Below are 57,671 nucleotides of genomic sequence, written 5' to 3' on the forward strand. Positions count from 1 at the left end.
GATTGTTTCCGGATTGATTCCGGCCTTGTCGATGGAAGCCGCCATGAGCTTCGCCTGCTGTTTCGGATCCGGAGCCGTGTACATCTGCCTTCCGCCGCTATGACACAACGCGCTGCTTTTAATGACCCCGTAAATATGGTCTTTGTCGGCAACCGCTTTGGAGAGCGGCTTCAAGAGCACTGCCCCGACTCCTTCTCCCGGCATCAGGCCCGTGCCGGTTCCGAAGCTTTTGCTTTCACTTCCCTGTTCAAGCAAATTCGCCCGTTCGAGCGCATCATATTTAGACGGTTCAAGCGTGAGATTGACCCCTCCGGCAATCGCCATGGAACAGCTGTTAAGCTTCAGGCTTTCACAGGCGAGATGAATGGCGCTCAGTGAGCTGGAGCATGCGGTCGTAACGCCCATGCTCGGGCCCGTTAAATTGAAAAAGTGGGAAATGCGGTTGGCGATATGCCAATCCCCTCCGTTAGAGCTGAGCGCAGCTTTTTCCAATGACGGGATATTCCAGAAATATTGATTGTACATACTGCCCATAAATACACCGATGCCGCTGTCTGATTCCTGCCATTCGTTTACTCTTTCTAACGAGTAGCCTCCGTTTTCAAATGTTTCCCATACGGTTTCAAGGCTTAGACGGAGCTCAGGCGTCATCTCCATCACATGGTCTTCCCGGATGTCAAACAAGTGATGGTCAAAAGCGTCAATATGCTGCAGAAATCCGCCGTACCGTGTTTTGCGTTCTTCTTTTCGTGTTTCTTTTGCCATTGTTTTCAGAAGACCGGATTTCCATCTGTTTTCCGGAGCTTCCGTAATACAGCTGTCTCCGGCTTTTAAATGCTCCCACAGCTCATCGAGGGTTTCAGACTCGGGATAGCGGCCGCTGATGCCGATAATGGCAATGTCGTCACAGTCAGAACGATTAACGGTGACGGTTTCTGTTTCCGGCTTTGGCGCTTTTGGCTCTTTTTGTTCAGTGATAAACCGCCGCGTTTCCGTGACAAGCGGCACCGGTTCATTCATTGCAGGTTCCGGATGCTTTGTTTCAGGAGGCGCTTGTTCGGCTCCGAATGCCTGTTGCAGCTTATCCGGGTAAGTTTCCAGCAAATACTCGGCAAGTTCTTTCGTATTCGTGTGTTCAAATAAGACCGTTTTCGGCAGCTCGCCCGTCAATGTTTCCAGTTCGCGGATAAAATTCACCTGCAAAATGGAGTCGATGCCGTATTTTTCAAAGCTGGTTTCCGGCTGAATGCGCTCGGGAGCAAGCTTTATGGACTTGGCTAACGTTTCTTTTATGAATTGCACAGTCCGGTCTGTGACTGAGAAAGACGGTTCTGTGACATCAGCCGGCTCTTTGGAAGCCGCAGTTTCTTCAACCGCCTGCGTGTCCGGCTGCTTTTGCCTGATGACACCGTCGCTTTCTGCCGCCACGATCTGCTGGCCGAGGTGATGTGACGATTCCGCCATAAATGTAACGTACCGATATCCCTCGCTTTCCAGCGCAGACTGCCACGCTTCAGGATACAGCCCCGGGCATCCGGGAATGCGCAGTTCGGCGTCTTCATACAGCCACCAGCCTTCCAAAAGACCGAATGTCAGGTGAGAATAAACCGAATGGCTGCTGATCTCATTTAATAGCAAAATCCCATTCTTTTTCAGCACCGCTTTGGCATTGCGAAGTGTCCGCCTAATATTTTTTGTCGCGTGAAGCACATTTGCCGCAATTACCGCGTCATATGCGCCCGCCTCTATACCCTGCAAAGCCGGGGGCTCTTCCACATTAAACCGCTTATAAGTCAAATACGGATTGTCGGGACCGTATTCTTTTTCAGCATGCATGAAAAAGGCCTTTGACAGATCGGTGTAGCAATATTCTTTCACATGATGTTTGTACTCTTTTAATCTTTTGAACACGGCCGCGCTCGTCCCGCCCGTCCCCGCTCCGATCTCTAATATCCGGATTTCCGCGTTCGGGTCTTCTTTCAGGCGTTCTTCAATGAAAGCCGTCAATGTGTCAGCGAGCACCTCATTATAATAGTCTGCCGTTTCATTGTTTTTATAGATTCCTTCCACCAATTCCATTGAGGAATCAGGAAACAGAACATCAGTGGCAGAAACTCTGCCGGATAAAATATCCGGCAAAGCTCTGAGAGCGGTCTCCACTAAGGTGATCATCGCCTGTTTGCTGCTGTCCTTGAGTAAAGGAGCTTTCTTTTCATCCCATTCTTGCCACAGAACGTCCGCACGCTCTATCGGACCTGTTAACACATACGTACTGCCTGACTGTTTCAAAAAGCCTTTTTGCACCAAGATGGAGATGCTTTCTTCCAGCCACCTGCCGTAAAACCCCTGCATGACAGGCTGCGTTTCGTTTTCCGTAAAAAATCCGACAGATTTCAGCTGGCCTGCCAATAGTTTGTAAAGAAGATCTTCAGTGTTTTGCAAAGCCGTCCCCTCCTTAACTCAATTGTTGTACATGTCTTGTTACTTTAGGCTGATAGCTTCGCAGTTTTTGCATCGCCGAGCCGTGATGTTCAGGGTATACTTCTATCATTTCTTCCGGTTTTTCCTCCGGCTCTTCCGCCTGTTTCATCATGACGAACTGATTCAACGGGCCGCCGAGCAATCGTTCAAGCGCCGCCATTGCTTCCGGCGCTTCAATTGATCCGACTCCCGCCTGTTTCATCCGTTCTTGATAGTCGGCAGATGATACGATTCCGACACTGCCCCAGTAGCTCCAATTCATCACTGCCGCCGAATACGGCCGAACTTGAGCCAAATGAGCGGCAAAGGCATCTTTGAAACTGCATCCGGCAGCATAATTGCTTTGTCCGGCCGCTCGTGCAAATGATTGAACAGATGAGAAGAACAAAGCAAAGTCCAGCGGCTCATTTTGGAACACGCGGGCCATATTCACGCTGACATTGACTTTCGCAGCGAGCACGCTTTTCAAACGGCTTTCCGGCATATTTGCCAGGCTCTGATCCTCTAAAACAATTGCGGAATGGATGATTCCGTTAATTTGCGGGTGCGTGCGTTTGATCGTTTCATACGCCTGTGTGAGCTCATTCGGATTTGCCGCGTCAGCTTCAATATAAATCGGCGCCGGGCCGAATTGGCTGAGTCTGTCGATTTTTTCCTGAATGGCGCTGTTATGTTTTCGTCTGCCGATCCAAACGACTCGCGCCTGATATGTTTTCACGGCATATTCGCTCCATGCCTCGCCGATGCCCCCCGCACCGCCGATGACGACATAAACGCCGCCTTTTTGGTAGGCGGGCCGGCTTGACACCGGCTGCTGTACAGGAATGAGGCGCTGTTTGTACCAGTGATTGTTCCGGTACGCCCATGTATTGCCTTGCTCATCAAACGGCGCTGAGAACAGCTCCGCCTTTGAAACGTCTTCCGGACAGCCGGCATCAATCAGCCTTGTTTGCCAGTTCGGATATTCTTTTGCGAGCGAGCCGACCAAACCGTGAATGCCTGCATGAGCCGGATCAATAATGTCCGCCGGCTGTACGGACTGTGTTTTTATTGTGACTGCAGTCAAGCTGATTCGCTTGCCTCCATATTCTAAAGCAAGCATGGCCTTAATCACTCTGTACATCTGGATGACGCCCGCATCCTGAGCTTTTACCATGTCATCAGCGCTGTGAAAAGGAGCGATCCATACGATATGCCCGAAAGACCCTGTTGCTTTCAGTTCAGCCGCAACAGCCTCTATTTCATCCTCCGGGGTGATATGAAGCCGTTTCGCAGAAGGATGATGCAATTGAAAAGCCGCGCTTTCCTCATCCCCCGCGATAAAGACAACCTCTTCCGTCTTATATGCCGGGCTTTGATCACGGAATTCCGCGAGATCCCACACCGGAGCCAGAAGGTTTGCTCCATTTAATGATGTTTCCGGCGCGGGGCCTTCCATCATTCTGGAAGAAATCCCTTTAATTCTGACACAGACCCGGCCTGTCTCATCGCATAAGTCAATGTCCATACGCTGTATTTTTTCATCCGTTCCCCGGGAGCTGACATACGCCCACATGCTTGTCGTGCACGGGCTGAAAATGTCCAGTTCTTCAAGGGCGAACGGCAGTGACAGCTGGTTATCATCTGCGTGCAGCTTCAGACCGATTGTCGCTTGTAAAGCTGAATCAAGCATACACGGGTGAAGAACGTATTGATCTGCCGTTTCTTCGAGGAAGGAAGGCAGCCGGAGCTCAGCCAATGCTTGATTGCTTCCGATATGAATCTGCTGAATTCCTTGTTGTCCGGGACCGTAGTCAATGCCGATTTTGCTGAATAAGCCGTAACACTGTTCAGAAGTCAGTATACTGAGGCCGCATTGAGCTTTCAGTGCGCCTATATCACGGTGCGGAGCCTCCCCGGCGCTGAGAATGCCGGCAGCCCCCTGACAGTGTATCTGCCTGCCGCTTGCTTCTGTTTGTGAATCCGTGTAAACGTCATACACGATTTCACCGTTTTCCCTCGGGTTCAGGCTGATTTGCGCTTCAATCGGGCGGTTTCCCGCTTCGATCGGCCGAACCCAAACGATGTTTTTCAGGCGGGTGACAGATGGACGTTCCTTTTGCCCTTTGACTGCCTGAGCAACCGCCGCCCTAGCCATTTCCAAGTAGGCAACGCCCGGCATAACCGGCTTGCCCTTAATAAGATGATCGGTGAAAATCGTCTCTTGTCCCGTAAATTCGGATCGGTACCGCTGCTCTGTTAAATCTGATACATTTTCGTGAAGCAGCGGGTGCAGCACCCGCGACGTCGGCACAGCTTGCGGTTTCTCTGCTTTCGGCCGATTGTCCGTGATCCAGTACCGCTCTTTCGCAAACGGGTAAGCAGGAAGACTCATCCGTTGAGGCTTGATATCAGAATATAGGCCGTCCCATTTGATATCCGCGCCCTGCACCCATAATTCCGCAAGCTTGTCATTCTCTCGGCGGCTTATCAGCTCTTCGATATCCGCCTCGCCGTTTGCACCTGCCAGAATGGATTTCAGGGAGGTTTTACCCGCTTTTCCTTTATAAATGCCCGCTATATCATAACGTCCTTTCGCACAGCTCTTTAGCTTGTCCCGCAGTTCTTCGGCCGAGGAAGCGATAATGGCCGCTCTTTCTTCCATGGCATCACGCCCCTGCTGAAGCGTGTAAGCAACATCGGCAAGATCCGCATCCGTAAAAGAAGCTTGCGCCAGCTGCTGCGCCTGTTCCTGCAGACGTTCTTCTTCTTTGGCCGACAGCACAAAGATTTGAGGGTGTGTGAAAACAGCTGTTTTTCTTTCTTCCTTCGGGATATATTCTTCAATGACGACATGGGCGTTTACGCCGCCGATGCCGAAAGAACTGATTCCCGCACGGCGCGGCAGATGATTGCCGTTTTCGTCTTTCAATGCCGTCCATTCTCTTTTTTCCTGTACGATGTAAAACGGACTGTCTTTCAGCTTGATATACGGGTTGATGACCTCGCTGTGGAGGCTTTTTGCAAGTGTTTTATGCTTCATCTGCATCAGCACTTTGATCACACCCGCGACACCGGCTGCCAGTGACAGGTGGCCGATATTGGTTTTGGCCGAACCCAGACCGCAGTGACTCGCGTAAACGGCGGAATCGCCTGTTTTTTCGTACAGCTTTTGAAAGGCGGATTTCAGGCCGTTGATTTCGACCGGATCGCCAAGCTCCGTTCCGGTTCCGTGCGCTTCTATATAAGTGACGGTTCTCGGATCAATGCCGGCTTTGTCATAAGCCGTTCTGACGACTTCCGCCTGGGCTTTCGGGTTCGGTGTCGTCAAGGAGTTCGCGCGTCCGCCGTGGTTGACCGCGCTGCCTTTAATGACGCCGTAAATATGATCGCCCGCTTTTTCCGCTTCTGACAGCTTTTTCAAAAACAGAATTCCGGCACCTTCACTGACGGCAAATCCGTCCGCCCTGTCGGAGAATGTTTTACATTTCCCTTCTTTGCTCAGCGCCCCCGCTTTGTCATAAGCAATGTGGCCTTGCGGAGTGACGACGGTATTCACGCCGCCGGCGATCGCCATATCGCAGTTCCCGTTTTCAATGGCGCATACGGCGTGATGAATCGCGACCAGCGAGCTGGAACAAGCCGTGTCGATCGGTTCACTCGGCCCGTGCAGATTAAGCATATAGCTGACGCGGTTCGGTCCCGCTGACGGACTCATATTTGCGGCTGACGCACCGCCGATATCCAAGTCGGAAAACAGTGAGCCGTATCCGGTATTCCCCGTGCCGATATACAGGCCTGTTTTCGTGCCGGAAAGGCTTTTAGCGGAATATCCCGCATCTTCTATCGCCTTCCACGCATACATCATTAACAAGCGCTGCTGGGGATCCATCTGTTCGGCTTCCAGCGGTGAAATTCCGAAGAACAGCGGATCAAAATCCGCAACTCCGTCAATAAATCCGCCCCACTTTACATTTGTTTTGTTGGCTTCATTAAGCGGGTCACCGTAATACTCACGCCAGTCCCAGCGATCCGCCGGCACCTCTGTTATACAGTCTTTTCCTTCTTCTAAGTTGCGCCAATACTCATCAATATTTGCGGCCTTCGGAAACACTCCGCTCATGCCGACAATGGCGATCGGTTCCGGTTTATATTCAGCCGCCGTCTGAACAGGCTGTACGGCAGTTTTTGCAAATCGTTTGTTCCCTGCCAGTCTGATGCCGCCATCATCTGTTACACCGCTTTGTTTTTCTTCTTTCGGCTGTGTGCTGCCGGCAAATTGTGTTTGATAGTCTTCTGCTAAATGATGCCCCAAGGCTTGAATCGTCGCATATTCAAAAAATACGGTCGGTGTCAGATCAAGCTGATAAGTGTCATTCAGCTTGTTGGCGAATTCCGTCAGCGTAATGGAATCAAATCCGTATTGATTGAACTCCAATTCGATATCGATTTCTTCAATGTTTATTTTCAGAAGCCCGGAAACCTCTTTTGCCAGCAATTCCTGAAGTTTTGCCGTCAGGTCTTTCGGCGCAGACGTTTCATCCGTTTTCTTAACCGGTGCAAAAGCGGCTGCAGGAGTCTTTTGAAGCAGCTTTTCCCGCATTACGGCGCGGTTTCCTTCCATGACGAGCACGCTTGTTTTCCCCATGCTCCATGCTTTGTAAAGAGCTTCTATTCCGGCCTCAGTGCGCATCGGCGTTACGCCGGTTCTTTTTTCGGTGAGCTTCGCCATTTCTTCATTGACTTGCATTCCGCCGTTTTTCCAAAGCGGCCAATTGACCGACAATGTGTGACCGTGGCGGTACATTGCGGTAACCAGCGCGTTGCGGTATGCCGCATAGCTGTCCATAAATGCGTTTGCCGCCGCATAATCCGCCTGTCCCGCATTCCCGGTGACGCCGGAAATGGATGAGAAAACGATGAAAAAGTCCAGCGCTAAATGCTCGGTTGCTTCATCAAGGTTGACAAATCCGTCCGTTTTAGGAGCCAATACACTGTAAAACTCTTCGGTTGTTTTCTTTGCGATATATTGATCTTTCATCACACCCGCGCTATGAATGATGCCGTGAAGGCCGCCATATTCCGTCTCAATTGTTTTGACCAGGTATGCCGCAGTTTGAGCGTTTGTTACGTCAGCCTGCCTGTATTCCGCTTTTGCTCCGAGTGATTCAAGCGATTGCAGCTGCATCCGCTGATTCTCGCTTAATGCGGAACGGCCTGTCAAAACCAGTGTCGGCTCTTTGACTTTGCGGGCGATTTCTTTCGCGAAAATAAAGCCTAAGCCCCCGGCTCCTCCGGTAATGAGATATATGCCTCCGTCGCTCCACGGAATGCGTATTTTGCCGCCGGACACGGCCGTTTCTTTGACATCTGCGCTGTATCGGATGCCGTTTTCATATTTGATATGGCCGTCATCAGCCCGTGTTTTATTTTCTCTGATGATGTCTGTGATTCTGCCGTTTTCCGCCGGTTCTATTTCAATCAGCTGGGTTTTCAGTTTTTTATGTTCCAGGCCGGCTGTTTTTAACAAAGCTGAAATGCCTGAGAGCAGCTGATGCTTATCTGTTTTAGAGAGAACCGTCTGGATGAGGACGTCTCCATCCGTCTCTTCCTTCAGCAGTTTTTGCAGCGTCTCCAAAATCCGTCCTGTATAATCACGGAAGCGCGCCGCCGCTTTCCCGTGCCGGGAGGTCATTTCAATACATTCAGCTCCCGCGGCTTCAACGGCTTGTTTTAATCCGGCGTCTGTGTCACAAAGTATTACGATATGCCGGGCAAAAACCGGTTCCGTTTGAGTAGCAGTTTCATCGCTTCGGGTCCATACCGGCTCAAGCATGAGCGTTCCCGGAGCTTTTTCTTTTTTCTCAGGTTCTTTTTCAGCCATTCTGAATGACAAACCTTTCAGCCTTACGCAAACCTTGCCGTTTTCATCACAAATATCAAGATCGCGTTTTTCAACCTGGCCGGCTTTGTGGTCTTCAGAAAGTCTGGCGTAAACCCACATCTCGGCAGCGCATGCGCTGAATACTTCAAGCTCCTGAACCGCAAACGGAAGCATCAGTTTTTCATCATTTGTTCCGGTTAATATGCTTGATGCCTGCAATGCAGAGTCCATTAAGCCCGGATGCATGACATACTCCTGTACCGTGTCCGCACAAGCCGCATCAAGTGACAGTCTGCCCAATACGAAATCATCACCTGTATAAATCGCTTTGACACCCCGGAAAGCCGGGCCGTAATCAAAACCGATTTTGCGGTACATATCGTACACTTCATCTGCAGAAAACGGTGTCTCGGCGGATTGTGATCTCAGCTTTTGGAGATCAATGACCGGAGGCTCGGCGTCAGGGCGGACTGATACTGCCCCTTGGCTGTAAACGGACGGCTGATCTGTTTCCCGGCCGCTGTAAATGTCGAATTGAACGTCATTTGCCGTTTCAGGAATGAGACGGATGTTGACATGAACCGGCTCGTCTTCAATGGTGATCGGCCGCACCCAAACCGTATTCTTAAGCTTGACGTTTCCTTGTCCGGCCGGAACTTCAGATGCCTGTTCCATTGCTGCGCGCGCCATTTCAAGATGTGCCACTCCCGGTAAAATCGGTACGCCTTTTACAACATGGTCCGCAAGGTAAAATTCTTTTCCTGTATAGATTGAACTGAACCGCTGTTCTGCAAGGTTTGAAGTATTTCTGTGCAGAAGCGGATGAAGCGTGTCTTGTTTTCCCGCAGATACAGTGCTTGTTTTTTCGTGTTTTCCGGTGCTTTTTGCCGCCCAATAGCGGTCTTTTGCAAAAGGATACGACGGCAGGCTCATGCGTTTAGGCGGACGGTCTCCATACAGCTTCGCCCAATCGACGTTCAGCCCTTTGACCCATAATTCAAGCAGCTTCGCGTATTTGCCGCGTGCCATCCATTTTTCAACGGCTTCTTGAATTTCTTCATCTTCCGTCAGCATTTGCAGCGTGCCTTTGTCTATTCTTCCTCTGTACAAGTCCGCGTGCTTATCTCCAGTGATAAACTGTGACAGTTTTTCCTGCAGTTCTTCTGCAGATCCGGCAATAACCGCCAGGCGTTCTTCCATGGCGTCCCTTCCGATTTGGAGGGTATATGCCATAGAAACGAGGGAGGATTGATCGTACCGTTTTTCAGTAAGCGCACGTTTCAGCTGTTTTGCCTGCTCTTTCAGGCGTTTTTCATTTTTGGCGGACAGAACGAAAAGACATGGGTCGATATGAAAATCATCTGCTTCCTCTCTGTCTTCTGGAATGTATTCTTCGATGACGACGTGGGCATTCACGCCTCCGATGCCGAATGAGCTGATGCCCGCGCGGCGAGGCTGTTCGTTTCCGCGTTCGTCCGTCTGCGTCTTCCATTCCATTGTCTCCCGCACCAGATAAAACGGGCTGTCTTCAAGCTGAATGTACGGATTTACCGTCTCACAGTGGAGACTTTTTACTAGTGTCCGATGCTTCATCTGCAGCAAAATTTTAATAATGCCCGCTGCTCCCGCGGCAAGGGATAAATGGCCGATATTCGTTTTGACCGACCCTAAGCCGCAATAGCCGGCCGCTTTCTCTTTTCCGTCTGCAAACGAGCTGAACGCTTGTTTCAGGCCGTTAATTTCAACGGGATCTCCCAGTTCTGTTCCGGTGCCGTGCGCTTCGATATAAGAGACTGTTTTCGGATCAATGCCCGCTTTTTTGTATGCGGCTTTAATGACTTCCGCCTGTTGTTTCGGGTTAGGCGTTGTTAAAGATGCCGCGCGGCCGCCGTGATTCACCGCGCTTCCTTTAATGACGCCGTAAATATGGTCCCCATCCGCCTCAGCGGCTTTCAGCTTTTTGAGGAAAAAGAGACCGGCTCCTTCACCATGGGCAAAACCGTCAGCCTGATCAGAGAACGTTTTGCATCTTCCTTCTTTACTCAGCGCGCCCGCTTTATCAAAGCTGATATACACATCCGGAAGAACAATCGTATTGATTCCTCCCGCCAAAGCCATGTCGCACGTTCCTTCTTCAATTGAAGAAACGGCATGGTGTATGGCAACGAGCGAGCTTGAGCAGGCGGTATCAATCGGTTCGCTCGGCCCGTGCAGATTGAGCGTATAGCTGACACGGTTCGGTCCGACAGACGGACTTGTATTCGCCGCGGATGACCCTTCAATCGCCGCATCGGTCTTGGCTAAAAGCGAACCGTAGCCGGTATTTCCGGTCCCGATAAACACACCTGTTTTTGTGCCTGAGAGACTCTTTGACGCATACCCGGCATCTTCGATCGCTTTCCACGCGTACGTCAGCAAGAGGCGCTGCTGAGGGTCCATTTGCTCCGCTTCCCGGGGTGAAATCCCGAAAAATAATGGATCAAATTCAGCAATTCCGTCAATAAACCCGCCTTGGTTGACGTTTGTTTTATTGGCTTCTTTTGCGGGATCCCCGTAATAGTCCCGCCAGTCCCAGCGGTCTTTCGGAATCTCGGTCATGCAGTCTTTGCCTTCTTTCAGGTTCTGCCAGAAAGCTTCAATGTCTTCTGCCATCGGGAAAATCCCGCTGATGCCTACGATTGCGATCGGTTCCGGCCCTTGGCCCCGCTGCACTGTCTGCGGAAGTGTCTCAGGCAGAGTGCGGCGTCGCTTAACGGCAGGGCGCATGATTTGAGTCTCTTTTACCGGTCTTGCCGATTGAACCGTTTTTGTATTTACCGCAAACCGTCCGGCAAATTCCTCTTCGTATTCACTGATTAAATGAACGGCAAATTCATGGATTGTCGGATGATCAAAGAAAATCGTCGGCGTTAACGTAAGCCGGTACGTTTTGTTTAACTGGTTCGTAAACTCAGTCATCGAGATAGAATCCAGCCCGTATTTTGTCATTTCTTCATGAGGATCAATTTTGTCAATGTTTACTTTTAACAGTGAGGCCGTCTGCTGTTTTAACAGATGCTTCACTTTTTCAAGCAGGCTGTCAGCATCAATGTCATGACGTACGCCGGTCTCTGCTTCCGGATGATCATTCTCTTTGCGGAACAGTTTTGCTTTCATGTGTTTCACATCTCCTTCAACAACCGTCATCCGGGCTGTCCCGCTCATCAAGCCTTGATATAAAGCCTTGATGCCGGCATCTGTGCCGAGCGGTGCGATTCCCGCCTCCTGCATCAGCATATCTTCCGTCTGCTTTCCTGCCTGCATTCCGCCTTCTTTCCATAACGGCCAGCTGACAGAAAGCGTCTTTCCGTATCTTTGTCCTGCGGCTTGTAAAGAACGGCGGTACTCGGCATACATCTCCATAAAGACATTTGCAGACGCATAATCAGCCTGGCCGACGCTTCCAAGCACACCTGATAAGGATGAAAAGACAATAAAGACATCTAATTTCTCATGTTGTGACGCTTCATCAAGATACACAAGGCCCTTCACTTTCGGAGCGAGAACGTGTTGGTATTCCTCTGCCGTCTTCTTCACCATGTAGTTGTCTTTTATAATGCCGGCACTGTGAACAATCCCGTCCAGCTTGCCATGCCGTTTGCGGATATTGCGGATCAATCGGTATACTTCTGCTTCGTCCGTGACATCGGTCTGCTCATAGAAAACAGAAGCGCCGGCAGCACGTACTGTTTCCAGCATGTCTTTCTGCTTTTCTCTGAGAACGGATCGGCCGGTTAGTATGATGACGGCGTCTTTTGTACGGTTTGCGATCTCTTTTGCAAAGATCAGACCTAAACCTCCCGCACCTCCTGTAATGAGATAAACGCCTTCGTCTTTCCACGGAATGTCCGGCTCCGCTTGAGAAATATCCATCTCTTCCCAATCAGCGGCAAAGCGCTTGCCGTTTTCATATTTCACATGGACGCTTTCGGCATGCATACGGTTTTCGGACGCTTTTTCCGCTATGCCTTCAGCACTTTCTTTCTCCTCGGCTTCGATCATTTGACAGATCAGCTTGGAATGTTCAAGGCATGCGGTTTTGAAGAGGCCGGTAATGCCTGAGAACACCTGCTGTAAGCCTGCTGACCGCGTAACAGCCTGAAAAAGAACGCTGCCCTTCGGCTTGCTTTTCATTATGGTTTTGATATGGTCAAACAGCTGGCCCGCATAAGAATGATACCGCTCTGCAATAGATGCGGGACGATCGTCCAAGATAATGACGCTTGCATGTTCAAGCTTTGCTTCCACGGCCTGTTTTACGGCTTCATCGTACTCACAAAGGAAAATAATATGCTCTTCATACGTTGGCTCGTGGTCCGCCGGTTCCGTCTGCTCTTTCCAGATCGGTTCAGCGAGCAATGTGTCCGTACGGCTGACCGAAACGCTGGCACCCGCGTTTTCTTCCATGATCCGTGTTGAGAAACCTCTCATCCGCACACAAAGCCAGCCGTTATTGTCATATAGATCAATATCGGCTTTTTGGATAGGATCGCCGGCTTTATTGTTCGCACTGAATGTGACGTGCACCCACATATCATCAGCGCACGGATTCAGAACGTCCAGCTCCTCTAAAGCAAACGGCAATGCGGCTTTGAATGGTTCCCCGCTTTCTGCAAGCAGCGCTCTCGTCACGTTTTGCAAATATTCGGCGGCCTGAAGCGCACCGTCCATCATACTCGGATGAAGGATATAATCAGCTTTTGTATGAGAGACGGATTCAGGAAGCTTCAATTTAGCAAGCAGCCGGTCTTCGCCTTTGTATACAAGCTGCACCCCTTTGTATCCGGGCCCGTAATCAGCGCCGATCATTCCTTTGTAAAACGCTTGAGATTCGATTGTTCCCTGCGTGCACCGGCGCTTCAGCTGCTCAATATCCACCGCTTCCTCCGGTTCCTTCCGGATGATTTCAGCGATGCCCTGATTATAAAGAGGAGCTTCTTCACCGATAGAATCGTTACCCCCGTACATTCTGTATTGAATCTGTCCGTCCTCTTCTTCATAAAGTCCGATATGGACACGGACAGCCTCCTGATCGGCTATCACCGGACGGACCCATACAATATTCTTTAAGCGCAGGCCCAGAGATTCCTCTGTTGCCCCGCCGATGCTTTTCTCCGCCGCGGCCCGTGCCATCTCAAGGGTAACGGCAGCCGGCACGATCGCCATTCCTTTAATGATATGCTCAGCAATAAAATACTCTTTTCCCGTGAATTCCGAACTGAACCGCTGCTCCTGCAAGACGGATGTATTCTGATGTACCAGCGGATGCAAAAGTTTGGTATCCGTTTGCTTCACCGTTTCCTCCGGCCAGAAGCGCTCCTCTGCGAACGGGTAGGTCGGCGCACTGATTCTTTGCGGCGCGGAATCCGGATACAATAAGCCCCAATCGACACGCGCTCCTTCAACCCAGAGCGCCGCGAGTGCTTTCAGCTTTTCATCCCGTGTCTGACATGCCGCAAGCTCTTCCATCTCCTGAGCTGACACTTCTCTGCTTCTCACTTTTTCGCCCCGTAAGATGTTTTGGTCATTGCCGTTGATGAAATCCTGCAGCTGACGATTCAAATCGTGACGATCATGACTGATAAAAACGGCTCTCTCTTCCATCGCTTCACGTCCGGTCTGATACGTAAATGCCAGATCATGCAAGGAAACATCGTTTTCGGCTTCATCCAGAAAGCCGGATAAACAAGATGCATAGGCAGTAAGACGCTGCTTATTTCTCGCTGACAGCGGAACGATATAAGGCGGCTGTCCGTCATTTGATCCGCTGATCGTTTTGTTTTCATACTGTTCAAAAATGGCGTGTGCGTTTGTTCCTCCGAGTCCGAATGAGCTTAACGCTGCGCGGTGCGGCGTCTCTCTCTCCGGCAGCGGTTTTCTCTTATCCGCCACATAAAACGGCGAACCGCTGAATTTGATATTCGGATTCGGTGACGTGTAATTAATGGTAGGCGCCAGCTCCCGATGATATAAACTCATAGCGACTTTGACGCACCCGGCCAGACCTGCTGCTGTATCCAAATGTCCGATATTCGTTTTTACGGAGCCGATCCCGCAATACTGCTCCCGGTCCGTGTAACGTTTATACACTTGCTGCAGCGCGGACATTTCAATCGGATCACCCAATGTCGTTCCTGTGCCGTGCGCTTCGATATAGGAAATCGTCTCCGGGTGAATATTCGTGCTGTCTAAAACATGCTGGATGACGTCAGTCTGACCTTTTACACTCGGTGCGTAAAAACCGACTTTATCCGCTCCGTCATTGTTCAGACCGATGCCTCTGAGCATGGCGTATATGTGATCTCCGTCCTGAACGGCTTGTGACGCCTTTTTCAGCAGAATGACGGCCGCTCCTTCTCCGCCCGCCATACCGTCGGCTGAAGCATCAAATGCCTTGACATGCCCGTCGCTTGAAAAATTCAATCCGTTTTGGTGCACATAGCCGATGCTGCTCGCTGCATGCAGAGTTGCTCCGCCGACGAGCGCGTATTCCGATTCTCCGCTCGTTATGCTTCTATAGGCTGAATAAAGACCGACTAATGATGATGAGCAATTGGAATGAACGAAATAGCTTGGCCCTTTTAATCCGAGCTTATGGGAAACCATCGTCGGAATCGTGCCGCTCTGCGCTAACACCCATGACACATAGCCGTCGGGAGATTCATGGCCTTCTGTCGTTTTTTCCGGCAAAAGCGACCGATACGAATTATTGCTTGCCGACATATATACGCTTGTCTTCGGAATCTCTTTCGATACATATCCCGCGTCCTCGACGGCTTTCCAAGAATGAAGCAGCAGAAGCCGAAGCTGAGGATCCATAAATTCTGCGTCTTTCGGAGAAATGTGAAAGAACTCAGGGTCAAAGAGATCTTTTCCTTCTATCGTCGATAATGCCGGCACATAGTCGGGATTTTCGATCAAATCTTCAGGCACGCCGGCTTCCCGAAGTTCTTCTTCCGAGTAGAACCGGACGCTTTCCTTTCCTTCTCTTAACTGCTTCCAAAACTCATGATGATTTTTCGCGCCGGGGAACTGGCAGGAGATCCCCACTATCGCCACACTGTCATCAAAGTAAGACGGCACCCCGTTTTGCGGTGTTTGTTCTCTTTCTCTCTCATCTTGGCCGGGCGCCACTGATTCAGCCGCCTGTTTTGTTTCAACAATAAATCGGCTGATCGCCTGAATGGTAGAGTGTTCGAATAAATCAGTGACGGTAAAATCGCATTCCAGCTCCTGTTTAATGCGTTCTGCCGCCGCAACAGCCAGAAGCGAGTCGCCTCCCACATCGAAAAAGCCGTCTTCGATTTTGATGCCCGCCGTATTCAGAAGGTCTTCCCATATTGCGGTCACTTTCGCTTCCGCTTCTGATAACGGCAGTCTGCCCGTCTTTTCAGACCGGTGAACGATTACCTTGCGCTGTTTTAGGTCTTTGCGGTTCACTTTTCCGCTCGGTGTTAACGGCAGCGCATCCAGACGGATAAAATGGGCAGGCGCCATATAATCCGGCAGACTCGATAAAAGATGGTTGCGGAGCGCTTTTTCGTCTGCCGTATGACCGGAGCGGGCCGTATAATAAGCAATCAGCTTTTTATGTCCGTTCTTTTCCTGAACCACAACCGCCTGATCAAGAATGTCCGGATGTTCGCTCAATTTCGTTTCAATCGCTCCCAATTCGATGCGGAAGCCGCGAATTTTCACCTGACTGTCAATCCGGCCGGCATATTCTATATTTCCGTCAGGCAGCCATCTGGCCAAATCACCTGTCTTGTAAAGTTTTTCTCCTTCACTAAACGGATTATCAATAAATGATGCCGCCGTCAGCTCAGGCTGATTGTAATAGCCTCTGGCCAGACCGGCGCCGGCCACGCAAAGCTCCCCGGCCACACCGTCAGGGACGGGGCTGAGCTTTTCATCGACGATATAAAGCCGCGTATTGTGAATCGGTTTCCCGATCGGCGTATTCCTGCTTGTGATTTCCTTTTGGCCGCAGCTGTAGTAAGCGGCATAAATGGATGTTTCCGTCGGGCCATATATATTTTCAATTCTGGCATGTTTGAAGATGGAAACTGACTTTTTAACTAAATCTTTCGGAAACGCCTCTCCGGCCACCATCACATATTTCACAGGGCCGTCTTCTGTAAATGCCGTATGCCGCTTTACCGTTTCCAGAAATACATTAAACACGGCGGGCGCAAAATTCAGATGCGTGACCTGGTGGGTTTGGATATATTCCATGCAAAGCTGCGGATTTTTTTCTGCACCAGGCGGCAAAATGACAAGCCGTCCGTTTCCGATAAACCAGCCGAATAATTCAGAAATCGAAACGTCAAATACGTAATTCGTTTTTAACAAATAGGCATCCTCTTGTGCGACCGGATACTCAGCTTCCAAAAACTGCAGCGTATTCATGATGGCTCTGTGCTCAACCATGACGCCTTTCGGTTTTCCCGTGCTTCCGGACGTATATAGAATATAAGCGAGATGATGCGGTTTTGAACGCGGCGTCAGTTTTGCCCCGCTGACAGAACGTCCGCTGTTTTCAATTTCCACCGTGCTTACACCGCCGATGGCCAACTGTTCAATCATGCCGCGCGTCTTTTCCTGCGTTAATACGATTGACACGCCGCTGTCAGTCAACACGTGCGCCATCCGTTCGTTTGGAAAAGCCGGGTCCAGCGGTACATACGCGCCTCCCGCTTTTAAAATGGCGAGGATGCCGATGACCATCTCAAAAGAACGCTCCGTACAAATGCCGACCGGGCATTCCGGTGTGACGCCCTTTTCTTGCAGGTACACAGCGAGCGCCGTGCTTCGTTCATCTAATTCGCGATATGTAAGACTGTTTTCACCGAATGTGACGGCTTCTCTGTCAGGGTGGCGTCCGGCTTTTTCCGCAAACACTTCATGAATGCAGCGCTCATTCGGCTGATGGGATGAACGGCTTTCATCCCGTTTTTGATTGAGCAGGCCGGAACAGGCTTCAAAAGCGATCTCCGGATCAGAAAGCACCTTTTCTGCCAGTTTCATATAATGCTCCGCCATTCGTTCGATGAAAGAAGGGCTGTAGACATCCGGGTTGTACAGAAATTGCAGGACGGTTCCCGTTTCTTTTTTATAGACTTCAAGCGCAAGCTCAAATTCGCCTTCCTGATGAATGTCTTCTATCATTTCAATGCCGAGTGATTGATATAGTTCCGCCAGCTTTTCCGCTCCTTCTGTCCAGAAGAAGTTTTGATAGAAAAACGCGGTTTGAAAAACAGGCGACACCGCAGGCGAGCGTTCCGTCTTCAATTCTTTGACAAGCGCGGGAAACGGATACGCGGCATGGTCCAGCCCTTCTGCCAGTGTCAGCTGCAGCTCCTTCAAAAACGACGTAAAAGATTTGGCGCCCGTCTCCCTGCTTCTGACCGCGATCATATTAATAAAGTATCCGATGACAGACTCAAATTGAGCCTCAGAACGCCCCATCGTCGGCATGCCGACGATGACATCTTCCTGATTCGTATATTGATAGAGCAGTCCTTTGAAAATAGCGAGATACACAACGGATTCATTGACATTATTTTTTTTGGCGCAAACTTTAATCTGCCGGTTCAGTTCATCAGGAAGCAAGCGCTGATACGCCTGCCCTTTGCACGTTTGAACCGATGATCTCGGATAATCCGACGGAAGCTCAAGCACCGGCAGCGGTCCTTCCAGCTGCTTTTTCCAATAAGAGAGATGCGTTTTTCCCGCTTCGCTTTCCAGCAGCTCTTTTTCCCATTTCACAAAGTCATGATAATCTGCGGCCTGCTGAAGCATGACAGGTTCTTTGCCTTCACTTGCTTTTACATAAGCGTCCAGCAGCGCCGACATAAACGTCATAAGAGAGACGCCGTCAAAAATGATATGGTGAATGGTGATTAACACAATCGGCTCCCGCTTCGCCCGCCGGAATACTTGAACACGCAGGAGCGGCCCGGTTTCAAGCGCGAACGGTTCTTTTGCTTTTTCTTTAATAAACGAAAGAGCGTCACGCCCGCTTAATTCAGAAAGATCCATTTCTTCAATCGGAAAATGCCGATCCGTATCTTCTATCTGATACGGAAGGCCGTTTTCCTCTTTTATCACACTGGTCAAAATAGGGTGCTGGCGCTGCACGGACAAAAGGGCGTTTTTGAATGTCTCGATATCCAGCTTTTGAAAACGAAAGCATAACGGAATGTTATATGCGCTCATCTCCGGAAACATTTTCTGAAGCATCCACAAACCTTTCTGGCCTTCAGAAAGCGGACGTTTTGCAGTTGTCCGCTTGAAAGCCTGAAGCTTTTGTTCTACTTCAGCGATGGTGAGCGTTCCTGATCTGTAGGCATCGAGAAGTTCTTTATGATTCATAGGTCTTACTCCCTTCTATGATGTCTTGCACTCTTTTAAAATCTAATGTCCCCTCAGAGACCTGTTTCATCATGGCGATGATCTCCTGATCCGTATACTCCTTGTTATCCGGAGCGGCGGCTTCTGTTTCGGTTTCTTCCGTTCTGTAAAACGTTTCGATCGTTTCTTTGTGTTCTGTCAAGTAATAGCTGATGACGTCTCCGAGCGTGGCATAGCTGTAAAATAACGCCGGAGTGACTTCAATGCCGTAATGACTCGTCAAAAGAGCGGCAAATTTGGCTAAATAGATGGAATCAAATCCGAATTCCGCCCAGTTTTTATGCAGGACGAGTTTATCTTTCGATATTTTCAGCAGACTGTGTATCAGCTCTTTCAAATCCGCTTCGAGCCGTTTTTCTGCGCTTTCTTCCGGGATGCGGCGGCTCACGGTTTCCAAAAGCGCATCCGGTTTTGATGAATCGTCCCGCCGTATGCCTAAAAATCGTTCGGCACGGCTTCTTTCGCCGGCAATGACAAGGCACTGGGTGTTGTCTTGAGAAATGACGCGCTCAAATAGCTCAATGCCTTCATCTGTTTCTAACAGGCGCTGGCCGCTTGATTTCAGGTACATGCCCGTCGTCTCTTCACCGCCGACGGCCATTCCGCCGTTTTTCCAGACCGGCCAGTTGATGACAAAAGCGTTTCCGCTTTCTGATTGTTCGTTTTTATAGTTGGCATACGCCATTTGGAACCTGTTCGCGACCGCATAATCACAGCAGCCGAAATCTCCTAAAACAGCCGATGTGGATGAAAAGTAGCAGATGAAATCAGGCGTTTCGTTTTTCAGCCACTCGTCAAGAAGCAGGCTTCCGTTTATTTTCGGTTCAAGCGTACTGCGGAAATTCCCGATTTCATTTTCAAAGACGGATGTTCTGCTTTCGATGCCGGCCGCATGAATGACGCCGTGAATGGCTCCGAATCGTTCTTTCGCGCGCTTGATGCAGTCGCCCATTCCGATCGGATCACAAACATCGGCTTCGGCGTAAAGAACACCTGCGCCGAGATTTTCCAGGTCTTTCATTTTTTCTTTCTTTTCTTCATTGATCGGCGACCGCCCCGTGAGAATGACATTTGCCTGGTAGTTCCGGGCGAGATGGCGGGCAAATAAGTAGCCGAGCCCTCCTAATCCGCCTGTAATGAGATATGTTCCGCCGGTTCTGATCCTGCCGTTTTCTTTCGTTAGTCCGGTTGGTTCGGTGTGATAGACATATCGTTTTCCCTCTTCCAAGAAAACGGTATGGTCTGTTTCAGCTTTCAGCTCGTCCCAAATGGTTCTCATCCAGTCCGTTATGGCCGCACCGGCTTTTCTGAAGTGGCCGGTAACACTTGTTTTCGGGAGAACAATGCCGAGCGAACGCTCAAAGCCGATCCATGATTCCAAGTAGCACCTTTCCAGACCGGATGCATATTCCCCCGCCAATAACAGCCTTTCCGGCTGCAGACCGGTCTCAGCCATTGCTTGGAGAATATGGACGATACATGAATAATCTTCGATGCAGCTTTTATCTTCAAGCGCCCATAAATACAAAATGGCAGAAGCTTCACCGTACTCTTTTTGAATATCCGCAAAAGCGTTCACATATGATTGCGGATCTTCCCGCACCACTTGGCAGCGGCCGGCGGACAGAGCCTCATACCGGTCTCCCTGAGCGATAAAAATAACGTCAATGCCACTGTCATACGATTTGATCACAGAGACGGCTTCCTGCTGCTTCTTCTGATCAGATAAGAAAGAAATCACCGTTTTGATTCTCTTTTCTCCGGCTGCCGGCAGAGCCTGTTCTTTAAGAACTTCTCTAAAAGCCATTACTTCAAATTGTTCCGCCGGATCACTTTCATCAGCCGGCGCGTTAACGGGCGCTGCCTTGCTTTGTACAGGCTGCTGATGCCAGAAGCGTTCTTTCGCAAACGGATAAGCAGGCAGGCTGATGCGGGCCGGAGGACGGTCTCCGTATAATTTCGCCCAATCGATGTCCAATCCTTTTACCCAAAGCTCAAGCAGCTTAGAATATTTCCGTTTGCTGATCCAAGCGTCTATGATTGTTTCCAGATCATCATCCGCCGAAAATACGGCAAGCATCCGTTTGTTTTCTTCCGTGCCGTCACGGTGCAGTCCGGCGCTGTTTTGTCCGGCGATAAATCCATTCAGTTTTTCCTCAAGTTCATGAAGTGAATGGACGATAAAACCGAGACGCTCTTCCATCGGCACCCGGCCCGTCTGAAGAGTAAAGGCTATGCTCATAAGGTCGCTGCCGCTGTATCTTTTTTCACGGATGGCGTCTCTGAGCTGTTTTGCTTTTTCAGTGAGCCGTTCGCTGTTTTTCGCGGACAGGACGATGATGGCGGGCTGATCTGCCGGCGTCTCATCAGGTTCTTTGTCTGCCGTATATTCTTCTATGACGAGGTGGGCGTTTGCTCCTCCCGCGCCGAAGCTGCTTAACCCCGCCCTTCTCGGAAGCTCTTTGCCGCCGATGACGGGACGTTTCCACTCACCGAGCTCCTGCTGAACGGCAAACGGCGTATACGCGAAATCAATATTCGGATTCAGCTGTTCCGCGTGCAGGGACGGCGCAATTTGGCGGTCTTTGAGCTGGAATAGTATTTTTGTCAGACCCGCAATGCCCGCGGCGCTTTCACAATGACCGATATTTGATTTTGCGGAGCCGATGGCGCAAAACTGTTTATCTGTTGTATCCTCTTCAAATGCTTTCGTTAATCCGGCGATTTCAATCGGATCTCCTAATGCGGTCCCCGTACCGTGGGCTTCAATATAACTGACGGTGCGCGCCGGGACGTTTGCCCTTTCGAAAGCTTCTTTTATTAAGGCGGCCTGCGCATTCGGATTCGGAACGGTGTATCCGTTCGTTTTGCCTCCGCTGTTAATGGTGCTTCCTTTAATCACACCGTAAATGTGATCGTTATCGGCAATCGCCCGGTCCAACGGCTTTAATACGACCGCTCCTACCCCTTCTCCGTCGACAAAACCATCCGCGCGGTCTCCGAACGATTTGCACGTGTCGCCTGCGGAAAGCATGTTCATGACTGACAGATTCATATAATGGATCGGGTCGGTCACTATGTTTACGCCCCCGGCAATCGCACATTCGCTTGAACCGCTGTATATGCTCTCAAGCGCCAGATGAATGGCCGTCAAAGAAGAGGAGCAGGCTGTATCAACGGCAATGCTCGGCCCTTGGAAATCAAAAAGGTAAGATACCCTGTTGGCAATGGACCAATAGCCGTAGCCTGTCGGGTAGTTTTTGTTCATCGCGCCGGCAAAAACACCGATTTTTCTGCTTTGGCACAGGTTGTCAGGCGTATAGCCGGCATCCTCGATACTCGCATACGCCGTTTCTAAAAATAATCGCTCCTGCGGGTCCATTCGCTCCGCTTCCAAAGGAGAAATCTGAAAGAACAGCGGATCAAACTTGTCCATATCCTCAATGAAGCCGCCCCATTTCGTATAAATAGAGCCTTCTTTACCTTTCTCTTCATCGTAGTAATCCTGCCAGTTCCAGCGTTCCCGCGGGATTTCTTCTATGCAGTTTTTTCCTTTTTTAATATTAGCCCAAAGCTCAGCCGCTGTTTTTGCCTGCGGGTAGCGTCCTGAAACACCGATGATGGCCACGCCGCGAACCGAACTTTGCCGGACGGTCTCTTTGGCTGCCCGTTTTTCCCTCCGCCGCCAGTCAGTGCGAAGCGGCTTAGCAGGCTGTACAGCCTGCGGTTCTGGTGATGCCTTCCGTTCTTCCTGAACAGGCGTTTGTCCCGTCAGTTTGATCATCGCGTCTTTTTTCGTTTTGATTAAGTGAGCGACGAGCGCCTCAATCGTCTGATATTCAAAAAATAAAGTGCTGCTGACTTGGTCCAATACATTTCGTAACGCGTTTGTCAGCTGTACGACGACGATAGAATCAATTCCGTATTTTTCAAGCGGCGCTTTCGGATCAATTTGAGCCGGCGGAATTTTTAATGTTTCTCCGATTAACGTTTTCAAGTACTCGGTGCTTTTTTCTGTTAAAGACGTGTCGCCTTTTTGCACCGTTGTTTGCGCCTGAAGTTCCGGCGCATGTACTGCTTTTGGCGGAGAGGTCCGTTTTCCGGCCCCTGATTTAAGCGTTTTTTGGCGAACAATGCCGTTGCTTTTTGCCGCTATAATCTGATGGCTTAATTCATGTGCCGCTTCTGCCGGGAAGAAGACAGAATGCCAGCCTTCACTTTCTAACACGCGTTTCCAGCTTTCCGGATACAAGCCCGGGCACCCCGGAATACGAAGGGCAGAATCTTCATGCAGCCACCAGCCTTCAAGCAGTCCGAAAGTAATATGCGGGAACAGGCTGTTTCCCGCCATTTCATTTAAGAGCAGCAAACCGTTGTCTTTTAAAACGGCTTTGGCGTTTCTCAGCGTCTGTCGGATGTCTTTCGTCGCGTGGAGCACATTGGCCGCAACGACGATGTCGTATGCGCCCGGCTCTATGTCCTGGCCGGCAAGCGGCGCTTCTGCGTTAAAAAGCTTATACGTCAGATAAGGATTCCGTTTGCCGTATTCCGTCTCCGCATGCACGAGAAAAGCTTTCGATACATCGGTGTAACAGTATTCTTTTATATGGTTTTGATACGGCCTAAGCTTTTCAAATATGCCTGCGCTTGTGCCGCCTGTGCCCGCTCCGATTTCCAGTATGCGGATCTCGGCTTTTGAATGTTTGCTGATGTTTTCTTTCACATAAGCCGTTAATGTATCTGACAGGGCGCTGTTAAAGTAATCCGCGACTTGATTGTGCTTATAAATTCCTTCAACAAGTTCCATTGAAGAGTGCGGGAACATGATGTCTGTCGCCGGCACGTCTTCGCGCAGAATGTCCGGCAGTGCTTTAAGCATCGTCTCGGCTAAAACAGTCATCGCTTTTGTATCGGCGTTATTGAGCCATTCCTCTTTTTCCCGCTCCCATTTTTGCCATAGCGCGGCGGTTGTGTTTTCGGCTCGCGCCGACAGTTTATATGAATCCGCATTCCCTTCCAGATAGCCATGTTCCAGAAGGAAAGCGATCGTTTGATTGAGCCATTTTTTAAAGTATTCATGTTCGGGCTCATACGCTTTAAGGCTTTGCGGCGTCAGCAAGTCTGCTTCTTTAAGCTGGGCGATCAACAGCTGATACAGAAAATCATCAAGCTCCTGATGTTCAGCCTCTCTAACAAGACGTGCGCCGGGCGGAGCGACCTTCGGCTGTTGTGAAAAGACAAGCGGCTGAGGCGGATAAACGGAAATCTTTTCTCTTTCATTCATCCCTTCGACTGCGACCGGTTTTGTCGTATGAATGAAAGCCGCCTGATCAACCGGCAGCGTCATAAGGGTTTCAAGCGCCTCCATTGCAGCGTCCGGTTCGATTAATCCCAATCCGATCTGATCCATCAGCTGAATAAAGTCGCCGTCTTCAGCCGCTTCGCTGTTGCCCCAATAGCCCCAATTCATCACTTTGACCGGACAATTCCATGTCTGATCAAGTTCTTTCGCAAATGCGTCACTGAAAGCGCATCCTGCGGCATAATGGCTTTGTTTCACGTTATGGATAAATGCCACAAGCGAGGAGAAGAAGAGCGCAAAGTCAAGCGGCTCCCGTCCAAATACCTCCGCCATGGACACACTTACATCGGCTTTTGCCCGCAGCACCGATTTGAACTCTTCTGTCTTCATATTATTTAAGCTTTGCTCAGACAGATCCATTGCCGAGTGGATGATTCCGTTTATTTTTGTGTGGTGCTCTTTTATGAACTGATAAGCCCTCTCTAAGGAAGCACTGTCGGCGGCATCGGCGGAAACATATTCAGGCGCCGGGCCGAATGCGCTGAGCCGGTCGAGTTTCGCCTGTATGGAATCATTCAGTGTGCTTCTTCCGATCCAAATGATGCGTGCTTTGTAGCGGCGGATCATGTATTCACTCCATGCCTCGCCAAGATACCCCGCGCCTCCGATCACGGCATAAACCCCGCCTGTTTGGTACAGCGTGCCGTTTTTCGGCATATTGTCAAGCGGTATCAGTTGCCGCTCAAACAGTTGCTGATTGCGGTACGCCCAAATTTGACCGTTTTTCCCGGCAGAAAGACTGAGCGCCTCTTCGATCGGCCAGCTGCCGTCCGTTTCTGTGTCAATCATGCGGATATGCCAGTGCGGATATTCTTTCGCCATTGTTCCGGCAAGTCCGCTGACTGCGGCTTGTGACGGGTCGGCGCTGTCTTGATCCGAAAACGGCTGGGCATTTGCTGTGACGATGCACCAGTCCAAACGTTTTTCTCCGTACCCTAAGGCAAGTAATGCTTTCATCAGCTTGAACACATGAAGAACGTTTCTTTCCTGTTCTTTGAGGCTGTCCGCACTCTCAGCCTGCGGAGCAAGCCAAATGATTTGCTCCAGTTCTTTTTGTCCTTCAAGCATGTGCGTAAGAGATGTGATATCATCCGTACCTCTGATCGGATAATAGGAAGCGTTCGGCAGGTGTTCTTTTATGCGCGTATGTCTCGAATCCGTTCCGCCGAATACTGCCGTCTGCTTATCCACCGCTGCTTCCCCGGCTTTTTCAAGCGCAACAGGCTCCCAAGCCGGAATCAGCATTGTATGGCCGACAGGCGCCTCCGAGGTTTCTCCGCCCGCTGTTTGGCCTGTGTCAAGCGCCCGGACGGACGCGCCTTTCATCCGGACATAAACTGTACCGGCATCATCGCACATATCAATGTCAAATTTTCTTACGTTGTCATCTGCTTTGCTGCCTTCTGTGTACCGGATATATGACCAGATATGTTCAGGACACGGCCCGAACACTTCCACTTCCTGCATCGCAAACGGCAAAGAAAGCTCGTGGCTGTCTGCATCGTCATGTATCGATCGGACAAGCAGACCGACGGATGCGTGAAAAGCGGCGTCCATCATACTCGGGTGAAGCGTATACTGTTCTTTTTTGTCATGTACAGCTGCTGGGAGTGAAATACGGGCCAATAATCGGTCTTCTCCGATCAGCAATTGCTGTACGCCCCTGTATGCCTCTCCGTAATCCAGACCGATCTTCTCAAAAGCACCGTAACATTCTTCCGCAGTCACAATTCCTAAATTGCAGGAAGTTTTGACAGACTCGATATCAATCTGGGCGCTTCCCGGTTCGGTAATGACCGCTTCACCCTGGCTGTGAATAACCGGATCTTCGCCGTTTTCTGCCTCACTGTATATTTCATAGGTAATCTCACCATTATCTTCTGGGTAAAGGGCAATATGTATTTCCTTCGGTTTGTCTTCAATCATGACCGGCCGGACCCAAACAACCTGCCTGAGTGTGACGCTATGGTCTTTTTCCGTCACGGCAGCAGCCTTTTTGACCGCCTCTGCGGCCATTTCCAAATAGGCGACGCCCGGCAGTATTTTTTGTCCGTTGACGACATGGTCAGATAGGAAAAATTCATCTCCCGTAAAAAGAGACGTGAAGCGCTGCTGCGAAAAATCTGACGTATTTTCTTGTAAAAGCGGATGCAGCACTGTGCCTGACGGGCTTTTCTCCTGTTTTTTCTGCTTCGGAATCCAATAGCGTTCTTTTGCAAACGGATAAGTCGGAACGCTTGTTTTACGCGGTTTATCCGAACCGTACAGCTTATTCCAATCTACTGTTTTCCCTTCTGCCCATACCTCGGCAAGCCGTATCGGATCATCCGTCTCAGGAGCGGCTTCGCTCATCTCCGGCAGCTCAGCTTGTCCGCGCCATAAACCGGGGATGTTTTCGTTTCCTTTTACGAAATCATTCAGCTTTTGCTTCAAGTCGCGGATGTCATTTACAAGGAAGACAGCTCTCTCCTCCATTGCTTGACGTCCTGTCTGAATTGTATAAGCCAGTTCAGACAGCACCGTCTTTTCTGAAAGCGATCGGGCTAGTTTTTCCGCATAGGCCAGAAGCCTGTCTTTATTTCTTGCTGACAGCGGGATGAGTTTTGCTGCATCGTTCTCAGGTGCAGGCGCTTTTTGTTCAGGCTGAATGTATTCTTCTAAAATGATATGGGCATTCGAACCTGATGCACCGAAGGAACTGAGCCCGGCCCTGCGCGGATAATGTGTGACTTTACCGTTTTCTTCAGCTGACGGTTGCTTCCACGGAGCAGTCTGCTGCTGTACGTAAAAAGGAGATTCCTCAAATTTCAGGTAAGGATTTAATTCCGCAGAATGCAGTGATTTGACAAGCGTTTTGTGATGAAGCTGCAACGCCGCTTTTGTTAACCCGCTGATCCCCGCCGCTGATTCTGCGTGACCGATATTTGATTTGACCGAACCGATGGAACAAAATTGCTGATCCTGCGTCCCTTGGCTGAACGCTTTTGACAGACCTTCAATTTCAATCGGGTCTCCTAACGAAGTACCTGTGCCATGGGCTTCCACATAACTGACGGTCCGCGGGCTGATACCTGCTTTTTTCAGACAGGCCTTAATGACTTCTGCCTGTGCAGCAGGATTCGGGACGGTAATTCCGCTTACTTTCCCGACGTGGTTAACGGCGCTTCCTTTAATGACCGCGTAAATGCGGTCGCCGTCTTGTTCGGCTTTTTCCAGCGGCTTCAGCAATACCGCACCGACTCCTTCTCCGGAAACGTAGCCGTCCCCGCCCTCGCCGAATGTACGGCAGCGGCCGTCACTTGAGTGCATGCCCACGCTTCCGTAGCTGAGATATTTCGCCGGGTGCAGTGACAAGTTCACCCCTCCCGCAAGCGCGGCCTCACATTCGCCGCGGCGGATGCTCTCAATGGCCAGATGGACGGCGGTCAATGATGAGGAACAAACGGTATCCACCGCGATGCTCGGCCCGTGGAAGTCACAATAATAGGACACTCTGTTGGCGATCTGCGCATAATTCAGTGAAACCGGAAACGGATCAGTCTCAGATAATTGTTCTGCGCCGATTAAGGAATAATCTTTATGCATCACCCCTGCAAATACGCCGATCGGATGCTGTTTCTCCCCTTTATTTCCCAGCGTTTCAGGCGTATACCCCGCATCTTCAATCGTTTCCCAGCATGTTTCTAAAAACAGGCGCTCCTGCGGGTCCATCGTTTCCGCCTCACGCGGTGAGATTCTGAAAAACTGCGGATCGAAGCAGTCGGCATCTTCAATGAAACCGCCCCATTTTGATACTGTTTTTCCTGACGGGGACGTTACGTTTTTATATGTTTTCCAATCCCATCGGGACTTCGGAACTTCAGTGATGCAATCCGTGCCTGCCTTCAGGTTTTCCCAAAACTCCGCCACACTTTTCGCTTTCGGATAGCGGCCGGCCATTCCGATAATCGCGATGTCTCCGGTGTTTTTATGATGTTCTGGCGCGTCCGGCGCTTCAGCTTCAGACCGTGATGGTTCGGCTGCACGTTCCGCACATTCAAATGAAACGGTCTTTTTCAGATAGGCTGCGAGTTCTTTTATATTTGTATATTCAAAGAGAAGAGTGGGCGCGAGGTCCGCACCCGTCTTTTTATTGATATCCTGTACAATCTCAAGCAAAGAAGATGAATCCAGCCCAAGCTCATAGTAGCCTGCAAGAACGTCCAGCGTCTCCCAAGGCTGCCCAAGCTTATCAGCCAAAAGCTTCTTTAAAAACAGAATGATGTCTTTTTCATCTGCGCTTTCCGGCTCAGTTGCAGCCTGTTGATTCTGTTCGGCTGTATTCTCGTCTTCTTCGAACCGAACCGCTTTTCCCGTAATGTTTTTAAGCTCCGCCACCTTTTGTCCGGATCGGCTGAAGTACTCGATCGTCATCGTTGTGAGTTCTTTTTCCTGACGGACGCCGGAAGCGGCGATACGCGCCGTGCACTCAGATTGCAGCCTGTCGGCGGCCGTGAACGATTCATAATATAAAGGCAGATGAAGCCGGTTTGTTTCAGAAAGCAAACCGCTCGCCCCGATTCCGCTCGCATCCAAAAGTGCCGGATGGAATAAAAAGAAATCTTTTCCTTCTTCGCAAGAAAGCTCAGCCAGCATTCCGCCTTCTGTTTCGTACAATCGTCCGTTCGATTTCATCATGCCGGAATGAACCAAGTCATGATCCAGGCATCGGTTATACATGTCATCAAGATTCAGAGATCTGCCTGACTGCTTCACATCGCCGAAATCAATGGTTTCGTCAAATGTCACAGCGTCTCTTTTCACCATTTCAGCTGTCGCATATTGTATATTGTCTGACAGCTCGTCACCTTGCTGTTTCTGCCCTGAAAGGGAGATGAGCCACTTTCCATCTCCGCTATCAGAACATTGAATGGTCAGAATGATTGCAGCCGTTTCACTGACGGTTAAAGGCTGATAAATCGTAACGTGCTTCAATTCGAGCTCATTGTATACATAACCGTGTTCCTGAAAAACCTGATAAATCAAATCGATATAAGCAAGACCGGGCAATACCGCTTCACCAAAGACCTTATGGCCCTTCATGATGGGATGATCCAGTGAGATATTGATTTTTTCCGATATCATTCCTTCCCACTCCTCTCTCATTTAAATGCTTTCCAAAACATTTTTTTCGCAGGAAGCTCTTGTTTCTCCGCCGGTGCGTCAGGCTCTTTTACCAGAGCCTTACGTCTTAATGACGGTACCGGCAGCGGCTTTCTTTTCATTCGGGTGTCTTTTTCTTCCCAAGCTTCCAGAATGACGTGGGCGTTCGTTCCGCCGTCGGCAAAGCAGTTGATGGCTGCTGACGGTCTGGCTGCATCCCATTCGCCGGCTGTTTTATGAAAATGAAAATCTGTCTTTGTTATATCAAAATGCGGCATCGGTTCATCTCCTGAGAGAAACGGAACCGTTTGTTTATGCTTCAGCATTAATACGACTTTAATGAAGCTTGCGATGCCTTCTGCGCAAAGCGGATGCCCGATGTTCGGCTTAATTGACCCGATGCCGAGCGGAACATGCTGGCCAGAGCGGTATACGGATTGAATCGCCTTCAGCTCAAGCAAATCAGTTACAGCGGAACCCGATCCGTTTGCTTCGATATAACTGATGTCTTCCGGCTTTTTGCCGCTTTTGAAAAGCGCGCTTTGCATGACATCTTTTTGCGCCTGCATATTAGGAGCTGACGGGCCTGCCGTTCTGCCGTCATTGTTCATGGCGGCGGCCTTAATGACCGCGTGTATCGTGTCGCCGTCTTTTTGCGCCTGGCTTACTGTTTTTAACAGCACCATGCCGACGCCTTCACCGAGGACAACTCCGCCTGAACGCTTGTCAAATACGTGAAATGCCGGCTTTTCGTTTAACAGCCCGCGCTCTTGGAACATCCGGTGCGCCGCATCCGTGTTCAGCAGGCTGACACCGCCAACTACCGCCGCTTTGATATCGCCGCTCCTCAGTGCCTGAACGGCCATGTTCATTCCTGTCAAAGCCGATGAACAAGCCGTATCAAGCACGATGCTCGGCCCGCGCAGATCAAAAAATTGCGAAACGTTTGCCGCTAAATAATTCTGCCCGCCCGCAACGATCGGGTTGCGGGTATTCGCAAGACTTTCAGGATCAGGCTGATGCTGGCTGCGGCCTCCGATATACACACCGGCCTCTATACCCTTGATTTCTTCACGGGAATAGCCGGCATGGCACAAAAGTTTCAAGCTCTCTTCCAACACCGCCAATGCCTGAGGGTCCATCGCTTTCGCGTCGTTTTCCGGAATGAAAAAGAATTCGGAATCAAAGTGATCCATATTGTCAATCAATCCCGCAACGTATTGATTTGCATATCCGAAACGTTCCGCCGGGACGGAGCCGATTGCGGACCTGCCGCTTCTCAGCAAGTCCCAATATTGTTCTAACGATTCCGCTCCCGGAAAACGGCAGCTCATTCCGACGACGGCAATGTCTTCAGTTACGGTATCAAGCTTTTGTTCAGTATGAACCGTTTGTACGGCAGCCGGAACCAAGATTTGTGTATCAGGCTCCTCCCTTTCTGCAAGCAGCGGCTGCCCATTGGATACAAGCCATTCGGCAAACGCATCGATCGTCGGATGTTCATATAAAACAGACGGATCTAAGTCCTCTTTGAGCGCTTGATTCATTTGCTGTAAAAGCTGCGCTAAAATGATCGAATCAACCCCGTAATCCTGAAACGGTTCGTCTGTTTCCAGTTCTTCCGGAGCGATTTTCAGTTCATCGGAAAACAGTTTCACAAGCCACGCCTTCGTATCAAGAAACAGGTCTCTGTCTGAATGTTTTTCCGCGGCTTTGCCGTTTACTACGGCTTTTTGTGTTTTCACTTGACAGAGCAGCCTGTCAGGATGCCATTCGCTCCGATCAACGATAGCCGGCAGAACGGACGGGCGGATGTTTTCAGATAAAATACGGTCCAGCAAGTCAAGTCCTTCCGCGTTGGACAGTCCCAGCAGCCCGGTCTGCTTCAGGCTTTCTGTGCGGACTTCACCCAATCCGGTTTCCTTCCAGTTCGGCCATTGAATGCTGACCAGCGGATATTGATGCTGATGAGCCGCCGCGAAATAATCCATGTACGCATTTGCCATCGCATAATCCGACTGTCCCGCCGCGAGCGCCGGAACGACTGCAGATACTGAAGAAAATAAGACAAAAAATTGCAAAGGATCATTTGTGAAAAGGCTGCTTAATGTTTGAAGCCCTGCGACTTTCGGTTCCAGCACTTCTTGTATGTCGTCGGCAGTCTTTCTGATAAACGCCGGATTTACTGAATTAACCGATCCCGCACAATGAATGACGCCGCCGATCGGTCCCATCGTGCGCCGGATCGTTTCAATTTCCGCTGCCGCCGCATCATGATCAGACAATTTCAGACTGATCACCGCCACTTGCACTCCTTTTGCTTCAAGCTCTTCAATCGCCCGTATCTTCTCTTTCAGCCTCGTATTAACGGCTGACCGTTTATGACGGGGAGGAATCGGCTCCCTGCCTGTCAGCACTACTTTTTTCACGCCGTGTTTTTCTGTGAAATGGCGGGCGCATAAGAGACCCAGTCCCCTCGTGCCTCCGGTAATGAAAAGCACATGGTCTTCAGGAAACGGTGCGGGCTTATGTTCTGCTCGCTTCCCGCTTGGAATCTCCCTGAATAAAGCACGGTATCTCTGTCCGTTTCGGCGGCAGATTTCCGGTTCTGTGCAGTCCGCCGAAAATTCGTCTGCAATCTGTTTGGCAAGTGTCTGCTGATCCGTATCTGTATCGGCATCCATGTGTCTGGACGTCACGTTTTGATACTCATTTTGAAGCATTCTGTACAGGCCGCTTTTTGCCGCTCCTGCAAGATGAATCGTTTTCTGCTGAAATGGCTCCAAGCCTTTTGTTACATATAGCAGCGTCAGCGGCCGCGCTTGCCGGCGGCTTGTATCAATCAGAGTCTGGAGCCGGCTGATCCCTTCCAGTGAAGGGTCTTCGTCTCCGCATCCCGTCAGATCGATTGCTCCATCTATGTGATTCCAATCGCTAGCTGCAGTGTCAGCCGAATCGACCGGGAGAATGAATGAGTCAGCGAAATGCTTTGCAGTCTCTTCGGCTAGCTCCGCTGTTCTTGCATCAGCCAGAATCATGACCGTCTTGCCGCTTTTCTCACCGGCCGAATCGATCTCACACGGAACCCATTGCTTTTCTAAAAGCACAGCCTCGCGCCGGTCTTCTGTTTCCTGCGGTACGGCTTTCGGCTCAGGCAGCCAGTACGGCTCCTTCGCAAATGGGTAAGCCGGCAGACTGATTCTGCGGGGTTTTTTGCCTTGATAGAGTCTGTCCCAGTCCATCTGAAGCCCTTTGGCCCACAATTCCGCTATTTTGGCGTATTTTTTCTTATCGAACCATGACCTCACAAGCTGCTTCAGGTCATCGTCCGTTTCAAATGCTTTGATTTCTTTTTTAGCCGTTTTGATATGGGCTTCATATATCCCTTCACCCGTATTTCCGTTTACAAAATCGGTTAAACGGCTGATCAGTTCTTCTCTCGAACCGGCTGTAACCGCAAGACGGTAATCCATCGCATCACGCCCGGTTTGAAGCGTGTACGCCATATCTGAAAGATTGATATTCTGATTGGCTTTTGCAAATTCGATCACAGACTCGGCATAGGTTTTTACCTGAGGCGCTTTTTTCGCCGACAGCACAAAAATGTTTGTCTCATCAGGCTTTCGGCTTCCCCGGTCTTTCGGCTGATACTCTTCGATAACGAGATGAGCGTTTGTGCCGCTGTAGCCGAACGAGCTGACACAGGCCCGCCGCGGTGCTCCGCCTGTTTCCCAAGGTTTGAGTTCGGTATTGACAAATAAAGGCGAGTCATCGAAATCAAAATGTTCATTCGGCGTGCTGAAATGAAGGGTCGGCACAAGCTGCTGATGTTTCATCGACAGCAGAACCTTCTGGACGCTTGCTACACCTGCCGCCGCCGACGTATGCCCAATATTCGATTTAACCGAACCGATGGCGCAAAATTGTTTGCGGTCCGTTTTTTCCTTGAATACAGAAGATAAGGCTTCTAATTCAATCGGATCCCCCTGCTTTGTGCCGGTGCCGTGCATTTCCGCATAGGTGATGCTCTCAGGGTGGATGTTGTGCGCTTCATACACTTGGCGCTCTAAATCCATTTGGCTTTTCGCGCTTGGTGCGGTAATGCCGTTGGTTTTTCCGTCCTGGTTAATTCCAGATCCGATAATGACTCCGTAAATATGGTCTTGATCGGCTTCCGCATCTTTCAGCCTCTTCAAAACGAGCGCCCCCGCGCCTTCGCCAGGCACAAATCCGTTCGCACTGTTATCAAATGCTTTACATTGGCCGTCAGGAGACAGCATTCCGGCTTCACACATGCTGATGTATGATTCAGGCGTTAAATACAAGGTCACACCGCCGACAAGCGCCATGTCAATTTCATGATTCAACAGCGCCTGACGCGCCAAATGAGTCCCGACGAGAGATGAAGAGCATGCCGTATCGATCGGAATGGCCGGCCCTTTCAAATTGAGATAATAAGGCAGGCGGGCCGCCGCGATGCTGAAACTGTTGCCCGTCGCGCTTCCTCCTGTCTGATGTTTGTTTAACATCATGCCGTATTCATTGTTCATAATCCCCAAATAAACGCCGCAATTTTTCCCGTTTAATTCTTTTGAGCTGTAACCCGCATCTTCAAATGCTTTAAAACCTTCCTGTAAAAATATCCGGTGCTGCGGGTCCATAAGTTCCGCTTCAGACGGAGATATATTAAAGAACAGCGGATCAAACTCTTCAATGCCGTCAAGCATACCGATTGATCTGCAGTATACTTTGCCCTTCTTGTTTAAGGCCGGATCATAGTATTTGTTTACATCCCAGCGGGAAAGCGGGATGTCGCGAATGGCGTTTTTCGCACGGGCTAAGTTGTCCCAATACGTCTTTAGGTCCGGCGCATCCGGGTACTTGCCCGACATGCCGACGATGGCTATCGCGTCCGCTATCTCGTCTTTAGGCTCCCGTTTGGCCTGCACCGGTTCAGGTTCCTTTTGAACCGTTAATCTCTCCGGCTCGGCAGGTGTTTTTTCCTGCGGGGCATGTTGCTGCGTAAGCGGCTTTGGACGTACGGGAACCGTCTGTTTTTTTCTTCCGCGGACAGACGGCTGCGTACGCAGAAAATCGGCAAATTGACGGATTGTCGGATAATCATACACTTTCGTTACGTTACAGTCCGTGCCGTACCGTTTATTGACGGCCTTTATCCATTCAAGACCGGTAATCGAATCCATACCCAAGTCAATAAAGGCCTCATCAATATCTACTTCATGCCGCTCCATGTACAATACATCAGCCAGTGCTTTTGATAACTCATCATGCACCGCTTCAATCGGTTCTTCCGGTTCGGCGGAAGCTGCCGTTTCTGACATCGCCTCCAGAATATCCGCTTCTGCTTGGATCACATGCTGCTTATGAGCGTTTAAAGGCTGCAGCATGATGTTTGACGGTTTTTTCACGGCTTCTGTTTTCTGCGGTTCGGTTGCTTCCTCAAGGATCGGTTCTGTCCCGAGCTCTTTTTGCAAGAAGGCCGCAAACTGGCGGATTGTCGGATAATCATATACTTTCGTCACCGTAAGGGACGTGCCGTATGCTTTATTAACAGACTTTATCCATTCAAGACCTGTAATTGAATCCATGCCGATATCAATAAATGTGTCGTCTGCGTCGATATCGTCGGCATCCATATATAAAACGTCTGCCAAACTTTCGGTCAATACGGCACTTACTTTTTCAGCGGAAACCGCCGGACGGGAAGCGGGCTGTACGGTTCTTTTCGGTTTCGCGCCGCTCAAAGACTGCAGTGTAATGTTTGACGGTTTTTCTTTGACAGTCTCCTCGTGAAGAGTTGTTACTTCAATGATCGGTTCCGGGGCGGCCGCCGGTGCGATCGGCGCAGACTGTGTTTCGGCCGGTCTTTTGACAGCTGCATCTGCTGATATGTCGATCCAATAACTGTCTTTTGCAAACGGGTAGGCCGGAAGACTGATTTTTTGCGGTCTGCCCATTTGATACAGCTTATCCCAATTCAGCGGAAGGCCCTTCACCCAAAGCTCTAATACCTTTGCGGCTTTGCCTTTTTCAAGCCACGTCTCAATGGTTTTTTCCATGTCCTCATCAGCCGCAAACAGCGCCATCGTGTCTTTATTCTGTTTGACTTGTCCGCGGTAGAGCTGGTCAATTGACTCCTTGCCGCCCGTAAATTCGTCAAGCTTCTCTTCAAGCTCGCTCAAATTGCTGACAATCATTCCGAGACGCTCTTCCATCGGTTCACGGCCGATTTGAAGCGTATATGCGATCCGGCTCAGATCTGCTTCCCGGTAACGCCCGCTCCGCAGTGCATCAAGAAGACGTTTCGCCTGTTTTTGAAGCCGTTGCTCATTTTTCGCAGAAAGGACGATCATCGACGGATGAGGCGCAACATAAGCCGTCTCCTTATCCTCATCAGCGGAATATTCTTCGATGACAATATGAGCGTTGACGCCGCCGGCTCCGAATGAGGAAAGCCCCGCGGTTCTCGGCAATTCTTTATTTACTCCGTTTTCATTTATGACCGGTCTTTTCCACTCTTCAAGCGTCTGCTGCACTTTGAACGGCGTACTCGGAAAATCAATATTCGGGTTAAGCGTTCGGGAATGCAGTGACGGTGCGAGCTGCTTATGTTTCATTTGCAGGAGCACCTTCGTCAGACCCGCGATGCCCGCCGCGCTTTCACAGTGCCCGATATTGGATTTCGCTGAGCCGATGGCACAAAACTGTTTATCTTGTGTTTGTTCTGAAAAGGCTTTTGTCAGACCCGTGATTTCAATCGGATCGCCGAGTGAAGTCCCGGTGCCGTGGGCTTCGATGTAGCTGACCGCCCTCGGATCGGTTCCGGCGTCTTTTAACGCCTGTTTGATCACCGCGGCTTGGGCGTTCGGATTCGGGACGGAATACCCGTTTGTTTTTCCATCATGGTTCACGGCCGTTCCTTTGATCAGGCCGTAAATATGATCACCGTCCGCTTTTGCTTTAGAAAGCGGCTTAAGGAGTACGGCGCCCACTCCTTCACCGGGCACATAACCGTCTCCGCCTTCTCCGAAACTTTCACATCTGCCTTTGCTTGATAAAAATCTGTTCTGGCCGAGCATCAAATATTTATTCGGATGAACGGATACATTGACGCCCCCGGCAAATGCTGCCTCGCATTCCCCGTTCCGCAAGCTTTGGCATGCCAGATGAATGGCTGTTAAAGAAGAAGAGCACATCGTATCCAGAGCCATGCTCGGGCCGTTAAAACCGAATACATAGGAAGCCCTGTTCGCAATTGATGACGGATTTCCGGTCAGCGCAAGCGATTTTCCGCGCGCCTGTTCTTCGGCTCCGTAAAGCTGATATTCCTCGTACATAACGCCGACGTAAACACCGACATTGGCGCCAAGCAAATCACCCGATTTTCCCGTGAGCTTTTTGCGCGTGTAACCGGCATCTTCCATCGTTTCGTAGACACATTGCAGGAATAACCGCTCCTGCGGGTCCATCAATTTTGCATCCCGGGGCGAAATAGAGAAGAACTGCGGATCAAATTTGTCCACGTCTTTCAAAAATCCTCCCCATTTTCCGTACGTCTTGCCTTCTTTATCTTTATCAGCGTCGTAATAAAGACTGTGATCCCAGCGATCGTTTGGAATTTCGGTTATGCAGTCAGTGCCTTCACTTAAGTTCTTCCAAAATTCCTGAAGATTTTCGGCCTGCGGATATCGTCCTGATATACCGATAACCGCGATATCTTCACGCTCCGTCAGCTGCTGATTTTCCAGCGTGTCTGGACGGACTTGCGCAAAGCCTTTTTTGCCTTCATTCCGTTTGAAAACGGGCTTTACTTTCGCTTTCTCAGACAGCGCAGGTTTGGCTGCAGGGGTTTCTTCTATTTTCATCCCGGTCACTTCCAGCAGCGTGTCCCGGTGTGCTTTCATAAAATACTGCGCCAGCGATTCGATATTCTGGTACTCGAAAAACAATGTTTTTGACAATGAGCCGAAGCTCTTTTCCAGCCGGCCCGTCAAATGCATAATCATAATCGAATCAATACCATAATCTTCCATAGGCGCCTTGGCGTCAATTTTGCCGACAGGAAGTTTGGTCACTTCCGAAAGCACTTGTTTCAAGAAATGCTCCGTTTTTTCTGCAAGCATGTTCTCTCCGCCTGCTGTAAGACCTGCCGTTTCTTCCGTTTCGCTGCCCTTATCCGGCTGATCATCCGCTGATTTTTTCAGAAACGTCCGGATTTTTGCGGCGTAGCCTTCCGTCACCATGACTTGGGATGTGTTTGCCGCCCACCCGCGGTATAAAGCCTGAATGCCGTTTTCTGTTTGCATAGGGACCATGCCGCTTTCTTTTGTCAGCATGGCTTCCGTTTCAGCATCAACCGTCATGCCGCCGTCTTTCCAAAGCGGCCAGCAGATTGAAAGGGTATGTCCATAGCGTTCATTTCGGGCTTTTTTACGGTTTCTTTTTTCACTGAAGGCGTTCATAAACGCATTGGCCATCGCATAATCAGCCTGGCCCGCGCTTCCAGCGCTTCCGGCTCCGGAAGAGAAAAGAATCAGAAAATCAAGCTCAATGTCCTTTGCCGCTTCATCAAGATGAACCAGCCCGGAGACTTTCGGCGCCAGTACATCACGGATTTCATCTTTGTGCTTTTTCAGAATATAGTTGTCTTTTATCGTTCCGGCGCTGTGTATGATACCGTTTAATCCGCCGTACTGCCGACAGATGTCCGCTGTGAGCGATTGAACTTCTTGTTTTTCCGTCATGTCCGTTTGTTTGTACACGGCTTGCGCGCCGAGATCGGACAGTTCTTGAAGCTGGGCTTTTTTACGGTTATCCAACAGAGAACGCCCCGTTAAAATAAGAACGGCGTCTTTTGCATGCCGGGCGATTTCTTTGGCGAATAAAAATCCGAGTCCGCCCGCACCGCCTGTGATCAGATAAACACCTTTATCCTTCCACGGCTTTTCGGCGCCGAACTTTTCAAGCCCTGTTTCCTGCCATTGTGCCGTATAGCGCTTGCCGCTTTCATAGCGAATATGCTTATCATCAGGATGAGCGCTGCATTCTTTTACATATCGGGACAGAATGTCTGCCTTGACGTCCGGCTCCAATTCAATCAGCTGGCCGGTCAGGTTCGGGTTTTCAAGCGCCGCTGTTTTCAGAAGCCCCGTTAAGCCGCAAAGGAGCTGCGTATCCGCTTCTTGAGGCACGACAATCTGAATGAGCTCGCGCCCGCCGGAATTTGAAGCGAGGATCTTCTTCACTTCTTCGAACGCCTGAAGCGCACAAGCTTCAAACCGTTCGTCTTCACTCTTATGCTGATCACGGAGCACATGACAGCTGAAGTCTGTCTGTATGCTGTTCATTTGATCCGTAAACCGGTCAGATATCATCACGTGACGGGCTTTGAAATGGATCGGCGCTTTTTCATGTACAGCGGCCTTCTCTTCCCATATGTGTTCAAAAAATAGTGTATCTGTTTTATCCGTTTCAATTTCCCGTGCGGAATAACCAGTCATTTTCACACATACATTGCCTTGTTCGTCACATACATCAATATCCAGCTTCTGCACGGCATCTTCAGGCTTGCTTTCGCCGCTGTACGCAATGGAAACCCACATATCGCTTTTACAGCTTTTCAACACATCAATCTGTTCGAGAGCAAACGGCAGCATCGGCCGTATGTCAGTCCCGTCTCTGTCAAGCATTAACCCGATTGTCGCGTGGAAGGCCGCATCCAAAAGGCTCGGATGGAGGACAAACTGATCTTTTGTATGAGAAATAGATGACGGGAGTGAGAGCTTCGCGAGCACTTCGCTGTCTTTTGCATAGATTTCCGTGACCGCTTTGTGAGCATCCCCGTATTCAATCCCCATCTGTTTGTATGCCTGATAGCAAGCGTCAGGTGTGATCAGACGGCGTGACTCTCTTAATTTGTCAATCTCGATTTTGGCCGGTTCGCCCGCTCGGACAAACGCTGCGCTTCCTTGCGCATAGAGTACGGGCTCTTCTTCCGAGGAAGCCGATTCACTGTAAACCGTAAATCCCATCTCTCCATTTTCTTCGTCATAAAGGCGGAGATACAGTTCTGCGGACTCATCCGCCGCTGTAAACGGACGTATCCATACGACATGTTTCAGCCGGACTGTTCCTTCTTCCTTCGTTTCTGCCGCATGTTCAACGGCCGCCCGGACCATTTCCAGATAAGCCGCGCCCGGTAACGTCCGCTCGTTTTTGACGACGTGATCTTTTAGGAAAAATTCTCCGCCGCTAAACGAGGACCGAAAACGGACGCCTGACATGTTTGATACATTTTCATGCAGGAGCGGATGCAGCATGCCTGCATTTTTTTGCGGCAGCGATTCTCTTTTCTCCGCCTTCGGCACCCAATACCGGATTTTTTCAAACGGATACGTCGGCAGGCTGATCCGATTCGGTTTGTTTTCACCGTACAAGAGATTCCAATCCATCGTTCCTCCGCCGGCCCACTTTTCGGCAATCATCTCCAGTCTCCCGGAAGAAAGCCATTTATGTATCAAGTCCGGAGCAAGCTCTGCCTGTTTGCTTTTATCGGCTCGGTTCCGCCAGCACCCGCTGACCGTTTTACCCGCCAGAAAGCCTTCCAGCCGCTCTTTGAGCTGTGTCATATTCTGAGCGGTGAACGCAACCCGCTCCTCCATCTGTTCACGGCCGATCTGAAGTGTATACGCCGCATCCTCAAGCGGCAGGCCGGGATGAATAAATGCAGACAGCTTCGCAACATACTCTTTTAGCCGTTCTTCATTCCGGGCTGAAACCGGGAAAATGAATGTCTGTTCTTCTGCCGGTTCAGCATTTGTTCCGTGTGATTCTTCAGGGATAAATTCCTCCAGAATGAGATGCACGTTTGAACCTGTCGCCCCGAAAGAGCTGATGCCCGCACGCCGGGGATATACGGTTTCGGTTCCGTTTTCCGTCACTGATGGCTGCTGCCATGCTTCGGTATGATGCTGGACGTAAAACGGTGATTGTTCAAAATCTAAATACGGATTCAGCTCCTCCGAATGAAGAGACGGCACCAAAGTTTTATGGTGAAGCTGCAGGGCAACCTTGCTTAAGCCGCTGATGCCCGCAGCCGATTCCGCATGGCCGATATTGGACTTCACTGATCCGATCGAACAGAACTGTTTGTCCTGTGTGTACTGGCGGAACGCCTTGACAAGGCCTTGAACCTCGATCGGATCGCCGAGAGAAGTTCCCGTCCCGTGCGCCTCAATATAACTGACCGTGCGCGGATCGATGCCCGCTTTGTCCAGGCATTCTTCAATCAAATCAGCCTGCGCGACAGGACTCGGCACGGAAATTCCGCTCACTGTCCCCACGTGATTGACGGCACTGCCCTTTATCACCGCATAAATCCGGTCGCCGTCTTTTACCGCCTCTCGCAGCGGTTTTAATAAAACGGCACCGATTCCTTCAGCCGGTACATAGCCGTCTCCGTCTTTCCCGAATGTATGACAAACCCCGTCTGTTGAAAACATGTCCCATAAACCGTATGTCAGATATTTATTCGGATGCAGCGACAAATTGACCCCTCCGGCAACCGCCGATTCACATTCCCCGCGCCGAATGCTTTCCGCAGCAAGGTGAACCGCAGTCAGCGAAGATGAACAGACCGTATCGACCGCCATGCTCGGCCCGTGAAAATTGCAAAAATATGAAACTCTGTTTGCGATTTGCGCATAATTAAGAGAAAGCGGGAATACATGATCTTCAGAAGAAGCTTCAGCCCCGACCAACGTATAATCCTTATGCATCACCCCTGCGAAGACGCCGACGCGCTGTCTCTTATTCCGTCCGCGCGCCTCTGCGAGCGACTTCGGCGTATATCCGGCATCCTCAATCGTTTCCCAGCATGTTTGTAAAAACAGCCGTTCCTGAGGGTCCATTGTTTCAGCTTCCCGCGGCGTAATCCGGAAAAATTGGGGATCAAAGCAATCCGGATCATCAATAAATCCGCCCCATTTTGAAATGCTCTTTCCGGAAGGCGACTTTACATTTTCAAACCGGCGCCAGTCCCAGCGAGACTCCGGAATTTCGGTGACACAGTTTTTTCCTTCTTTCAGGTTTTCCCAGAATTCATGAATATTTTCGGCCTGCGGGTAGCGGCCGGCCATGCCGATAATCGCGATATCTTCATCTTGCGGAACACTGCTTTTCCGTCTTCTCTCTGTTTGCGGCTCAACCGGCTTCTCCATTTTTGCCGGAGACGCGCTGAAATGGCTCCCGTACTGCTCAGTCAGGAAAGCTGCCAGCTCTGCTGCCGTCGTATATTCAAACAGCAAAGTCGGAGAAAGGGTTTCGCCGATTTTTTCGCTGATCGTTTCGACGACGTCAAGCAGTCCGGACGATGTCAGCCCCATTTCATAGTAGCCGACTTGAGAATCAATCTGTTCAAGCGGCTTGCCGATTTTTTCCGCCATCAGATTCATGACATACCGCTCTGCTTCCTCATGCGGGTGTCCGCCTTCAAGCGATGCCGCAACTTCCGGTAAACCGGCTTTTTCAGGAGACTTCTCAGCAGTCTTTCGTTCTGTATTGATCAGCTCGGCATCCCGCACGAGCTTGCTTGTGAAATCTTTCAGCTCGGCTACTTTTCGGCCGGATGCGTTAAAAAACTCCAGTGTAATGTAAATGAGCTCCTTTTCCTGCCGAAGCGACGAACGTTTGATTCTCGTGATGCAGCCGGCCTGCAAAGGTTCGGAAGCTGTAAAAGATTCGTAGAAAAGAGGCAGAAACAGCCTCTTTTCCCCATTTAACAGCGATGAGATCAATAGGTTTGCGCCGACGCCGCTTCCGTCAAGGAGAGTCGGATGGAACAAAAACCCCCCGGCCTGTCCCATCGCGTCTTTTCCGAGCGATACATCAAAGATGACGCCGTCCCGCTCCTCAAACACTTCTCCTTCTGCTTTCATATATCCGCTGTGAACCAATTCCTGGCTTCTGCATTGTGCATACAGCTCATTTAAATCGATGGTGCGTTCCGCCTCGCGTTTGACAGAGTCAAGATCAAGCGTGTCACTGAAAATTGCGGGTGCCGTCTCGTGCATTTCCGCTTTGACGTAAATACGTTCTTCCGGCTGTACTCGTCCGCCGCTGACCTCAGCCCCTTTTGCGGTAAGTTTCCAGCGCCCTTCTTTTACCTTTGTACATTCAACCGTAAGCTTGACGGCGCTGTCTTCTTTCGCAATAAGCGGCTGATATATGGATAAATGGCGCAGCTGAAGCCCGTCGTATGAATAGCCGCGCTCTTTGAAAATCTGATAAAACATATCAATATAAGCCAATCCCGGAAGGACTTTTTGTCCGTAAACGTCATGATGTAAAATAAACGGATTTTTCAGCGATAAAGTGATTTGCTTATTGAAGTTCTTCACGTTAAACCTCCACTTCATAGGTATCCCAGATGTTTGCCGCAGCTTTTTCGTTCGTTTCTTCTTTGCTGTCCGGCGAAATCAGCCGCTTATTTAATGCAGGCGGTGTTAAAGGATGGCGCTTGATTCGGCGCCCTTCGTCTTCCTGCCACGCTTCCACAATGACGTGGGCGTTTGTTCCGCCGTCGGCAAAGCAGTTAATTCCTGCCGCCGGTATTGGTGACGGCCAGTCTGCCAGAGTGCGGCTGAACTGAATATTGGCCTTTTCTCTATCAAAATGTGTGTTTTCATGCTCGCCTGATAAAAACGGAATAAAGCTCTTTTCTTTCAGCATGAGAACAACTTTTATGAAACTTGCAATTCCTTCCGCGCAAAGCGGGTGCCCGATGTTCGGTTTCACAGATCCGATTCCGAGCGGGCCGGCGTCTTTTGAACGGTAGACGGATTGAATGGCCTTCAGTTCTAACAGATCCGTCACGACCGTGCCTGAACCGTTCGCTTCAATATGAGTAATGTCTTCCGGCTGTTTTCCGCTTTTTTCAAGAGCCGTCTTCATGACGGATTTTTGCGCTTCCAGACTCGGCGTAGCCGGGCCGGCCGTTCTTCCGTCATTATTGACGGATGCCGCCTTCACTACGGCATAAATAGAATCTCCGTCTTCAATCGCCTGAGACACGGTTTTTAATAGAACCATTCCGACACCCTCGCCCAGCACGACTCCATCGGCGCGTTCGTCAAATACATGGAACGACTGCGCTTTACTTAATATGCCGCGCTGTGCAAATAATTTATGGGTTTCTTCTGATTCAAACAGGCTCACGCCGCCGACGACGGCCGCTTTTATTTCTCCTGTTACAAGAGCCTGCACGGCCATATTCATTCCGACTAAAGCAGAAGAACAAGCCGTATCGAGGACAACGCTCGGGCCGCGCATATCAAAGTATTGAGAGAGATTTGCGGCCAAATAATTCTGGCCCAGTGCGACGATCGGGTTTTTCGCGTCCAGCAGTTTCTCTTCACCCGGTCTGTGACGGCTGCGTCCGCCGAGATACACACCTATTGCTTCTCCCTTTATCTCATCCGGCGTATAGCCCGCGTGATACCACAGGTTAAGGCATTCTTCCAGAGCGGCCAAAGCTTGAGGGTCCATTGCCTTTACATCTTCTTCTGCCAGTAAAAAGAAGTCCGGATCAAATTGATTGATTCCGTCAAGCATTCCCGCGTAATAAGGCGTCTTCCACCCCCATCGTTCAGCCGGAACAGGACGGATAGCCGAACGGCCTTCAGCCAAAAGCGACCAGTACGCCTCTAAAGAAGCCGCTCCCGGAAACCGGCAGGACATGCCGACGACCGCGATATCTTCCCGGTGAATCTGTTTTCCGGCCGGCTCTTCTTGCACCTTAACGGCTTGTGTTTCAATCACCGGCTCAGCCGGCTTCTTCAGAACAGGCTCCGCCGCCGCCAAATCAAACCGTTCTGACAAAACTTCTGTATATCCTTCGAGAAGCCAATTTGCGAAAGATTGAATCGTCGGATATTCATACAGAATGGACGGGTCAAGCGATGCCGAGAGATTCCGATTGATCCGCTGCAGAAGCTGGGCAAGGATAATGGAGTCCACTCCGTAATCTTGGAATAATACGTCTGTCTCAAGCTGATCCTGGTCAATCCGCAGCTCTTCAGAAAATAATTCTTTCAGCCATTCTTCTGTTTTCCTTGTTAATTGAGCGTTGTCTGCGGCAGTATCAGCGGTTTTTTCCGCCGGTTTTACCATAGCCGGACTCATTGGCTGATCCTGCCTGCTCCGCCGCAGGAATCGCTCCGGCTTCCACAGCTTAGGATTCAGAACGGCCGGCAGCACCGGGCCCCTTGCTGATTCAAGAAGTATGCCGTCAAGGAGCTGTAATCCTTCTGCATTCGTGATGCTGTATAGCCCGCTCTCTTTATAAGCTTTGTTCGTTACTTCGCCCATTCCGGTTTCTTTCCAGTTCGGCCACTGAATGCTTACGATCGGCAGCTGCTCTTTGTATGAGTTTGCAAAATAGTCCATATACGCATTGGCCATGGCATAGTCGGCCTGTCCTGCCGAAAGCGCCGGTATCGCAGCTGACACGGAAGAGAACAAGACGAAAAACTTCAGCGGCTCTTCGCTGAGCACACTGTATAACGCCTGAAGCCCGTCTACTTTCGGCTCGAGCACGCGCTGTATGTCTTCATCGGTTTTTCTGATGAATGCGAGCGTCTCTTTATCGGTCACACCCGCGCAGTGAATCACGCCGCCGATAGGTCCGAGCGTCTGTTTTATCTGACTCAGTTCCTGTCTCAGCCCGGCTTCATCAGCTAACGGGACTGACAATACCTTCACTTGTACACCTTTGGATTCCAAGTCGAGAACAGCTTCAATTTTCGCTTTTACAGAAGCCGTCACCCCATTCAGTCCGCCTGTCCACTCACTTCGCGGCGGAAGGGTCTCACGTCCTGTAAGCACCAGTTTTTTCACTCCGTAATGTTCGGCAAAATGGCGTGCGCATAAAAGACCGATCCCTCTCGTCCCTCCGGTGATCAGAAGCACATGGTTGTCCGGAAAATCAATTCTCTCGCCTTGCATATTCATATTTTCTGAGGCGCTCAATACGGCGCGGTAGCGCAAGCCGTCCCTCCGGCAAACTTCCGCGTCATCAGTACGGGCATGAAACTCATCGGCAATCTGCTTCGCCAGTTTGTCATCAGAAAGCGCTCCTTCAAGGTCGAGATGCCTTGAAGACAGATGACCGTACTCACATGCCAGCATTCTGTACAGACCGGCCCGTTTTGCTCCTGTTGTTTGATTGGCCTCTTTATTTAATGACTCAAGGTCTTTCGTGACACAAAGCAGTGTCATCCCTTCTTTATGCCCATGCTCAATCAATTGCTGAAGCCATTTGATTCCGGCCATGTCTTGAGAATCTTCTTTCGCTGCGCCGAGGAGGTCGATGACTCCGTCAAACGCCTGCCAGTCATATTCACCGGAAAGGTCTGATGCGGTGATGATACGGTGATTCGGCATATGCGCTGCGATCTCTTCTGCGAGATTGATCGTGTCCCCGCCTGTCAAAATCGCAACGGAACGTGCGCACGGTTCACGCAGTTCGAGCGGGCTCAGTTCCCATTGTTTCGTCAGAATACGTTTCATCCGTTCCTCTGTATGGACCTTCTTTTTGTCAGGATTCTCAGGCACCCAATACGTGTCTTTTGCGAACGGATAAGACGGAAGACTGAGTAAACGCGGCGTACCCTTTTCATACAGCCGGTTCCAATTCAACACGCCGCCTTTCACCCATACCTCTGCCAGCTTGGCGAATTTGCCTTTTCTGATCCAAGCGTCAATGACGATGTCCATATCTTCATCGGCCGTGAACAAGGCAAACGTATCTTTATTGCGGTGAGACTGGCCGGTATACAGCCCGGCGATGTTTTTCTCATTTTTCGTAAATGCTTCCAGCTTTGTTTCCAATTCCGCCATCGTCGCTGCAAGAATGGCCAAGCGCTCTTCCATTTCGTCCCTTCCGGTTTGCAGCGTATAAGCGACGCCCGCCAAGTCTTGATCTGTATACGGCGTTTGACGGATCGCTTTTTGCAGCTGCTGCGCCTGTTCAAACAATTTTTCTTTTGATTTGGCGGACAAAAGGATGATTGCCGGATTTTCCGGGCTGTGCTCAGGCTGAGCGGCTGCTTTCGGGACATACTCTTCAATGACGATATGGGCGTTGACCCCGCCGATGCCAAATGAGCTGACCCCGGCCCGACGCGGAATGGCATTTCCGTTTCTATCTTTTGCTGCCGTCCATTCCTGATTTTCCCGCACGATGTAGAAAGGACTGTCATCAAGCTGAATGTACGGATTGATCGTCTCGCAATGCAGGCTTTTCACCAGCGTTTTGTGTTTCATTTGCAAAAGCACTTTCATGACGCCTGATACCCCCGCGGCAAGCTCTAAATGGCCGATATTGCTTTTGACCGAACCGATGCCGCAGCGGTGACCGGAGACTTCGGGCTCTTGATTTGTTTTCGCCAGCTCGTGAAACGCCGCTTTCAGACCGTTTATTTCAATCGGATCGCCCAATTCCGTTCCTGTACCGTGCGCTTCAATATACGTGACGGTGCTCGGGTCCACTCCCGCTTTCCGGTATGCTTTCACCAATAAATCAGCCTGCAGTTTCGGATTCGGCGAGGTTAACGTATTCGCCCGGCCGCCGTGGTTTTCAGCCGTACCGCGGATCACGCCGTAAATCGGATTGCCGTCACGTTCTGCATCTGTCAGTTTCTTCAGCATCAGAATTCCCGCGCCTTCTCCTCTGACATACCCGTTGGCATCTTTGGAGAAGGTTTTGCATTTTCCGTCTTTGCTGAGCATGCCTGCTTTGCTGTAGCTGATATGCGCTTCTTCCGTCAGAATCGTGTTGATTCCCCCGGCAATCGCCATGTCGCATTCTCCGTTTTCTATAGCGGATACCGCCCGGTGAATCGCCACAAGCGAGCTTGAACATGCCGTTTCAATCGGCTCGCTCGGCCCGTGAAGATTTAACAAATAGCTCAAACGGTTCGGACCAATGGAAGGAATCATGCTGCCTGTCGCCGCATGTCCTTCCGGCGCAAGACCTGCCCTTGTGAACAAATCTTTATAACCAGTATTTCCGGTGCCGATAAAGACGCCCGTATTTGTGCCGGAAAGGCTTTCCGGCTTACAGCCCGCATCTTCTATCGCCCGCCATGCATAAGTCAATAACAGCCGCTGCTGCGGATCTAAATATTGGGCTTCCCGCGGTGAAATCCCAAAGAACAGCGGATCAAATTCAGCTATTCCGTCGATAAAGCCGCCCCACTTGATATTCGTTTTGTTCCCTTCAAGATTCGGATCGCCATCAAACGCTTGCCAATCCCAGCGTTCTTTCGGAATGGTTGTGATCGAATCCTTTCCTTCTTTCAAATTGCGCCAAAATTCCTCTATATCCTTTGCACCCGGGAATCGGCCGCTGATTCCGACAATGGCAACCGGGTCCAAGCGGCGCGGCTCTTGTGTCGCTGCCGCAGCGTTCATTACCGTTGCGAAGCGCTTTTTCCGCTGCATTTTCGGTTTTTGGGCTTTTGGCTGCTCTTTTTTCGGAGACTCTTTCTTCTTTTCGCCGAAACGGCCCGGATGCTCTTTTGCCAAATATCCGGCGAGATTGCTGATCGTTCCGTACTCAAAGAAAATCGTCGGCGCCAGCTCCAGCTGATACGCTTCATTTAATTGATTCGTAAAGACGGTAAAGGATACGGAATCAAAACCGTATTCACTCAATTCCGTATCTGTCTCAATGTCCTCACGGTCAACTTTTAAAATGCCGCTTACCATGGCTGTCAAAGCGGTGTGAAGCGTTTGAAGAGATTCTTCTGCATCGTGTTTTTCTTCCGGCTGAGAAGGAAGGCCGGCTTCTGCCTCATCCGTCAAATACTCTGCTAAACTGCGGATCGTCCCGTGTTCGAAGAAGATCGTCGGCGCCAGCTCCAGCTGATACGCTTCATTTAATTGATTCGTAAAGACGGTAAACGATACGGAATCAAAACCGTATTCACTCAGTTCCGTATCAATATCAATCTCGTCTTGGCCGACTTTTAAAATTGAACTGACCAATCGGATAAGCGCACCGTGCCATTTGTCTCCCGAAACGGCGGATACAGGCTCTATTTTCTCCACCTGCGGCTTTTCAGTTTCAGAAACGGATAGGAACGACTGTTTTAATTTTGCTGCGTGTCCTTCAGCTGCTAAAAGCTGCGGCTTTTCCTGAGCCATTCCTTCATAAAATGCAGCCAGGCCTGACGCCTTTTGAAGCGGAACCATGCCGAAAGCTTTTTTCATCATTCTCTCCGTCTCGTCTCCCGCCTGCATACCGCCATCTTTCCACAGCGTCCAGTTAAAGGCGACCGTTTTTCCGTGCCGAAGGCCATTCTCCGTAAGGGATTGCCTGTAAGCGGCGTATGCATCCATAAACGCGTTGCCGGCGGCATAATCAGCCTGCCCGACGTTGCCGAGAACGCCGGAAACACTGGAGAACAATACGAAAAAGTCAAGATTGCAGTCTTTGCTGGCTTCATCTAAATAAGCGGTTCCGTTGACTTTCGGATCAAGCACTTTCCTGAACTCTTCCTTCGTTTTTTGCAGCAGGAAGCGGTCTTGTATCACTCCCGCAGCGTGAATAATTCCGTTAAGCTTTCCGAATTCCGCCGTAATCTCTTTGATCAGCGCTTCATTTTCCCGCCGGTCCGCCGCATTCAGCTTTTTGTAGACGACATTTGCGCCTGAGTGCTGAAGCATAGCAAGCTCACGCTGTTTGGCTTCTGCCAGATTTGAGCGGCCCGTCAGAATGATTTTCGGGTGTTTTACGCGACCTGCGATTTCGTTTGCGAACATCAAGCCCAGGCTTCCTGCGCCTCCGGTAATCAGATATACACCTTCGTCCTTCCAGACGATGCCGCCCCCTGCGGGATGCATTTCTTCCCAAGCCTTCACATACCGTTTTTCTCCTTTATAACGGATATGTTTATCATGCAGCCGATGACTGTCGTTTTTCAGTTTTTGAGCGACAGCCGGCATTTCGCCGATTGATTCCATTTCGATGAGCTGACAGTCCAGTTTTCCGTATTCCAGCTCGGCTGTTTTTAACAAACCTGTTAACCCCGCAAACAATTGCTGGCTGCCGTCTGCTGAGATAACGGTCTGAATCAGAATGCGGCCCTGCCTTTTTTCGCTGATGATCAGCCGGATGTGTTCGGCGATTGTCTGCGCGTAGCTTTGGAAGCGTTCAGCGGCTGTTTCACCCTCACCTTCTGCAATCAGCAGTTCGGCGTCTTTCAGGCCGGATGCCGCTTCATCTTTTATACGGCAGGCATCTTCACAAAGTATGATCAAATGCTCATCAGCATGGACAGAAGCTTTCTCGGATGCGGCGGCTTCTTTCCAGACCGGTGCAAACAAGACCTTTTCCGATCCTGATAGCCGCTGAGCCGAATCTGCATCGCCTTCAAGCACTCTCGTAGAGAATCCTCTCACCTTCACGCAAAGCGCTCCTGTTTCGTCGAACAGGTCAATGTCGGCTTTCTGCACGGAATCACCGGTTTGATATCCTTCACTGAAGCGTGCATGCGCCCGCATAGTCGGCGTGCATGCTTTGACGACTTCAAGATATTCCAGCGCAAACGGCAGAATCAGCTTTTGCCCGGAAAACTCCTGCATAATGCAGATCGTCGCCGTCTGAATAGCCGAATCAATGATGCTCGGATGAAGCGTAAATTGTCCGTTCGTGTGAGAAACAGAATCCGGAAGCTGTATGTCCGAAAGCACTTCTTTCTCGCCGATAAAGGCGGACTTAATGCCTTGGAAGGCTTTTCCGTGGAACATCCCCCTGCTCCTGCCTTCCCGATAAAAGGCCGCCGGATCAAGAATATCCGCTTTGCATCTGTTTTGTATGGCAGAAAGGTCGGCCTCAGGCTCTCGTTCAGCCTTAATGATTTCGGCCCGTCCTTGGCTGTGCAGCACTTCTTCGCCGTCAGCGTTGACGCTGTAAATATCATATGAGATGATGCCGTCCTCTTCAGGGAACAGCGCAATATGGACTTGGCGCTCTTGTTCGTGAACGACGATCGGTTTCATCCAGACCGTATGATGGAGCGTTATTCTGTCTCGATCCTTTAATAAGCCGCCAAGCGCCCGTTTTACCGCTTCATAAGACATTTCCAAATATGCCGCTCCCGGCAGCACCGCTTTTTCCCTGACCACATGATCCTTCAGGAAAAATTCTGAGCCTGTAAACCGTGAGCTGAACTTCTGAAGGGTTAAATCTGACGTATTTTGCTGCACGAGCGGGTGTAAAACTGAGACTCCGGTGTGTGCGGCAGATGTGTTCTTTTCTGCTTTTTTCGGCCAGTACGGCTCCTTTGCAAACGGGTAGACCGGCACGCTGATTCGTTTCGGATGCTTGTCTTTGTAAAGCTTGTGCCAATTAATGGCGACGCCTTTACTCCACATTTCACAGAGCTTCGGTCCTTTTCCTTTCGCAAGCCATTTCTCAATGAGTTCAGCGCTGTCATCATCATCAGAAAGCCAGGCAATATCTTTCGCCTGCTGTTTTTCTCCTCTGAAGCAGCCTGTTACAGCCGGATTATCATTGATAAAATCGGCAAGCTGCCGCTTCAGCTCCGCAATGCCGCTTGTGATAAAGGCCGCGCGCTCTTCCATCGCTTCCCTTCCGACTTGGAACGTGTAGGCAAGATCAGCGAGGCCGGCGTCCGTTTTTCTTTCCAGAAAAGCCAGCAGCTGTTTTGCGTACTCCTTCAGACGGTCTTTTTTTCTGGCAGACAACGGAATGATGAACGGACCGGCAGCGTCTGCTGCTTCGGATGCATCCGGATATTGTTCAAAAATCGCGTGTGTGTTTGTTCCGCCAAGACCGAAAGAGCTTAAAGCCATGCGGTGCGCTCTGTTCTCACGGGTTAACTCTTTCTTTTCTTCCGCTACGTAAAACGGAGAGTCTTCTAAATGAAGATTCGGATTCGGCTCTTTGTAATTGATGCTCGGCGCGATTTCCTGATGATATAAGCTCATGACAACCTTGATGCAGCCCGCCATCCCGGCCGCTGTATCCAAATGCCCGAGATTTGTTTTGACTGAACCGATGCCGCAGTATTGTTTTTTATCTGTATATCGGCCGTACACCGATTGAAGTGCGGACAGTTCGATCGGATCGCCGAGTTTTGTTCCTGTGCCGTGAGCTTCGACGTACGCGATCGTTTCGGGATGGATGCCCGTCTGATCAATGACCTTCTGAATGACCTCAGCTTGTCCTTTGACGCTCGGCGCATAAAATCCGACCTTATCCGCTCCGTCGTTATTGACGCCGATTCCGCGCAGCAGCGCATAAATATGGTCGCCGTCCTTAACCGCATCAGACGCTTTTTTCAAGAGCACGGCGCCGGCCCCTTCACCGCCGATCATTCCGTCAGCATCCGCGTCAAACGCTTTAATATGCCCGTCGCTCGAAAAATTCAGCCCCGGCTGATGAACATACCCGGCGCTTGATTCCGTATGAAGGGTCGCACCGCCGACAAGGGCGTACTTGGCTTCGCCGGACTGCAGGCTTTGAAAAGCCGAATGCAGGCCGATTAACGAAGATGAGCAGTTGGCATGGACAAAATAGCTCGGCCCTTTCAACCCGAGTTTATGAGAAATCATCGTCGGAATCGTACCGCTTTGGGCAAGCACCCATGACACGTAGCCATCCGGCGTTTCCAGCTGTGCTGTCGTCTCCTCCGGCAGCAGGCTGCGGTAAGAGTTTGTGCTGGCAGACATATACACGCTTGTTTCCGGAATTTCTTTGGAGATATACCCCGCATCCTCGATTGCCTTCCATGAATGGAGCAAAAGCATTCTCAGCTGAGGGTCCATATATTCCGCATCTTTCGGTGAAAAGCCGAAGAAACCGGGATCAAACATTTCTTTCCCCTCTAAAACTGATTTAGCCGGAACGAAGCCGGGATGATCAGCCAGTTCTTCAGAAATACCGAATCGGCGGAGCTCTTCTTTTGAAAAGAAGGTGATGCTTTCTTTGCCTTCTTTGATGTTATTCCAAAATTCATAATGATCTTTCGCTCCCGGAAACTCACAGGATATACCGATAACCGCAAGACTGTCCTCGTAATAATCGGGAAATTCTCCCGCCGGGTGTTCCCGGTCTTCTGCATTCACTTTCTTTTGCGGTACAGGAGCCAAAACGGCTTCTTTCGGTTTTTGTTCAGCGATATACCGGCTGATGTCTTTTACCGTCGCGTATTCAAACAGCTCCGTTACACTGAATTCACAATCCAATTCCTGCGTCATCCGGTCAGTGACAGTCACGGCAAGAAGCGAATCTCCCCCCGCATCAAAAAAGCGGTCATCAAGCTCTATATCTTTGCTTTTCAATACATCCTGCCAAATCGCCAGCACCGCCTGCTGGATATGAGATGATGAAAATGTTTTTGTGTCCGGCTGCTTTTCCGTCAGATCGCGGGCAGCAAGAAGCTTGCGGTCCACTTTTCCGTTCGGTGTGAGCGGCAGCTCTTCAAGACGGATAAACGAAGCTGGCGTCATATAGGCCGGCAGCGCTTGTTTCAAATGATTGCGCAATTCCTTTGCAGACGGAAGCGGCTCTCCGTTTTTCCGGATATAAAACGCGCAAAGCTTCTCATTTCCGGAGTGATTGTTCACAACCACTACACTTTCCTGTACGGCCGGATGGGCATTCAGCCTGCTCTCAATATCTCCGGGTTCAATGCGGTAGCCGCGGATTTTGACTTGGGTGTCCATCCGTCCCATGTATTCAATGCGGCCGCCGGGAAGAAAACGCGCCATATCGCCTGTTTTATAAAGCTTTGATCCCAGTTCGAGCCGGTGGCTGACGAAAGCTTTATCTGTCAGCTCAGGCTTGTTGAAATACCCTCTTGCCAATCCGTCTCCCGCAATACAAAGTTCTCCCGGCACCCCTTCTAAAACAGGGTTGAGACCGGAATCCATAATATACACGCGGGTATTGGCGATCGGGCGTCCGATCGTAAGCGCGCTCTCATTCTCCGTTATCCGCTGCACCGCGGACCAGATTGTCGTCTCTGTCGGCCCGAACATATTCCAAGCCTCACTTTTCGTATCGAGAAACTGCTGCTTCAATTGTTCGCTAAGCGCCTCTCCGCCGCAAAGGATTTTCACATTTTCTTCATTTGACCATCCGGAATGAAAGAGCATTTTCCACGTAAACGGGGTCGCCTGCATGATCGTCGGTTTGTACTCTTGAATCAGCTCTTTCAGCTTCCGTGCGTCTTTTGTGACTTCTGTCTTACAGATGTTGCACTCCGCTCCTTTGATTAAAGGAAGGTAAAGCTCCAGTGCCGCGATGTCAAAGCAATATGTCGTGACGGCAAGCAGTTTGTCTTTAGACGAAAGCCCCGGTTCATTCGCCATCGAGAGTAAGAAATTGGTCAGCGCCCGGTGCGGAATCATGACGCCTTTCGGTTTGCCCGTGCTGCCCGACGTGTAAATGACATACGCCAGATCGTCAGGTGTCACTAACCGCTTCAGCGACGTTCTTTCCGCGGCTGTACTTTCAATATGAGACCAATCGCGGTCAATGGCAGTTGTCTGCACGCCTCCCCAGTTCAAAGAGTGCTCTAAATCAGCTGTCGTCAGGCACATTGAAATCCTGCTGTCGGCGATCATATATTCCAATCTGTCAGCGGGATAAGAAGGATCAAGCGGCACATACGCTCCCCCGGCTTTTAAAATGCCGAGAAGTCCGACAGCCATATGCAATGAACGGTCTGTATAAATGCCGATGAGATCATCAGGGCCTGCACCGTGCGCCTGCAAATAGAGCGCCAGCTTCGTGCTTTTTTCATTAAGCTCACGGTACGTCAGCTGTTGCTGTTCATACACGACCGCACAAGCGTCCGGCGTTTCTGCCGCCTGACGTTCGAATAATTCATGGAAGCAGGCATCCGGATATTCACGGCTTGTCTCATTCCAAGTCTTAAGAATCATGTGCTCCTCTCTTTTTGTCATGAGAGAAACATTCTCAAGCGGCGTATCCGGATTCGCCGTCAAAGCTTCAGCAGCCTGTACAAATTGGCTGAAAAGTCTGGCCGCCCCTGCTTCGTCGAATAATTCGGTGCTGTATTTAATCGTAAGATCCATGCCTGATGCTTCTTCCCACATTTCAAATACAAGATCATATTCCCCCTCCTGATGAATGTCTTTTACAAACTCACAGGAGAATTCCTTGTATTCATCAAGCATCGATTGATAGCTCGAATCCTGCAGAAAGTTCTGATAGAAAAAGGCATTGCTGAAAACAGGCGAACCGTTCTGCAGGGGTTTCGCATGCACATCACGCACCATTTTCGGAAACGGATAAAAGGAGTGATCCAGCCCGTCCAGAACGGCATCCTGCACCTTTTGAACAAAGTCAGCAAATGTTTCTTTTCGTCCGGCTCTGCTCCGTATGGGAAGCATGTTAAGGAAATGGCCGACCACTCCGTCAAAGCGTTCTTCGGGTCTGACCATTGCAGGCATACCTGTCACAATATCTTCCTTATCCGTATATTTGCTTAAAAGCACCATATAGCAGCTCAGCATGACGGTAGACAAATGAATCGAACGGGATGCGGCAAACGCCGTTATATTATTCAGCAGCCGTTCGGGAAGACGGCGTGTCAGCGTATCTTCTGTAAACTCCGGAACACTGCTTTCCGTGCGCATCGGCGGAAGTTGAAGGTCAGGCAGATCGCCCTCGAGCTGTTTCATCCAGTAAGCGCGGGCAGCTTTGCTTTCTTCACCCGCTAAATACCCCTTTTCCCAAGCCGCGAAATCGGGATGAATACCGGGAGCAGCAGCCGTAAACTCTTCTTTTCCCTCCAGCAGCGCCTGATAATGATCCAGCAGACTGTGAATAAATGTAATGGATGAAATGCCGTCAAACACGATGTGGTGAATGACCGTCAAAAGATAATGTTCCTCGGCGGATTTTGAAAGCAGCTGCACGCGCAGTAAAGGTCCGCTTTCTTTGACAAACGGCTCTTTCACTTTTTTCCGTATCAGAGCGGATATTTGTGATTCATTGACGTCAGAAATATCTTCTTCCGAGAATACAAAAGGATCTGCCGCTTCTATGAAATAAAACCCGCCGTCTGTTTCATTCACGGCGCTTTTGAGCATCGGATGCTGCTTTAATACGAGCTGAAACGCCTGTTTCAGTTTCTCTTTGTCGATTCCGGATGTGAATCGGAAACAGAGCGGGACATGGTATGCAGTCGTTTCAGGCGACATTTTCTGCAATGTCCACAGCCCTTTTTGGACTTCTGAAAGCGCTGGCGCCGTTTGCCGTCTCTCCCGTTCTGCCGGCGGTTCGGCTTTTTGGGGATGATGGTCCGCTGACATGTTTGCCGCTTTTTCAGCAGTATAAGCCGCTAAAGCGCCAATCGTCGGGTTTTTGTGCAGCTCTCTTGCCGTCAGCCGGATGTGATACGTTTTTTCAATTGATCTGGCGAGTTTCATCATCTTGATGGAATTGACGCCAAGACTTTGAAACGGTGTATTTGGATCAACGAGCTCATCCGCGATGGAAAGTTCCTCTTTCAGAAAACGGATAAAATCCCGTTCAATTTCTTTCTCTGCAGAAGCCGTGTCTGAATTGCCCCCTTCTTGTCTGTTATTATGTAATGAATCAAATTGCCCTTGTTCAAATGAATGTTTCAGCTGAGTGCGCTGGATTTTCCCGATCGCCGTCTTAGGAATGTCTTCTTTTGCGACCGGAAGCAGATAATCAGGGGTAACGCCGATTCTCTGTGTCACGTGCTGGTGAATGTGATGAAGAAGCTTCGTCATGCGGTTCTCATCCAACGGAACAGATGTCACAAAGAAAATCGCCAGCTCATCTGTCGTGCTTTGATTCGGCCGGACGGCGCATGCCGCTGTATATGACGTTTCAATTTCCGGCAATTCCTCAACGGCTGATTCAATGGCGTGGCTGTAATAATTCACACCGTTGATAATGATGGCATCTTTCGTGCGCCCCGTTATCGTCAGGCGGCCTTCACGCAGAAATCCGAGATCTCCCGTTTCAAACCAGCCGTCTTCTGTAAAGACACTCTCATTTAAGTCCGGGCGCTCATAATATCCGCTCGTTACAGTCAGACCTGACACTTGGAAGCGGCCGATTTCTCCTTCTTCCACCACTTGATTGCGGTCATCCGTAATTCTCATATTAAATCCCGGGATCGGCAGACCGATCTCGACGAAACGATCGTCGTCACTCGTGTTTTCCAGTGTAAACTCATCTGAGAAAATAACGCCCGAAGACGTTTCGGACATTCCCCATGCGGGACGGATGGCATTAGCCGGCAGACCGTGCGGCTCTAAAAGCTCCATAATTCTGCGTCCGACTTTCGCAACCGCGGCCTCCCCGCCGTTCAGCATGTAACGCATGGAAGATAAGTCCCATTTCCGCGTTTGAATCTCTTCTGCAAAATCAGCAAGCAGTCCAAAGGCAAAATTGGGGGCCCACGTAACCGAAGCGCGGTAATGATCAATCAGGTCGAGCCATTTTAAAGGGTCCATCAAAATGGATTCGCTCGGTATGTTGATTTCCTCACATCCGAGATAAACATCACGCAGATGAAGCATTCCGATGCCGCCGACATGGTCAAAAGGCATCCAGTTAAACGTGACATCCTCACTTGTATAGCCCTGCATCTGAATATTTCCTTTGACCATGCAGACGATGTTTTCATGGCTGAGCATCACGGCTTTCGGCGTGCCCGTGCTTCCCGAGGTCAAAAGCAGCATCGCCAAATCTTCCGGACGGGGATGATGACAGTCCGTATCCATTTCGTGCGCACTGAGATCTTCTGCCGCCAAAGCGCAAAACCCGGAAAGCTCCTGCTCCTCCGCCCATTCAGTCATCTCCGGCAGCACGTCACGGCTTGTGATGACATACGGCCGATTCAAAAGCGTCCAGGCGTCTTTCAGTTTTTGCGTCCCGCTGTTCATTTCTGTATAAGCCGGAGCGGCCGCAAGCGGAACCGGGATCGCTCCTAAAAAAACACAGCCCCAAAAAGCAGGAATCAGCTGGGAATTGTCACTGAGCTGTAATATGACTTCATCCTGAGCCTTCACTCCTGATTGGCGGAGCCCTTTCACAATCGAAAGAGCGATCTTTTTCAGGCCGCTGTAAGTCTGGTACACTTTGGTGCCGTCAGGCTGTATATATGTGATGCCCTTTTGATCTCCCGCGGCCGCGGCGGTTTTGTGCAGGACTTCAGGAATCGTCATCGGCTGATCCGCTGAAAGCCGCAATGATTTTCCATAGCTGACAGATGGCTTGAGTAACCCGCTTGCCTTCATATCACTTTTCAT

At 50.2% G+C, this 57,671-nt stretch carries 5 protein-coding genes (1 of these 5 cut by a window edge); all 5 read right to left on the reverse strand.

Annotated elements, in window-relative coordinates; all coding sequences use genetic code 11:
• Tightly spaced (at most 17 nt apart), the 5 genes in view from AC1RRX_RS10375 to AC1RRX_RS10395 form a layout consistent with a single transcriptional unit that may run on beyond the window.
• Positions 1 to 2,442, reverse strand: partial view of a beta-ketoacyl synthase N-terminal-like domain-containing protein gene (locus tag AC1RRX_RS10375; protein WP_144464319.1) — the 5' end (the start) only. 5,016 nt of this gene lie to the left of the window's left edge; the window shows 2,442 of its 7,458 coding nt (coding positions 1-2,442); it begins with the start codon at positions 2,440 to 2,442; its stop codon lies beyond the left edge, outside the window.
• Between the two features lie 13 nt (positions 2,443 to 2,455).
• Positions 2,456 to 18,757 (reverse strand): non-ribosomal peptide synthetase, encoded by a 16,302-nt coding sequence (locus tag AC1RRX_RS10380; protein ID WP_144464321.1) that lies wholly within the window; start codon positions 18,755 to 18,757, stop codon positions 2,456 to 2,458.
• Positions 18,747 to 29,282 (reverse strand): type I polyketide synthase, encoded by a 10,536-nt coding sequence (locus AC1RRX_RS10385; protein ID WP_144464324.1) that lies wholly within the window; start codon positions 29,280 to 29,282, stop codon positions 18,747 to 18,749. The genes AC1RRX_RS10380 and AC1RRX_RS10385 overlap by 11 nt, the downstream gene beginning before the upstream one ends.
• A gap of 17 nt (positions 29,283 to 29,299) precedes the next feature.
• Positions 29,300 to 42,718, reverse strand: a complete 13,419-nt coding sequence (locus AC1RRX_RS10390) for a type I polyketide synthase (protein ID WP_144464326.1) — start codon at positions 42,716 to 42,718, stop codon at positions 29,300 to 29,302.
• Between the two features lies 1 nt (position 42,719).
• Positions 42,720 to 57,671 carry a non-ribosomal peptide synthetase gene (locus AC1RRX_RS10395; protein ID WP_144464328.1) on the reverse strand — a complete coding sequence of 4,984 codons (14,952 nt, stop codon included), beginning with the start codon at positions 57,669 to 57,671 and terminating at the stop codon, positions 42,720 to 42,722.

Source organism: Bacillus sp. GW821-FHT11D08, assembly GCF_058808515.1.

Excerpts from the sequence above, each read along its gene's own strand:
- AC1RRX_RS10380 (WP_144464321.1), bottom strand. The coding sequence starts at position 18,757 with ATGAATCATAAAGAACTTCTCGATGCCTACAGATCAGGAACGCTCACC.
- AC1RRX_RS10385 (WP_144464324.1), bottom strand. The coding sequence starts at position 29,282 with ATGATATCGGAAAAAATCAATATCTCACTGGATCATCCCATCATGAAG.
- AC1RRX_RS10395 (WP_144464328.1), bottom strand. The coding sequence starts at position 57,671 with ATGAAAAGTGATATGAAGGCAAGCGGGTTACTCAAGCCATCTGTCAGC.